Origin of the sequence: Saccharopolyspora sp. NPDC050389 (genome assembly GCF_040655595.1) — a bacterium.
Classification (GTDB): domain Bacteria; phylum Actinomycetota; class Actinomycetes; order Mycobacteriales; family Pseudonocardiaceae; genus Saccharopolyspora.
Genome location: NZ_JBFAKG010000014.1, coordinates 57,672 through 114,338, shown reverse-complemented (window position 1 = coordinate 114,338; position 56,667 = coordinate 57,672). Strand labels below are relative to the sequence as shown.

The following is a 56,667-nucleotide window of genomic DNA, read 5'->3' as shown; positions in this document are numbered from 1 at the left end:
AGCCTGCTGGTCCGGCTGGCGTGGGCAGAGAAGTGGCTGCCCGTCCTCGCGATGGTGCCTGCGGCTTTCGCCTTGGCGGCCGGGGCAGTGAACGTGTTCAACGAGTTGCAGCGGATCAACCCCGAGACGCGGTTGGTGAACTGGGCGGTCGAGCCGCTGTTCACGCTGCCGCTGGTGGTGATCCTGCTGGCGCAGATGCTCGGCGCGCTGCCCAAGCCGGACTTCTCCCGGGGCGTCGGCGCGGCGTTGCGCACCAACCGCTACGTGGGCATGGAAGTCGGCCTCACGGCAATGGCGATCGTGCTCAACGTGGTGCCGCACTGGCTGCCCAAGGATCACTGGACCGGCGACCTGGTGTGGCTCGTGGTTCCGGCCGGGCTGGGCTTCTCCGCCTACCTGGTTCCCCGCCTGGTGACCGACATCCGCCAGGCCCTCCGGGAGTGGTCCGCCGAGACTTCCCGCGCCGGCGAGAAGCGAGGGTTCTCCATCGTCTCTGACCTGCATGGGAAGAACCCGGAGACGCCGGGCGAGAACGTCGCCGAGAACCCGTCCGAGACCGCGTCTCGGCGCACCGTCCGAGAGCCAGAGAAGCGCACCAAGCAGGAAGCGCGAGAGACGTTCTTCGCGAAGGTCGAGCGCGGCGAGATCGACCCCGAGAACGACTCGGTGAACACGGTGGCGAAGAAGCTCGGCACCCGCTGGGGCAACGCCAACGACTTCCTCGCCGAATGGCGCGACGTGACCGCGTCGGCCGCCTAACCACCCCTGAAACGCACTTCGGCCCCGCCGCACACGAGCGATGGGGCGGGGCCGACCCATCCCTTTTTCCGCCTGGCGACACCGCCGAGAGGTGAGCGACATGATGCCCGAACACATGGGTGAGGTGATCCGATTCCCTCACCGCGACACCACCGACCAGACCGATGGCGAGGTCGTGCGCGCGGTCGCCGAACGCATCGACCCGGACGAGGTCTCCGAGCAGCCCAGCACGCCGTCGACCGGCCTGACCGAACGCCCCAAGGCGCCGCCGGCGCTGGCAGGGAAGCCCCGGAAGACCGCGCGAGGGGCGCTGCCGACCGGGACGCAGGCGGTGAAGTTCACCGGCCGCCACCTGTACTACCTCGGTGGCGGGGCGTGGGACACCTTCTCTGCCAGCTACAGCCGGTGGACCGGCCGGGATATCGATGCCCGGATCGACGCCGCCCGGGCCGCCGGGGAGCACGGGGTGGTCGCGCAGCTCTCGGCGCAGCGCAACGAGTCCCGCAAGCTGGTCATCGAGCGCATCAACGTCTTCGGGCACCTGCTGCTGCAGGCCCCGAAGTTCCTCGCCATGACACTGTCGGTGATCACCGCGATCACGCTGGTCGTGGCGATCATCGCCCAGATCCAGCCCGGCGGACTGGACTTCGCCACCGTATGGACCGGGCTGTTCGAGGCCCTGGCCACCGGGTTCGAGTGGGTAGCGTGGGCGGCGTCGTGGCTGCCGTGGGCCGGTGTCGCGCTGCTGCTGGGCGTGCTGGTCAAGGGCTACAACCGGCGGCGGCGTGACCAGGCGGTTCCCGCGGCGCTGGCGCCACCGGTGCCGCGTTCGGAGCTGGTCAACATCACCCCGCACGCGGTGGTCATGGCGCTGCGCAACCTCGGCATCGCGGAGCTGCGGAAATGGATCGACAACGCGGACGAGTCGCAGCGTGCGGCGATGCTGGGGCCGGTCACCCGCTACGGGCCTGGGGTGCAGGTGGAGGTCACGTTGCCGCACGGGGCGGTGACGTGGGCGGATGTCAATGACCGCCGCGACAAGCTCGCCGGGAACCTCGACCGTGGCCAGCACGAAGTCCACATCGAACGGGACGCCTCCAGCGAGCGGGAGTTCACGCTGTGGGTCGCGCATTCTGGTGCCCTGGACCAGCCGGTGCCGCCCTCGCCACTGCTGGACGAGGACTTCGGCCCGGTCGACATCTACCGCGACCTGATGCCCTGGGGTGTCTCGCTCAAGGGCGATGCGGTGCTGCTGAACCTGCTGCAGCAACACTTCCTGCTGGCGGGTCTGTCCAAACAGGGCAAGACCGCCGCCGCCCGTGCCCTGGCGTTGTGGGCGGCGCTGGACCCGTCGGTGCGGTTCCGCATCGCCGACCTCAAGGGCTTCGGCGACTGGTCGATGTTCGCCGACCTGGCCGAAGAACTCATCGAGGGCGCCGGCGCCGAGAACTTCATCGCCACCGGCGACATGCTCGAATGGGGCGTCGGGGAGATGGAACGCCGCTACGAGAAGTGGCGGGCGATGGGTCGCAAGGGCGACGTCGACCGTGAGTCCTCCCAGCCGGGCAGCGGCTTCGAGCCGCTGATTCTGATCGTGGACGAGATTCAGAAGCTGTTCACCTGCACCACCGTGCACCCCGACGGCGGCGATATCGGCGGCACCGGCAAGAAGTCCCGGGCCGTCCGCGCTGCTCAGGCCCTCCACGACCAGGCCCGCGCGGTCAACATCCACTTCTGGGAGTTCGCCCAGAACCCCACCAACGCCAACCTGCCGGTGGTGGTGCGAGAGGGCGCGATGATCCGCGCCAGCCTGCCGGTGGGCACCGAGTCCATCGCCAAGATGGCCCTGGGCGAAGCCCCGGTCGACACCGGTGCCGCCCCGCACGCCCTGCGTGTCGGCAAGGACCGGGGCGTGGTCGTGCTCGCCCCGGGCGAGTCGATGGACCTGCCCGGCGGCGCCACCCACACCACGGTGCGCACCCACTTCATCTCCACCGAGCAGGCCTACGACATCGCCGAACGTGCCAAGCAGTTCCGCACCGGCATCCAGCACCGCCAGAACACGCCCGAACAGCGGGACCTGCTCGACGACGCGGCCGCAGTGCTCGGTGACGACGACGACGTCCGCGACACCGACATGGTCGTCCGGCTCCGCGAACTGGCCGGAAACACCTACCGGCCCTACCAGAAGCTCACCGGCACCAAGCTCCGCGACCTCCTCGACGACGATTACGGAGTGGAGTCGAAACAGCGGCGGGGCTACTGGCGGATCCGCGCGAACGACGTCCACGCCGCCCGCGCCCAACGCGGGGTGGGTGGGGACGACGGCGGCACCGAAAACCCGCCCGCAGAGCCCTGATCACGACGTTTCCCGAGCGCATTCACCCATCCACCCACGACACATCACGACTGGTCAACAGTGGTGGATCCACCGGGTGGCCGCCGGGGTGGCGATCCACCCCGCATCCCTGAATCCACCACCCCACCCACCACGCGAAAACAGCCGCCGTGCCGCGCCTCAGGCCGCTCACGGCCCGACCCAACACACCCAACAACAGTCACAGACAGTCACGAAATGGAGATGGCATGACCACGCTGAAGAGTCTCCCCGAGATCACCGCCGTGCTGGCCAACTGGCTCTCGGCTCAACCGCTCGACGACCTGCCCGAAATCTCAGGGGTGTTCGTCTACGGCCCCGAGCGCTTCCTACTCCCGGCGGAGACGCAGATCAAGATCCAGCTCGGCAGCTCGAACGCCGCACTTGCTTCGCTGGCGGACTGGGCCGAACACCTGGACACCACCGTCACCGCGACCCGCGCCAGGTCGAGTTCCAACACGTTCGCCGCGATCAGCACCGCCACCGAGGACAACCACGGCATCACGCTGTGGAACCTCCTCGACACAGACGCGCAGATCGCACTCGCCACTCGCCGCATTCACGTCCTCCCAGACGAGCCGCTCGAGATCACCCTCGCGCAGCTGCGCGCCGCCAGCGGCCACGCGGCCTGACACCACCACGAAAGGAGAACCACGATGCACGCACCCACCGCCACACCCGTTCCCGAGCGGCCGCTGCCGACCCTGATCGAGTACGCCTTCGGCTCGCGCCGCGCACCGCGCTCGGTGCCCGGCATCGCCGAGTCCACCCCGGTCCCCGGGCTGGTCGTGGCCCCACACATCAAGTCCGACTTCCGCACCGGGCAGTGGCGCTTCACCGGTGAGTGGAGCGTCCGGCACGCCTACTCGGGTGTCCTGGTGCTCGGCTGCCCGGGCGCCGGCCTGGGCCACGCTCGTGAGGCCGCCGAGCTGCTGGCCCGCAGCTTTGTCAACTGGACCCGGCCCGCCGAGCTGCTGTGGGCCGATCCGTTCGGCCGCGAAGTGCAATGCGAGACCCGCCGCCAGGTGGAGGCCGCGATCAGCGAGGACCGTCCGGTGCTGCTGCACACGACGAGCTGGCGGCAGGTTCCGCCGCCGTGGCTGGTCGACATCACCGACACCGACGGCGAGTGGATCGAGAGCTACTACTGCCCTGGCTACGACTCGGCCGAACGCCTCGCGATCGAGCTCGGCCGCGAACTCGGCCTGCTCGCCGGAGTGCGCAAGGAAATCACGATCAGCCGCCTGACCGATCCGCTCTGGGAGCTGCACTGCGCCCGCCGCGGCTGCGACAGCGTCCTGCTCAACGACGAGTACGAGGTTCCAGAACAGACCTCCGTCCGTCACGACCTGGCCGCCGCCGCCGAAGACCAGCACTGGCGGCAGCTCGACGCCCGCCGATTGCTGTGCGCCACCTGCAACTTCTTGTTCCGGGCCACCGCGTCCGGCGTGCTCTGACCGAAACCCCACCCCTGTAAGGAAAGGACGTTCCGTTATGGCTGGACTGCCTGAGATCACCATCGCCGGGACCGTGGTCGCCGACCCGGAGATGCGGTTCACCACCTCCGGTGTCGGGGTCGTGAACTTCACCGTCGCCGCCAACGACCGCCGCTACGACCGCGAGAAGGGTGAGTGGGTCGACGCTGGGGCGACGTTCCTGCGGTGCTCGATCTGGCGCCAGGCCGCCGAAAACGTCGCCGAGTCCGTCACCAAGGGCACCCGCGTCGTGGTGACCGGTGTGCTGCGCCAGCGCAGCTACGAGAAGGACGGGCAGACCCGGTACGCGTTCGAAGTCGACGCCACCGAAGTTGCGGTGTCGCTGAAGTTCGCCACCGCCACGGTCAACAAGGCCACCCGCAGCAGCGGGGGCGCCCCCGCAGCGCCGGCGGGCTCGGCCGAGCCGTGGGGTTCCGCGCCGCCCGCGGGATCGGGTGGCGGGTTCTCCGACGAACCGCCGTTCTAGGCCCTTCGTGCCCTGGCCCGTTTTCGGGATGGCCCGCTCGGTGTTCTTCCGGGTTCGAGCGGGCCTCCCTCTTCCTTGGGAGGTGATCCTCATGTCCGCACGCGACCAGCTTCTCCAGTGGGCGCTGTGTCTGGCAGAGCTGGGCTGGAAGGTGTTCCCCCTGAACCCCGGCAGCAAGGTCCCGGCGCTACACGGGCACCGGAGCTGCCCTCGTACCGGCGTCTGCGAGAACGGGCACCGCAAGCCTGAACAGCGCGCGAGTGGTGACCCGGACCGGATCCGGCGCTGCTGGTCGACCCGCCCGTACAACATCGGGTTGGCGACCTGGCCGTCTGGCCTGGTCGTGGTCGATCTCGACCTGCCGAAGCTGGTCGGCGTTCAAGGCGGCCGGGGCATTGGTGGGGGGCAGTCGGGCGCGGAGGTGTTCGCCACGCGTGCTCGCCGGGAAGGCTCGGTGGTGCCGGCGACCTACACCGTGGCCACCCCTTCCGGTGGGACACACCTGTACTTCCGGGCACCCGCCGGCGTCGAGTTGCGGAGCACGCAGGGGGAACTGGGGCCGCTGATCGACACCCGCGCCCGTACCGGGTACGTCGTCGCACCGGGATCGATCACCCCGGAAGGCGCCTACGAGCTCTACGACGACACCGAACCCGCAGATCTCCCGGGCTGGTTGGTCCAGGCACTGGCTTCCAAGCCGTCAACGGCGATCTCAGCGCCACGAGAGATCGCCGCTGCGAAGCCCTCCGCCTACGTGTCGGCGGCACTGCGGGATGAGGCCGAGCGGGTCGCAACGGCTAAACCAGGGCGGCAGAACGACGCTCTCTACTGCGCCGCGCTGGCTCTTGGACGGCTCGTTGCCGGCGGGGCGGTCAGTGACGCGCAGGTTCGAGCTGTTCTGCACCAGGCCATGTCCCGGCTGTCTGATGTCCGCCCACACGATCCGTGGACCCCGGCCGCCATCGACGCCACGATCAGTTCCGGTTTCCGGGTCTCCGCCCATCGCCCCCGCTACCTCGGGACCCGAGCGGGGCGGGGTGTGGCGGTATGAGCGACTACCCCGAACCCCGGCGCGGCGACTGGGTGACCTTTCACCGAGACCCGCTCTACGGCCCCACATGCCACCGGGCCTGCCGCTCCTCCGGCGGACACAAGGGTTTCCCGTGGGCGGGACAGGTCGAGGGCCGCCACCACGAGCTCGTTCACGGCCGCCCGGCGTATCGGATCCGCTACTGGCACGACGCGAAAAACGGCCAGCGCGAAGCACTGACCACCGTCCTGCCCGCAGACCGGCTGATCGCCATCACCCAACCACCCCGCGGCATGCCCGTTCTCGTCCCCACCAGCCGAATCGTCCTGGAAGGTGCCGCATGAGCCGCCCCAGTCTGTTGGATTTGTTCTGCTGCGCCGGCGGCGCCGGGATGGGCTACCACCGCGCCGGATTCGAGGTCGTCGGCGTCGACATCAACCCCCAACCGAATTACCCGTTCGAGTTCCACCAGGCCGACGCCGTCGAGTTCCTCGCCGCCCACGGCCACGAATTCGACGCCATCCACGCTTCGCCGCCGTGCCAGGCCGGATGCACCCTGACCGCCGGCACCAACAAGGGCCGCATCTACCCGCAGCTGATTCCCGCGACCCGGGATGCACTCGTCCGCACCGGGCGGCCGTGGGTGATCGAGAACGTCGCGGGCGCCCCGATCCGCAAGGACTTGATGCTCTGCGGCGAGATGTTCGGCCTCGCCGTGCTCCGCCACCGGTTCTTCGAGCTCGGCGGCTGGACGATTCCGCAGCCCGCGCACCCCCAACACCGCGGCCGAGTCTCTGGCATGCGTCACGGGAAGTGGTTCGAGGGCCCGTACTTCGCCGTCTACGGCGAGGGCGGCGGCAAGGGCACGGTCGCCCAGTGGCAGCAGGCCATGGACATCACCTGGACCGCGGTGCGCAAGGAAATCGCCGAAGCGATCCCGCCCGCCTACACCGAACACATCGGCGCCGCACTGCTCGACGTCCTCGCGCCACCCGAGGGGGTCGCAGCATGACCGAAGCGCACAGCAGCACCACGCGCCCGTTGTGGCCGGTCGGCGCCGACGGTCGGCCGAAGGTGCGGGTTGGGACCAACCCGGACGCGATCCGCGTGCTGACCACGGCAGTGGGCAACCGGCTGTTGCCGGACACCTACGTCCAGGACGGCCTGCCGGTGGTCGTTGAAGCCGTCTCCGGAGCCGGGGATCCGACAGCGGGTGACGACGACGTGGCCCTGCCCCTGTCCGCGGCGGCGCTGCGGCCGCCGCTGCTGGCCAGCCTGCTGGCCGAGCACGCCCATGTCGTGCAGAACAAGATGGACCAGGAGGGCAACCCGACCGAGGTTGAGGTGTCCCCGTCGGGGTCGGTGCTGGGTGCGGTGCTCTCGCGGCGGTCCTGGCCTGAGCTGCCGGTGCTGCGGCGGATCATCTCCACACCCGTTCTGCGGCCGGACGGCACTCTGCTGCAGCAGCCCGGCTACGACGAGGCGACCGGATTCCTGCTCGCCGGCCGGGCTCACCTCGACCCGGTGCCGGAGCGTCCCACCGCGGCGCAGGTGGAGCAGGCGCGGGAGTTCCTGCTCGACCGGTTCCTGCACGACTTCCCATGGCGTACCCCCGCGGATCGAGCGAACTACCTCGGCCTGCTGGTGACGCCGATCATCCGGCCGTTCACCCGCGCGCTCAGCCCGTTCGGGGTGATCGACGCGACCATGCCCGGCAGCGGCAAAACGATCCTCTCCGGCTGCGTCGGACTGCTGGTCGGGCAGCGGGTGCTGACCTGGACCGATTCTGAGGAAGAGCTCCGCAAGTCCATCACCACTGTGCTGGCCGATCAGGTCGGCGTGATCGTGTTCGACAACCTCGAAGAAGGCGCCGTCGTCAACTCCGCCGTGCTCGCGCGGCTGGTGACCGAGCGGACCTGGACCGACCGCAAGCTCGGTTCCAACACCGCATCGACGTTCCCCAACGACCGGTTGTGGTTGGCCACCGGGAACAACCTTCGCGTTGGCGGGGACATGGCCAGCCGCACCGTGTGGGTCCGCCTCGACCCCGACTGTCCCCGGCCCGAAGCCCGCAGCGGGTTCACCATCCCCAACCTCGACAGCTGGATCCTTGACCCCGCCAACCAAGCCACCGTCCTCCGCCACGTCCTCACCCTGATCCTGGACTGGACCGCCGCCGGCGCGCCGACCTCCACCAGCGTTCCGCAGATGCGGCAGTTCACCCGCTGGGCGCAGCAGCTCGGTGGATTCCTCGAACACCACGGCATTCCCGGCTTCCTGTCCAACGCCGAAGAATCCCGCGAACTCGACGACGACGCCACCGAATGGCAGGCGTTCCTCCTCCGCTGGCACCTGCTCCACGGCACCAAACCCATGACCGCCAACGAACTCCGCGCCAGCGCCGAACCTGAATACGGAACCCCCGACCCCTGGGTTGGGAGCTTCCCCACCACCGCCACCGGCAAGCTGCTCAGTCCGAAGTCACTGGGACACCGCCTGACCGGGCAGATCGGCCGATGGCGCGGCGATGTCGTACTACGCAGCGTGAAGGACAAACACACCAAAGTGCACGCCTACTGGGTCGAACGTCAACCCGACAAACCCGCACCCCCCAAAAAAACCCCGCAAACCCCGCAAACCCCGCAAGATCAGCCATGACCAGCAAAAACACTCCCAGTGTTCGGACTTGTTCAAACTCCGCAAGGCCACCATCAAACCCCGCAAACCCCGCAATCTGGCGGTGTTTGCGGAGTTTGGAAACCGGAGCTCAAACCACAATCACCGCAATCAAAACCCCAGATCACACGTCATTTTGCGGGGTTTGCGGGTTTAAACCTCGACTCCCGAGCCTGACAACAAACTCCCGACCAACCAGCCCAACCCGACCACCACCCAGCACCGCCACGGCCGTCACCACGCGTAGCCGGTCCACAGCTCCCAACCCTCAGGGAACTCCGCCGCCCGCCCTGCGCCGCGATGGCCCCTGCCCACCACCAACACCAAGGGGGACCGCATGACCGCCGAGCACTTCACACCAGACGAGATCCCACGACGACTGCTCTACCCGATCAAGGAAGCGATGGTCCTGCTCTCGATAGGCCGCTCGACCATCTACGAACAGCTCCGTGCGGGCCGACTGCGTTCGGTCACCCAAGGCGCGTCCCGGCTCATCCCGGCAGCTGCGCTCGACGAGTACGTGGCACTTCTCGAAAAGGAAGCACAGGAGGTCCGCAGTGACGAAGCGGCGTAGTCGAGGGGAAGGCGGCCTGCACTGGAACGCACAACGACAGCGCTGGATCGCATGGGTAACTGTCGGCTTCGATGCGAAGGGCAAACGCAAGACGCGAAGCGCGAGCGCAGTCACCAAGACGGAGGCCAAGGAGAAGCTTCGGAAGCTGATCAGCGACCGCGACAGCGGACGCCCCGCTCCTGACGGTTACACCGTGGAGGACGCCACCGAAGGGTGGCTCACATTCGGATTGAGCGGCCGCTCGGCGAAGACCGTGCAGAACTACCGCCACAACGTGGCCAACCACGTCATTCCGTTCCTGGGTAGGAAAAAACTAGTCGACCTATCCGTCGAAGACGTCGAGAAGTGGCTCGCCGGCCGTGCAACTCAGCTCAGTACGCGGACGCTGCGACTGCTGCACTCGATCCTGAATCGGGTGGTGCGGTATGCGCAGGCGCGCGACAAGGTCATGCGAAACGTCGTGGAGCTTTGCGAGATCCCAGTTGGCCTTGAGGGACGGCCCTCGAAGTCGCTCACGATCGAGCAGGCCGAAGCGGTTCTGAAGGCGTCCGAAGGTTCGAACATGCACGCTTACATCGTGCTTTCGCTGCTGATCGGTGCACGTCAGGAAGAACTCCGCCCGTTGACCTGGGATCACGTGGATCTACATGGCGCCCCGAAGGCGAACCCGCCCGTCCCTCGCTCGATCGAGGTCTGGCATTCCGTTCGCGAGGGCGGTGACACGAAGACCAAGAAGTCGCGCCGCACCTTGGCGCTTCCGATGCGATGCGTGGTCGCTCTTCGCCTCCACCGACTGCGACAGCGACAGCTGTCGAAGCAGCAGGGGCGACAGTGGGACCCGCAGGGGCTGGTCTTCCCATCAGCGGTGTGGACCGAACTTGACTCGCACAACGTCCGACGCTCGTTCCGTAGGGTCGTCAAGGCGGCTGGCTTGACTCCAAAGGAGTGGACGCCCCGGGAGATGCGGCACAGCTTCGTCTCCGTGATGTCGGCATCCGGAGTCCCGGTGGAGGACATTGCCCGGCTCGTTGGCCACAGCGGTACGCGAGTGACCGAGCTGGTCTATCGAAAGCAGATCCGGCCCGTGATCGTGGAGGGGGCAACCGCCATGGACAGCATCTTCCAGAGCTTGAATCCGAAGCGTCAGACAGGCAGTTAGGCAGGCAATACGAAACCAGGGCCGATGCTCAACCGCATCGGCCCTGGTAAAAGGGGTGGAGCTGAGGGGATTCGAACCCCTGACCCCTTGACTGCCAGTCAAGTGCGCTACCAGCTGCGCCACAGCCCCTTGTTCTGTTTTCCCGAGGTATTCGGTTCGTTTCCGCCCCGCTCATCTCGTGTGCCATAACAGTACAACAGCCTTCGGAGGGGTTTTCAGGGGGGTCCCCCCTGTTGGATCTACCCACGGGCTCGGTCGAGCTGCTACACCGTGGGTCGTGGCGACAGCGCAACGCGTGCATCCTCCGCTGGTGGCTCCCGAGGCCGAGGGGGTCACCCCTGAGCAACGCCGTGAGCTGCAGGAACGTCGGTTGCGCCGGCTGGTCGACCGGCTGTTGGCCGCCGGCGGCCTGCAGGCCGGGCGGCTTCAGGACTGCGGCGTCTCGGCCGGCTCCGACGTGGGGCTCGACGACCTGCCCCGGTTGCCGTTCGTCTCGAAGCAGGACTTCTGGGATAACTACCCGTTCGGGCTTCGCGCGGCAGCCGAGGAGGACATCGTCTGCGTGCACGGCACGTCCGGCACGTTGGGACGGCCGACGCTGGTGCCCTACACCGCGCATGACGTCGACGTGTGGGCGCAGGTCATGGCTCGGGCACTGGGCGGCGCCGGCGTGACGCGGCGCAGCGTCGTGCACTGCGCCTACGGGTACGGCCTGTTCACCGGCGGGCTCGGCGTGCATCACGGGGCGACGCGGCTGGGCGCGACCGTGCTCCCGGTGTCCAGCGGCGCTACCGACCGGCAGCTGCGGTTGCTGCTCGATCTGCGTCCTGACGTGTTGTGCTGCACGCCGTCGTACGCGACCTACCTCGGCGAGGCGCTCGCTTCGACCGGGATCACCGCCGATCAGTTGTCGCTGCGGGTGGGGTTGTTCGGGGCCGAGCCCTGGACCGCGGAGATGCAGCAGGGCATCGAGGGGCTCCTGGGGTTGCGGGCGCTCAACATCTACGGGCTCGCCGAGGTGATCGGGCCGGGCGTCGCTTGCGAGTCGTTAGATTCCGGGGGCTTGCTGAACATCGCCGAGGACCACTTCTTCCCCGAGGTCGTCGGCCCGGACGACGAGCCGCTGCCCGACGGCGAGGTCGGCGAGCTGGTGTTCACGACGTTGACGAAGTCCGGCACTCCGCTGCTGCGCTACCGCACCGGCGATGTGGCGTCGCTGAGCGGGCCCGCTCCTGGTTCGCCGCGGACGTTGCGCCGGATGAGCCGGGTGTTGGGGCGCACCGATGACATGCTGGTCATTCGCGGCGTCAACGTGTTCCCGTCGGAGATCGAGGCCGTGCTGCTGGCCGATCGGCGGGTGGCGCCGCACTACCTGATCGTCGAGGACCGCCGGGACCGGTCGCGCCCGGAGCTTCGGATCGCCGTCGAGCCGCGGGAACCGAACGGCGACAGCGAGCTCCTGGCGCGCGAGCTGGCCGCCGCGCTGCACGCCCGGCTCGACATCTCGTGCATCGTCCGGGTGCTCGACCACATTCCGCGGGTCGCCACCGGCAAGGCTCAGCGGCTGGTGCGGTGGGAGCACGGCGTCGTCCCACTGCCCGGCCTCGAATGATCGCAGCGATCAGACGGCGTGGCCGTGGGGCTTGGGCAGGCCGCGGGTGTTGGCGGCCTTGACGAACTCGGCTCGGGGATCGTGCAGTTCGCCGAGCGCGACGACCTGGCGGCGGAACGGCAGTTCCAGCAGCCAGTCGCCGAGGATGCGCGCCTTGTGGGACGCGGTCGGCATCTTCGCGAGGTGGTAGGTGCGGTGCAGCAGCCACGCCGGAAGGCCCTTCAGCTTGACCCCGTGGACCTCGGCGGCGCCCTGGAACAGGCCGAGCCCGGCCACCGATCCCGCGTACTTGTGCTTGTAGTTGACGAGTTGTTCGCCGCGCAGCATCGCGAGGATGTTGTCCGCCAGCACCTTGGCCTGGCGGACCGCGTGTTGCGCCGACGGGCTGCACAGGGCGTCCGGGTCGCTGCTGGTCAGGTCCGGCACCGCCGCGCAGTCGCCGGCCGAGAACACGTTGTGGGTGCCGCGGACCTGGAGCTTCGCCGTGCATTCGAGGCGCCCCTTGGCGTCCCTCGGCAGGTCGCTGTCGTCGAGCATCGGGTGCGGCTTGACGCCTGCCGTCCACACCACGGTGTCGGCGTCGAACTCGTCGCTATCGGAGAGCACCACGTGTCCGTCCACGAAGGACTTCGCGGTGGTGTTCAGCTTCACCTCGATGCCGCGTTCCTCCAAACGCCGCTTGGTGTACTCGCTCATCGGCGGGCTGACCTCGGGCATGATCCGGCCCATCGCCTCCACCAGCACCCAGCGCATGTCGCCGGCCGAGACCTGCGGATAGCTGCGGATCGCGTAGCGGGCCATGCTCTCCAGCTCGGCCATCGCCTCGATGCCCGCGTAGCCGCCGCCGACGAACACGAACGTCAGCAGCCGCCGGCGGAGCCGCTCGTCGGTCGTGCTCGCCGCAATGTCCAATCTGGACAGAACGTGGTTGCGCAGGAAGATTGCCTCGCCGATCGTCTTGAACCCGACGCCCTGCTCGGCCAGGCCGGGAATGGGCAGCGCCCGCGAGATCGAACCGGGCACGACCACCAGCATGTCGTAGCCGAAGTGCTCCACCTTGCCGTCGCCGAGGGTCGCGGTCAGCTGCTGGGCGGCGTGGTCGATGGCGGAGACCTGCGCGGTCAGCACCTCGCACCTGCGCAGCGCCTCCCGCAGCGGCACCACGACGTGCCGTGGCTCGAGCGATCCGGCCGCGGCCTCGGGCAGGAACGGCTGGTAGGTCATGTGCGGCTGGGTGTCGATCACCGTGACCTTGGCCTCGCCGGGCTGCAACTTCCGCTGCAGGCGCAGCGCGAGGGTCAGGCCGACGTGTCCGCCGCCGATGATCACGACACGTGGTTCAGGCATTTTGCGGCTCTCCTCTCGCACCGGAGCGGGTGCGGCGGGGATCCACCTCGCGCTCCGGGTGCCGCCGCAGGTACTCCTGTTCGAGCTCGAAGGTGCGCGCCGTGTGTTCCCGCAGCGCGTCCGGCGAGCCGTGCAGGAAGGTGTCGTTGCGGGTCGCGTGCAGGTGGCGCAGCTCCTGCAGCAGCAGTTCCTCGGCCAGCTCGCAGCCGGGAATTCCGGTGGTCGTGCTCATGTCGTCCTCCCGCATCGGGCAGGCAGGCGAACGACGCCGCGGGATCGACGTCAGTGCCGGGATACCCAGCGCTCCGCGGCCGGACACCTGCCCCATCGTGCCCCCAGCCTGCGGCGCGGCGGGCGGTTCGGCGACTCGATCGAGATCAGGGCGCGGGCGAACCGGAGCGGGTCGAGGTGGCTCCTCGCCCTGGCGGCTACGCCGCGTCGGCGGCCGGTTCGGGGCGCGGCGGGGCGGACGGGCGGGTTTCCGGGGCGCCGATCCAGGCCGCCAGGCCGAGGACCGCGGTGAAGCCGGTTACGGCGAACGCCGCCTGGTAGGACACCGTGTCGGCGAGCACGCCGGCGATCAGCGGGCCGAGGATCGCGCCGAAGTCGGCGGACATCTGGAACGCGGCCAGCACCGGCCCGCCCTTGCCCTTCGCGCCGACGATGTCGGCGACCGCGGCGTTCTGGGCGGGGTTGAGGATTCCGGCGCCCATACCCGCGATCAGCGAGGCGGCGAGGAACCACGGGACGGAGTCGGTGAAGCCGAGCGAGGCGGTGGCGAGGCCGGAGACCAGGAGCCCGGCGAGCACCAGCGGCTTGCGACCGCGCTTGTCGGCCATCCGGCCCGACAGCAGCAGCACCGCGGCGTTTCCGACGGCGAACACGGAAAGCGCGACGCCGGCCATCGACTGGGTGGAGCGCAGCGCCTCGACCACGAACAGCGGCACCAGCGCGATCCGAACGCCGTAGACGGCCCAGCCGTTGCTGAAGTTCGACAGCATGGCCGCCCGGTAGGAGCGGTGGCTCAGCGCCTGCCGGACCGTCATCGACGGCGCTCCGGTGTCGGCCTGCCGCGCGGCGAGCGTCGACTTCCGCAGCAGCAGCCAGCCGATGAACGCCGCGACGAACAAGGCGATTCCGTAGGTGATGAACGGCAGGCGCAGCGAGTAGCCGACCATGACGCCGCCGATGATCGGCCCGGAGACGTTGCCCAGCAGGAAGCTCGTGGCCCACACGCCGGACGCGCGGCCGCGCATGTGCGGCGGGGCGAGGCGGACCAGCAGCGCCACGGCCGACACCGTGAACATCGTCGAGCCGGTGCCGCCGAGGGCGCGGAAGATCAGCAGCTGCCAGTAGGAACCCGCGAACGCGCAGGCGGCGGTGCTGACGCCGACGATGGTGATGCCCCACACGTAGATCGAGCGCTCGCCGAAGAACGACACCAGGCGGCCGCTGACCGGCGCGAAGGCCAGCCGCATCAGGGCGAACGCGCTGATCACGAAGGAGGCGGCGGCGACGCCGACGTCGAAGCTGGTGGCGAACGTCGGCAGCGCGGGCGCGACGATGCCCATGCCGACGGCGACGATGAAGCTGCCGACGACGAGGATCCAGATCTCGCGGGGCAGGGAGTTGGTGCCGGAGTCGCCGCTGTCGACGGGTTCGATGGTCTCGTCCGCCGTGACCGGGCTGCTCGACACCGTTCCTCCCAAGATGTTTAGGCAAACTAAGCGAAGCAGCCCACTGCGGCGCGGTCAATCGAGTTACCGCGCCGCAGCTACTGTTTCGTGAGTGTTAACGCCTGCCCCGCGCCGCTATTCCGGGCGAGCGGCGCACATCACAGGAGTTCGTCGATCCGGCGTGCGTAGGCGGTCACGCCGTAGACCACCTCGAATCCGCAGGCCTCCGCGAACCGCTCGGCCGTTCCGCCTTCTTCGGTGTGCGCCGCGACCAGCAGCGATCCCCGCTCGCGCAGCTCGTCGACGACGTCCGCGACCAGCTCCCGCCCGACGCCGCGGCGCCGGCGACCGGGTCGCACGATCACCTGCTCGACCAGGCCGATGCCGCGCTCGATGAAGCCCTGCGCGAAGCCCGCGATGCGGTCGGCGCCGGGGTCGTCGACGACGCGCAGCACGCAGCGCGGGTCGTCGATCCGGTGGCCGAGGTTGCGCAGCAGCCGGCGCTCGCCCGCCTCGGAGAGCTCGGCGTCGTCGGCGATCAGGTCCACGATCGCGGGCAGGTCGCGGTCTTCGGCGGGGCGCGCCGCTCCCCTGGCGTCCTGGCGAACCCGGTGCAGCAGCGCCACGAGTTCTTCCACCGCGCGCCATCCGGCGTCGTCGGCGATGCCCTCGATCTCCGCGACCGTGGTCGGCGAGGCGTAGACGACGGCCTCGTCGCGGCCCGCCTCGGCGAAGACCTGCTCCAGTTCCAGCAGGGTTCCGGCGACCTCGGCGAGCGTTCCCCACAGCGCGCACGCGTGGTTCGCGGCGGGCAGCGGGTTGTCCTGGTTGAGCACCACCGTCGCGGCGCCGACCCGGGTGCGCAGCCCGTAGCGCACGACGGCCGAGGCCAGCCTCGCGGTCTCGATCAGCCCGGCGAGGTCGCGGGCCTGGTGGGGGTTGAGGAGGGCTTCGTCGTCGGGATCGTGCAGCGGGTCCACGCGTTCATTGTCCCCGCCCCGACCGACGCAGCGCGTAGAAGAGTGTTTCAAATGCGATTTGCGTGGCGGTGCGGGTAGCGGAACCTCAGGAGCCGTCTCACTCCGGGATCCCCGATTCATGCATGACCATGGGGCTGTCCTCGGGAGACGCCTCCTGCGAACCCGCGGCGGTGCAAGCCGAGTCCCACACCGCAAGCGGCTACCGCGGCTTAAAAACAAACCCTGGCCGGAAGGTTGAGGCAGGATGGAGTGCTGTGAGCACGCCCTCAGAACTCGCCGATGAGCTGCTGGCCGTCCTGTTCGACGCGGACCCGGTCAGCGCGACCCTCTACGGAATCCGGGACCGCGACGACCGGCTGCCGAGCATCTCCGCGGACGCCGAGCGGGCGCTGCGGGCGCGCGCCGAGGACATCCGCGTCCGCGCGATGGCCGTGGACACCTCGCACGCCGATCTGGAGCAGCGGCTGACGATCGCGGTGGTCGTGCAGCAGGCGCAGGCGCTGGTCGACGAGTTCGACGCCCGCGCCGCCGAGTACACCGTGATCGGGAACCTGTTCGCGCCGGTCGCGGGCCTGCTGTTCCACCTGGGCCAGGTGCCGGTCGCCGACACCGAGCAGGCCGAGGACTTCCTGCGGCGGTTGCGGCGCATCCCGGAGTTCACCGCGTCCGCCGCGCAACGGCTTCGCGACGGAATCGCCGCCGGTCGTGTCCCGGTGCGGCCGCTCGTGGACAACGCGATCGAGCACCTCGACGGCTACGTCGCCGCGCCCGAAGCCGATCCGCTGCTGATCCCGAAACTGCCCGACCCGGCGCTGGAATCCGAGCGCGAACGCCTGCTCTCCGACGCGGTGCATCCGGCGCTGCGGGAATTCCGGAACGTGCTCGCCGAGGAGATCGCACCGCACGCCCGGCCCGCCGAGCAACCCGGGCTGTGCTGGATCAACGGCGGCCGCGAGACCTACCGGCGGCTGATGCACGCCCAGACCACCACCGATCGCACCCCACAGGAACTCCACGAGACGGGACGGACCCACCTCGCATCGCTGCGCGGCGAAGTCGGCGAGCTCGGCGCGAAGATCTGGGGCGAATCCGATCCCGAAGCGGTGCTGCGCCGCCTGCAGTCCGATCCGGCGCTCTACTGGCGCGACGGCGAGGAGCTGCTGGCCGCGGCGCGTGAGGCGATCAGCCGGGCCGAAGCCGTTGCGCCGCAGTGGTTCGGGCGGCTGCCGAGCCAACCGTGCGAGGTGCGGCCGGTGCCGGGCACCGCGTCGGACAGCACGCCGATCGGCTTCTACATCTCGCCCGCGCTGGACGGCTCGCGGCCGGGCGTGTACTTCGCGAACACCCAGCGGGCCGAGCAGCGGCCGCGCTTCGCCGCCGAGGTGATCGCCTTCCACGAGGTCGTGCCCGGCCACCACCTGCAGCTCGGCCTGGCCCAGGAGCGCACCGATCTCCCGCTGCTGCGCAGGCTGGTCAGCATCATCGCCTACAGCGAGGGCTGGGGCCTCTACACCGAGCGGCTGGCCGACGAGATGGGGCTGTACTCCGACGACCTGGCGCGGCTGGGCATGGTCGTGCAGGACCTGCTGCGGGCCGCCCGGCTGGTGGTCGACACCGGGCTGCACGAGTTCGGCTGGACCCGGCAGCAGGCGCTCGACTTCATGCTCTCCCACACCACGCTGTCCCATCTGGAAGCGGCGTCCGAGGTCGACCGCTACATCAGCATTCCCGGGCAGGCGCTGTCGTACCTGGTGGGGCGGTTGGAGATCGAGCGGATCCGGGCCGCGGCCCGCGACCGGCTCGGCGATGCCTTCGACATCCGCCGCTTCCACGACACGATCCTGCGGCACGGCGCTCTCCCATTGTCCACATTGGACGTCCTGGTCCGCGAGGAGCTCGTCTGACGGGTCCTGCGACATCCAGGTGATCCGGCCCGAGGACGCCCGAAAACGACACGCAACGCATTAATGTCAATACGGAGCGTGCTCTTACCGTGGTCGACCCTCGGCGGCTCCGGCCGTCGACCGGGGGCGGGTTTCCCATCGGATGCCGGAGGCGTCATGAGCGACGATCTCGATTTCCGCGCTCGTGCCGGCCGCCCGGCCGTGGGTGCCCCGCGAGATTTGGAGGCGCCGTGACCGGGACCTTCCACCACCGCCAGGAAAGACTGCGCCGCGAGGCCGAGGCGGAACTGCGCGACAGGCTGCTGCCGACCTGGCAGAACCGGGTGCTGCAGCGGTTCGCCGTGGAGCGCGACAGCGGCTGGTACCCGCTGCTCAACCAGTTCGCGCCGCACACCCCGGCCAATCGCCCCGATGCCGTGCTCGTCGGGCCGCCCGGAGTGCTGGTGATCCTGCTGCGCGACGCCGAACCCGGCTGGGAGGACTCGCGAGCGGCGTTCTTGTGGACCGCGGAACTGCTGGCCGGCGCGTCGATCGGGCCGGGCATGCTGACCGAATCCGCGGCCCGGACGGTGGTCGTGCATCCCGTCGACCACCAGGGCCGTCGCGGGCACACCGGCGAGCACCTCGCGATCACCGAGGGCGAACTGGACCGGATCCTGCGGCGCGGCGACGAGTTGCTGACGGCCGCGGATGCGCTGGCCATCGCGCGCCACCTGGACAGCCGCACCTTCGACCTCACGCCGATCATGTGGAACCCGAAGCGGATCCCGCAGCAACGCGGGCCGGGCCAGATCGGCACCGCGGGGCTGTTCGACGTGCAAGACCTGCGTCGCGAGCGCGTCGAGCACGCCCTGGACCGGCCGTTCCGGGACTGGCGGATCTTCCTGGACGACGCCCAGCTCGGCGCGGTGCGCAGGCACTACTCCGGTCCGGCCCGGATCACCGGCCCGGCCGGCACCGGCAAATCCGTGCTCGCCCTGCACCGGCTGGCCTACCTGGCGCGGCGGAGCACCGGGCCGCTGCTGTTCACCACGCACCTGAGCAACCTGCCGAAGATCGCCGAGGCGCAGTTCCGGTCGCTGGCGCCGCATCTCGCGTCGCGCATCGAGTTCACCCACCTGCACGCCTGGGCACGGGACTTCCTGGACAGTCGCGGACGGGCCGCCGACGTCGACGAATCGCAGGTCGAGCAGGCCTTGGACGCCGTGTGGCAGCGCGCCGAGCTGGCCGCACCGCTGCGGAACTTCCGGGCCGCGCGTGGCTACTGGAAGGACGAGATCGACCGGGTGATCAAGGGCCGCGGCATCCGGTCGCTGGAGGCTTACCGAGCGGTGCCGCGAAAGGGCCGCGGCGCGAACCTGCCGCCCGAATTCCGGGCCCACGTCTGGCAGTTCTACTGCGAGTACGAGCGCGCGCTGTCCGAGCGGGGCGTCTTCGACCACAACGACGTGCTGATGCGGGCGCTGGCGGAGCTCGAACGCAGCCCGCTGCCCCGGCAGTACACCTCGGTGGTGGTCGACGAGGTCCAGGACCTGACCCTGATCGGGCTGCGGCTGGTGCACGCGATCAGCGGCGACGGCCCGAACCAGTTGCTGCTCGTCGGCGACGGCCAGCAGCAGGTGTACGCCGGCGGCTGGCGGCTGTCCGAGGCCGGGATCTCGTTGCAGGGGCGCGGCGAGATCCTGCGGCGCAACTACCGGAACCGCACCGCGATCGTCGAGCAGGCCGGAGAGCTCGACGCGGTCAACCGGTTCGACGACCTCGACGGCGGCCCGACCGTGCCGCTGCGCTCGGCGCTGCCGGTGCTGCGCGGCGGGCGGGTCGTCGAGTGGCAGGGCGACGACCAGGACGAGGCGCTGGTGTCGGCGCTCCGGCGGCTCGACGACGACACCGCCGCGGCCGTGCTCACCCGCACCAACGGCGCCGCCGAGCACTGGGAGCGGATGCTGCGCGCGGCGGGTTTCGCGGTGCGGCCGCTGGACCGCTGGGACGGCCGGGAATCCGGGCCGATCCACATCGGCACCGTGCACCGCGCCAAGGGCACGGAGTTCCGCAGCGTGTTCCTGCCCGACGAGCCGTTGCTGTCCGGCGGCTACCGGGAAGAGCGCGAAGCGCTGCACCGGCAACGCCTGGTCGCGCTGACGCGAGCCCGCGACTTCCTGTGGATCGGCACCGTCGTCACCTCGTGAGCGCTGAGTCCGGTTCTTACCGGAACAACCACTCACGAGCCGCGCCGGCAGGTCGTGAGCGCTGAGTCCGGTTCTTACCGGACTCAGCACTCACGAGTGTCTTGCGCCAGGCGCGCGATCGCCGCCGCGTCCGCTTGCGGCAGGGCTCCCCAGCGTTCGGCGACCTGCGCGTTGAAGGCTTCGCGAAGCTCGCCGCCCAGGGCTTTGCCCTCGTCGGTCAGGCTCAGCCGGCTGATCCGGCGGTCGCTGCGATCCGGCACGCGCGTCAGCAGGCTGCGCCGCTCCAGCCGGTCGACCATGCCGGTGATGTTGGTCTTGTCGCAGCCGAGCAGGGCCGCGAGCTCGCCGAAGGACGGCGTTCGGTCCTTGAGCAGGCACAGCAGCTCCACCTGTTGCGCCGTCAGTCCGAAGCGGCGAGCGATGGCCGCGTAGAGCCCGCGCAGTTCGCGGTGCAGGGCCATCAGGGCGCGCGAAAAGTCCGGGTCCATCCGCGCAGGTTATCTCGACGGTTGACATGCTCGACAAATTTAGTTCATGATCTTGACTAATTAGATGCTCGACCAATGGAGGCGGATTTGAACAGGGTCGCCCTGGTGACCGGGAGCTCGCGCGGCATCGGCCGGGCCATCGCCGAACGGCTCGGCGCCGACGGCATGAGCGTGGTCGTCAACTACCGGTCCGACCGGGCCGCCGCCGACGAGGTCGTCGCCAAGATCGAAGCGGGCGGCGGACGGGCGACGGCGGTGCCGGCCGACGTCACCGACCCGGCCCAGCTGCGCGCGCTCTTCGACGCGGCGGAACAGCACTTCGGCGGCCTCGACGTCCTGGTGAACAACGTCGGCACCGCCCGCTTCTCGCCCATCGCCGAGGCCTCCGACGAAGACTTCGACGTGCTGTTCGGCACCAACGCCCGAGCCACCTTCGTGGCCCTACGAGAGGCGGCGAACCGACTGCGCGACGGCGGCCGGATCGTGGTGATCTCCAGCGGCGTCACCGCGGTCAACCGGCCCGGCACCGGTCTCTACGGCGCCGCCAAGGCCGCCGGCGACCAGCTGGTCCGGGTGCTGGCGAAGGAGCTGGGCCCACGCCAGATCACCGTGAACAGCGTGCGCCCCGGCGCGACCCGAACGGATGCGCTGGCCGCGATCCAGCCCGAGCCGGTCCTGGAGAAGATCGCGGCGGAAACGCCGCTGGGCCGCATCGCCGAGCCCGGCGACATCGCCGACATCGCAGCGTTCCTGGCCCCCGACGACAGCCGCTGGGTCACGGGCCAGGTGATCGACGCCGGCGGCGGCAACTTCTGAACTCCCAGCCCGCAGATCTCGTGAGTGACTGTCGACCACAGTCACTCACGACCAGAACGAAAGGCGTCAGCGCAGGTTGCCCGCGCCGATCGGGGCGAACTCGCGGAGCGCCCGGTCCACCCGGGCCAGGGTGTCGGTGTGCAGGCCGATCCGGGCCGCTTCGAGGTTCTCGGTGATGTGCGCGGGCGTCCGCGATCCGGGAATCGGCACCACGGCCGGATTCTGGTGCAGCAGCCAGGAGAGCGCGAGCTGACCGGGCACGATGCCCAGTTCCGCGGCCAGCGACCGGATCGGCGCGTAGCGGTCGTTGTTGGCGGCCAGGTGCGCCGCGTCGAAGCGCGGGATGTTGCGCCGGAAGTCGCCTTCGGAGACCTCCCGCACCGTGCCGGTGAGGAACCCGCCGCCCAGCGGACTCCACGCCACCACGCCCACCCCGAGTTCGAGCGCGGTGGCGAGCAGGTCCGCGTCGATCGGCTGCCACATCGACCACTGCGTCTGCACCGCGGCGACCGGGTGCACGGCGTGCGCCCGGCGCAGCTGATCCGCATCCACATTGGACAGTCCGAGGTGCCGGACCAGGCCGTCCTGGACCAGCTCGGCGACCGCGCCCGCGGTGTCTTCGATCGGCACCTCCGGGTCCGGGAAGTGCGGGTAGTAGAGGTCGATCCGGTCGGTCCCGAGGTTGGCCAGGCTCTGCTCGGCGTAGCCGCGGACGTGCTTCGGCTCGGCGTTCACCGCCAGCTCGCCGAAGGCGTAGTTCACCGGGAACTCGTGCGCCGACGCGCCTTCCGGAACCCGGAAGCCGAACTTCGTGGCGATCACGACGTCGTCCCGGCGGCCGCGCACGGCCTCGCCGATGATGCGCTCGTTGTGGCCGTCCGCGCCGTAGCCGTCGCTGGTGTCGATGAACGTCGTGCCCGCGTCGAGCGCGTGGCGCAGTGCCCGCACCGCCCGGTCGTCGTCGATCTCGCCGTACATGCCGGGAGACAGCACCATCGCGCCGAAGCCGATGGCCGAAACGTCGAGGCCGCCGAGGGACCGTGTGGGGAGTGCTCCAGTCATGCCTCCGATCTTCTGGCCGATCCCGCCCTATGTCGAAGATCCACTGCTATAACCGTTGGTTATGGACGTCCACCTGAGGCACCTGCGGTACTTCCTCGCGGTGGCCGAAGAGCGGCACTTCACCCGCGCCGCGCAACGGCTTTTCGTCTCGCAGCCCGCGCTGTCGAAGCAGATCCGGGTGCTCGAACGCGAGCTCGGCTTCGACCTCTTCGAGCGCCGATCCCGCGACGTGGCGCTCACCCCGCAAGGCGAAGCACTGCTGCCCGAAGCCACTGCGACGCTCGCCGCGTGGGAACGCGCGCAGCAAGCCGCACGCGAAGCGACGGAGCAGCGCGAACTGGTCGTCGGCATGCAGACCGCCGTCGGCCGCGGCCTGCAACGCCGGGCGATGCGCCGGTTCGGCGAGCAGCTGCCGAACTGGCGCGTGATGCTCCGGCTGGTGGACTGGACGGACCCGACCGCGGGGTTGGCCGACGGCAGCTCCGATGTCGCATTCGTCTGGCGGCCGGTACAGCCGCGCGACATCAGCACCCGGACGCTGCGCAGCGAGCGGCGCGTAGTCGCCCTGCCCGACGACCATCAGCTGGCCGGCAAGCCGGAAATCCCGTTCGCCGAACTGCTCGACGAGCCGTTCATCGCGCTGCCGCCGGAAGCCGCGGAGCTCCGCGACTACTGGCTGGCCACCGATGCCCGCCAGGGCCGTGCCCCGGTGATCGGCGCGGTAGCGGAGGCGGCGGACGAGGTGTTCGAGGCCGTCGCGGCGGGGCTGGGCGTGGTGCTCCTCGCGGAGGGCAACGCGGAGCTCTACGCCCGCCCCGGCATCACCACGCGTCCGGTCGCCGGGCTGTCCGCGGCGGAACTCGCCATCGCCTGGCGCACCGAAGACACCCGCCCGGCGGTCCGAGCCTTCCTCGCCGCCTTGGAAGAGGAGTGACCTCCGGAGCTCGGATTGTTCCCAATTACAGACAAAGTCGGGAACACCCATCCCGACCCGAGTCCCCGCGTATCTGTCCAATCCTGCCTAAAATCGGGCATTTTCCGCGCCCACGGCGACCACCACGTGGGATCTTCGGCGGCAGCGGGAATTGTTCGCCGCCGGGCGGCGTCTCCTAACTCGTTGATCCTTGCTTAGGAGAACTAGTGACGTCTGCCCCGCCGGCCCCGCAAGCCCAGGCGACCGACAGGCCCCAGCCCGGGCGCCTGTCACGCAACGCCGCGTTCTGGACCCTCGCCGCCACGCTGCTCGCCTTCATGTGCGCCGCCGCGGCCCCGTCCCCGCTCTACCCCGTCTACCAGGCCGAATGGCACTTCTCCGCGATCACCCTCACGGTGATCTTCGCCGTCTACGCGATCGCGCTCCTCGCTGCGCTCGTCACCGTCGGCGCCCTGTCCGACCACATCGGCCGCCGCCCGGCGCTGCTCGCCGCGCTCGCCACCCAGGCCGTCGCGATGCTCGCGTTCATCACCGCCGATGGCAGCGGCTGGCTGCTGGCGGCACGCATCCTGCAAGGCCTCGCAACGGGTTTGGCTACCGGCGCGACCAGCGCCTGCCTGGTCGACCTCCGCCCGAAGCTCGCTCCGCTGATCAACACCGCCACCCCGGGCATCGGCCTCGGCGCCGGCGCGATCGGATCGGGCCTGCTCGTCGAGTACGCGCCCGCCCCGACCACGCTGGTCTACGTGCTGCTCCTCGCGGCGTGCGCGGCGGCTGCCGTGGGCGTCGCGCTGATGCCCGAGACGTCGCCGCGGCGGCCCGGCGCGCTGGATTCGCTGCGCCCCAAGATCGGCGTGCCGGGCAACGCCCGCGGCAGGTTCCTCACCGTGGTGCCGATCCTGATCACCACCTGGTCGATGACCGGCTTCTACATGTCGCTTGGCCCGTCGCTGGCCATCGAACTGCTGGGCATCACCAACCACCTGGTGGGCGGGTTCGTGGTGTGCTGCCTGATGGGCACGAGCGCGATCGGATCGGTCGCGTTCCGCCGCGTCGGCCCGCGCGCCGCGATCATCGCCGGCGTGCCGACGCTGCTGGTGGGGCTGGTCGGCACCCTCGCCGCGCTGGCCACGACGTCGGCGCCGTTGTTCTTCGGCAGCACGGTGATCACCGGATTCGGCTTCGGCGCCGCGTTCCTCGGCGCGTTCGGCAGCGTGTCCCGGCTGGCCGAACCGAACAGCCGGGCGGCCCTGTTCGCGACGGTCTACACGGTCAACTACTCGGCCTTCAGCCTTCCTGCGGTGGCGGCTGGGATCGCGGTGACGCAGGTCGGCCTGGGCGTGACCGCCAGCGCCTACGCGATCGCCGTCGCGGTGGTGGCCACCATCGGCCTGCTCGCCGCGCTGCGGCTGCTCCCCAAGCACTGACGAGGCCACCGAGCAGCGAGCCTCAGGGGCCGGATCGGGGAGATTCCCGGGACGCCGCCTGATGTCCGCGGGTGAGGCGACCCGGAACCTGGTGGCGTGTCGAAGAGAACCTCGCAGCGTTGGCGGCAGGCCGTCGTTTGGCTGCACGTGCTCACCTCGGTCGGCTGGATGGCGCAGGCGCTGGTGCTTTTCACCCTGCTGGCAACGAGTTTCACCAGCGCCGACCCCGCGGTCCGGATCGGCGCGACGTCGATGGCGCACGTGGTGGACACGCAACTGCTCGCCCCGTTCGCCAACGCCGCGGCGTTCACCGGCTTCATGCTCGCGGCGTCCACGCCCTGGGGTTTCTTCCGGAACTGGTGGGTCCTGGCGAAGTTCGCGATCACCGTCGTCCAGCTCTACGCCGGGATCTTCATCCTCTCCGACGCGCTGGAAGGCTCGGCCGAAGCCGCCCGGGCAGGCCTGGCCCCGCCGCCGGCGCTGCTGGTCGGCACCGCGCTGATGGCCTCGGCGATCGCCTTCCAGGCGTGGCTGTCCATCGCCAAGCCCTGGCGCCGCACGAGCTGGGCGGCGAAGGAGAAGCTGCCAACCGCCTCGAACCGGATCTTCGCCGCGACGGTGGCCGCGCCGCTGATCGACATCGCGACCGGCCTGGCCCTAGGCTTCCCCTCCCCGCTCTGCCAGCTCATCGTCCTGACCGCCCGCCTGATCTCCCGACACCGACAGCTGCGGCCTCATCTCACCGGGAGCCGGTTGGCGTAGATCGCGACGCTGCCGACGAGCAGCAGGACGACCATCGAGAGCAGGCCCACCACCGTGCTCCCGGTGGCGTCCTTGACGAAGCCGATCAGCGTCGGGCTGATGAATCCGCCGAGCAGGCCGATGCTGTTGATCAGCGCGATCCCGCCGGCCGCGGCCGTGCCCTTCAGGTAGGTCGACGGCATCGCCCAGAACACCGTGTACGACGCCCACATGCACGCGGTGGCGACGATGATGGCGATCAGCGAAACCGCGAAGCTGCTGGCGGTGAAGGCCGCCACCGCGAGCGCGATGGCGCTGATCAGCGCGGTGATCGAGCTGTGCAGCCGACGCTCGCCGGTGCGATCCGAGCGCCGCCCGAGCACGACCATCAGCACGATCGCGAACGCGTACGGCAACGCCGAGTAGAGGCCGATCGTGACGGTGTCGGTCAGCCCGTTCTCCTTGAGGATCGTCGGCAGCCAGAAGCTCACCGCGTACAGCCCGCTGATCAGGCAGAAGTAGCCGATCGCCAGGGCGTAGACGCGCGGATCGCGCAGCACCGCCCGGAAGCTGTGCGTCCCCTTGTCCTGGTCCACCGCGAGGTCCTGGCGCAGCAGTTCCTTCTCCTCGGCGCTGAGCCACTTCGCCTGCTCCGGGGTGTCGGCGAGCGTCTTCCAGACGACGAACGCGAGCACCACGCACGGCAGGCCTTCCAGCAGGAACATCCACTGCCAGCCGTGCAACCCGGCGAGACCTTCGAAGTTGGTGATCAGCCACGAGGACACCGGGCCGCCGAGCATCGAGCCGATCGGGCCGGGCAGCATCAGCAGCCCCATCGCGGCCGCCATCCGCGCCGGCGGGTACCAGTAGGTGAGGTAGAAGATGATGCCGGGCGCGAAACCGGCTTCGAACACGCCGAGCAGGAAGCGCAGGACGTAGAACGTCGTCGCGTCGCTGACGAACATCATCGCCGCCGAGGTGAGTCCCCAGAGGACCATGATGCGGAAGATCGTCTTGCGGGTGCCGATCTTGGCCAGCAGCAGGTTGCTGGGCACCTCGAAGATCACGTAGCCGAGGAAGAAGATCCCGGCGGCCAGCCCGTAGGCCGACTCGCTGATCCCGACGTCTTCCTGCATGTGCAGCTTGGCGAACCCGATGTTGACGCGGTCCAGGTAGGCGAAGGTGTAGCAGAGGATGAGCAGCGGCAGGATCCGCCAGCCCACCCGCCGGTACAGGGCGTCCCGCGCCACGGCGGTGTTGGTCATGGTTGCTCCGTACGGTTGCGGTGGCGCCCGAAGATCGGTTCGCCGGGCAGGCAGTCGAGTTGGATCTGCTCGTCTAGGACCACGAAGGTGCCGCCCACGAGCACGTGGTCGATCCCGGTGGAGGGCCGCACCCGGGTTGCGGTGGCGCCGCTGGCGATCTCGCCGGGGTCGAACACCACGATGTCGGCATCGGCGCCGACCTGGATCCGGCCCTTGCGCTTCATCGCGGGCGCCGCGGCTTCCAGGATCTGCGCCGGCAGCAGGGTGCAGCGCCGGACAGCCTCGGCGAGCGACAGCACGCCGAGCTCGCGGACCAGCCAGCCGAACGTCCGCGCGTAGCAGCCGACGCTGCGCGGATGCGTCAAGACGTCGTCGGCGACCGGCCAGGTCTCGCCGGCCTGCCCCGCCAGCGGAACCGCGTCCGAGGCGATCGCGGTGTCGGCGAACAGCAACGAGCGCTGCAACGTCGTCAGGTCCGCAGGATCGGATTCGTCGAGCCAGTCGAAGAGGATCAGCGCGCCGGGATCCGCTTCCCGAAGCTCCGCCAGCCGTGCGGCGTCCGCGACGCGCTCTCCGGTGGCCAGGCAGAGGATGTTCTTCGGCACCATCCCGAGCCGGTGCAGCAGCTCGGGCGCCAGGAACGCCGCACCGATCACCGTCGACGCCGAGCCGTACGGATACGCCTCGGTGGTGACCTGCACGCCGTATCCCCTGGCGCGCTCCACCGCGCCCGCGATGTCGTCGATCATCCGGTTCGAGGTGCTGTTGATGTGGCACATGTGCATGTGCGCCCCGGTCCCGGCCGCCGCCGCGATCACCTCCAGCGCGCCCTCCAGCGAAGTCCCGGGTTCCTCGGTGGATATGAAGCGGGTGTGGGTGAACGTCGGCACGCCGAGCCGCGCGGCCAGCGAGGCCACCGCGAAGTACTCGTCGCGGCCGGAGTCGGGCGCGTAACCGACGAGCACTCCGATGCCGAGGGCGCCGTCGTGGATCTGCTCCTCCAGCAGGTCCAGCACCCGCGCCACGTCGCGGGCGCTGGCGGGCCGACGCCAGTTCGGCGCGCCCTGGTGCTTCGAGAACATGTCGAACGACGCGCCCAGCGCAGCGCCGTCGAGCAGCCGCATCCGGGCCAGCGCCCAGCCCGCGGAGTAGCCGAAGTTGATCGGCCGCCCTTCGGCGGTCGCCTCGGCGTAGGCGGTCCGGACCGGCAGCGCGCCGGCTTCCAGCTCCAGCGCAGTGGTGACGCCGTCGAGGGCCTGCAACCGCAGCCCGGTCACCGTCTGCGCGTGGCTGTGCAGGTCGATGAAGCCCGGCGCGAGCACGCGGTTCGAGACGTCGACGACCACGTCGCCGGTGAGCCGGGCCGCCGAGACGGCCGCGATCCGGCCGCCGCTGATGCCGACGTCGCGCACCGCGTCCAGGCCGGTTTCCGGGTCGATCACCCGCGCGCCCGCCAGGACCAGTTCGAATCGCTGCTCGCCGCTCACCATGCGATGCAGCGTGGAGAAACCTCGTCACGACAACCGCAGAACGATGGATATCTCTGCTCGTTGCGGTTTGAATGTCGGAAAACGACGCCGCCGTCATCCGGCCGTCACGCACGAGGAGGTCGCCCGGTGCTGGACGAAGTGGATCTCGCGCTGGTGGACGCCCTGCAGATCAACCCGCGAGCGAGCTGGACCGCGCTGGCTGAGGTGCTGGAGCTGGCGCCCATCACGCTGGCCCGCCGCTGGCAGCGGCTCACCGACGCCGGCGCGGCCTGGATCACCGTGGCGCTGGGCAACAGCTCGGCGAAGGGCGCGACCGTCGAGTTCGCCTGCGCACCGGGCACCGCGCTGCAGGTCGCCGAGCGGCTCGCCGAACTGCCGCACGTGATCACCGTCGGCGTGACCACCGGCGAATACCAGGTCTTCGCACTGGTCATGGCGCCGACGCTGGGCGCGATCTCCAACGTGCTGCTGCGGACCCTGCCGCTGCCGGAGCAGGTCACCAAGGTCCGCAGCCACGTCTTCGGCAGCACCTTCGGCGGCATCATCTGGCGGCTCGGCGTGATGAACCGCAGCCAGGCCGAGCAGGTCCGCGAAGCGGTCGGGCCGAGGCCGCGCGAGATCCGGCCGTTCGGCGCCGCCGACCGGGCCCTGTTCCTAGCGCTCGGCCACGACGGCAGGCGCAGCTACGCGAGCCTGGCGGTAGAGCTGAACACCTCGCCGCAGGCGGTGAAGCGCCGCCTCGACCGGCTCCGCCGCCACGGCGACATCGCGTTCCGCTGCGACGTGGCCCGGCCGCTGGCGGGCTGGCACGCGATGGCGCTGCTGTGGCTGACGGTTCCCGACACCGAGGTGCAGCGCATCGGCAAATCCCTCGGCGCCTGGCCGGAAACCCGGCACTGCGCGGCGGTGACGAGCCCGACGAACCTGGGCCTGATCGTGGGCCTGCGCTCGCTGAACCACCTGGACGACCTGCTGATCCGGATCGCCCACGAACATCCCGACGCCGAGGTGGTGGACCGGAAGCTGGTCCTGCGGACGACGAAGGTCCACGGCCGGATCCTCGACGACGAGGGCCGAAGCACCCGAGTCGTCCCGGTAGACCCCTGGGCCGCCCTCCCGGCCTGAGGGCTTTGAGCTGCTACGGCGGACTCACGGGTCCGACAGCGTCAACCCGTGCTCATGCGCGTAGATGACCGCGTGCACCCGGGTCCGCAGGCCGAGCTTGGCGAGGATTCGCGCGACGTGCGTTTTCACGGTGCCCTCCTCGATCCACAACGCGCGGGCGATCTCGCCATTGCTCAACCCGCGCGCCACCTGCAGCAGCACTTCGCGTTCCCGAGCGGTCAGCCGCTCGAGATCCGAACCGGCGGGCTGCGGTGAAAGCCGCGCGAAGCGACGCACCAGCCGCCCGGTGACCTGCGGATCGATCAGGCCCTGGCCGCGGTCGGCAGCGCGCACGGCGTCGACGAGGAGCTGCGGATTGTTGTCCTTGAGCAGGAATCCGATGGCGCCGACCCGCAGCGCCTCGAAGAGGTACTCGTCCAGGTCGAAGGTCGTCAGCGCGATGACCGCCGGAACGTGCGGGGAATCTGGCGCGGTGAGCGCCCGGATGACGGCGATCCCGTCCAGCCGGGGCATCCGGATGTCGATCACGGCGACGTCCGGTCGGCGGGACCGCGCCTGCCGGATCGCCTCGGCGCCGTCGGCGGCCTCGGCGACCACCCGCATGCCCGGCGTGGTGTCGAGGACGAGCCGCAGCGCGGACCGCACCGCCGCCTGGTCATCGGCGATCAGCACCCGAATCGTCACCGCGTCGCCCTCTCCGTCGGCAGGGTCGCCCGAACCAGCCAACCGTGCGGCCGCCGGAGCGTGATCAGCAGGCTGCCGCCGAGCAGGTGCGCGCGTTCCCGCATGCCGCGAATGCCGTGCCCCTCGGCGACGAGGTCACGCGACGGGCCATCGTCCTCGACCGCGATCGTGACCTCCTCGGACGCGTACCCGATCTCCACCCTGATCCCGTCGGCGCGGGCGTGCCGGACGGCGTTCGTCAGCGCTTCCTGGGCCAGCCGGTAGCCGCCGTGCTCGACCAACGGCGGCAGTGGCGTGACCTTGCCGTGCCGGACAACGGTGATCGTGCAGTCCGATGTGGACAACCGATCGGCCAATGCCTCGACGTCGGCCAGGGTGGAGCCGCTGGGGTGGTAGTCGTCGCGCAGCGTCTCCAGCAGCTCGCGAACCTCCACCAAAGCGGCTGTCGCGAGGTCGTCGACCGTGTCGAAAGCAGTGCCCGCAGCGGGCGGGAGGTCGCCCAGGGCGTAGGTCGCGGCACCGACCTGCATCCGGATGGCCGTCAGGTGGTGCCCCACCGCGTCGTGCACCTCGCGGGCGATCCGGCCACGTTCCTCGGCCACCGCCCGACTCGCTTCCGCCCGATGCAGCCGGGCCGCCTGCTCGGCACGATCCCGGTGCAACCGCATCGCGTAGCCAACCGCTACCGGAGCGATTCCGGTGATCACCGCCTCGCCGAACAGCTCGCCGCCGAATTGCCCGGCGGGCAGCACCAAGGCGTACATCAACAGCCAGCCCACAGACGCCGCGAACACCAGCGCAACGCGCTGCGGACGGTAGTAAGCGGCCGAGCAGAACGCGATCATCGCCACGAGCTTCCCGGACCAGCCCGGCAACGACGATCCGGCCAGCACGACGACGGCTGCGACGACAGCGACGGCCAGCGGCAGCCTGCGGCGCAACGCCAGCGGTGCCGCGACAGCGAGGCTGAAACCAGCAACCGCGAGCACCGGTGCCGCGCCCTGCGACATCGCCGCGGCGGCCACGACCACGGCAGCCATCCCGGCCAGCACGGCGTCTTGAGCGGTCGGGCCGAGGCGACGCCACAAGCGCCCAGGGGGCGAGGCCGACAGCCCCGCCCCCGACATGCGCACACTCATCAGATGTTTGTAGCCGATCAAGCGGCTGAGCAGTGCGCGTCTGGAGGCGGCAGCTCACCGGCGGTCAGGTAGCGGTGCACGTGGTCCCGAACGCACCGGTTCCCGCCCAGGTAGAGCGCGTGGTTCCCGTCTGCGGGGAGGTACCGGGCACCGGGCAGCTGCGCGGCCAGTAGCCGGCCGTGTTCCGGCGGCGCGCCACCATCGTTGCTGCCGTTGGCGATCAGGACCGGCGGCAAGCCCGGTGCCGGCCGGAGCGGATGCGGCGGGAAGAGCCCGGTTCGCGGCAGCCCGGCGCACCTGCCGACAGTGGTCCAGAGCATGCCCCAGCCCAGCCGCGGCGCCACCTCGGCGCGAAGCCTGGTCTCGATGCGCTTCATATCGTCGTGGCCGGTGCGGTAGGCGAGATCCGCGCACGTCGTGATCCCCATCAACGCCGCTCCGGGCACGTCCGGTTGCGGAGGCAGTGCCGATGGCGGAGCGAACGCGGTCGCATCGCCGGAGTCCGCAGCGGCCAGGGCGGTGGCCAACGCGGGCCAGTTGTCCTCCCGACGCACCTTCTCCCCGGTCGACGCGACGATCCGCTCGGCACCGACGACGACGTCCGGGCCAGCCCCGGGAGCGGGGATCGGTTCCCGCGCCGCCTCGGCGAGCAGGTTGTCCCATGTGGACAGAACATCCCGGCCCGCCAACGCGCAGCTGGATTCCGCCTGGCACCAGTCGGCGAACCGCTGCAGGTTGTTCTCGAGCGTCGCAGCCTTGGGCGCGACCCAGTCGTACAGCTCGCGGCTGATGTGCTCGCCCACGCTGTCCAGGTACATCCGCCCGACGTGCCCGCCGAACAGCTCCGCATAGGCCTGGCCGTACATGGTGCCGTAGGAGTTGCCGAAGTAGTTGAGTTTGGACTCGCCCAACGCCACGCGGATGGCATCCAGGTCGTGGGCCACCTCCCAGGAGTTGAGGTTGCCGCGCAGCGGGCCCAACGCGGGCGCGCAGGCCTCGGCGAAGCGGCGATTCGCCAGCGCGTACTCCCCGTACGCCTCGCGATCCGGGGGCGGCAACTCGGCCGCGAACGGCATCGGCTCCGGGCACGTCACGCCGCTGCTCTCTCCCATGCCCCGGGGATCGAAGAGCACCACGTCGAACCAGTTGGTCAACTCGTCGAACTGGCGTTGCACGGTAGGCAGGGCGAAGAGCACCGGATTCGGCCCACCGGGGTTGACCACCAGCGTGCCGAGCTTGGTCGCCTGATCACGGGCGGGCAGCTTCCCCAACCCGATCTCGATCTGCGCTCCCCCGGGCTGCGACCAATCCGCGGGAACGGCGATCTCGCCGCACTGCAGGCCGTCTAAGCAGTCCCGCCAGGCAACGGAATCCCCGGTCGCCGGTGGCGGCTGGGCCGATGCCGAACCCGCCACCACCCCGCCGAGCACGGCGACGGCACCGAGCAAACTCGCGATCTTCGTCTTCATGCCGCCAAGCCTGGCCGCCCGAACAGCAGCCGGTCGTCAGCCTTCCGGCAGATCTTTCCACCAAGCGGGGTCGCGAGTACTTTTCGACGCTATAGAGCCTGTTTTGGATGTGGTGACGTGCGGATGTGATAACGCGGGCGTTTTGTCTTTGAAGCGGCGCAGCCGCTTAGCCCACCTACGCGACCGGCACCGCCGCGGGTTCTCAGAGGCCTTCTCGCGAGGACAGCCCCGACGTGGTGAATTGGTCATTCATGATGTCGGGGATCCCACAGCGAGAAGGCGCCTGAGGTTCCGCCACCCGCACCGCCACGCAGATCGAGTTTGGAAACAGCCTCTATAGCAACAAAAAGCACTCACGAGCCCTGATGCGGAGGACGGCGCTCACGATTCGTCCGCGACGCCTAGTTCGTAGGCGTGCAGCGTGTCGATGAACATCCGCCGCTGCTCCGGCGTCAGCGGCGCGAGCGCGTTGCGCCATGCCGTGGCGCCGCGGGCCAGCCAGCCGTCGATCGCGGGCAGCATCTCGTCGGTGATGCTGACGATCCGGCGCCGCCGGTCCGCCTCGTCCTCCCGCCGCTCCACGACGTGTTTGCGGCTCAGCTCGCCGACCATCAGGCTCACCGTCGTCGGCGCCACCTCCAGCCTGGTGGCCAGCTCGTTCACCGTCATCGGCCCGTCGAAGAGCAGGTAGGACAGCAGCGAGAGGTGCCGCGGCGCCAGCGCGAGCGACTGGAGCTCGTCGGGGATCCGCAGCCGTTTGGCGCGTCCGACGAGCCTCGGCATGAGCAGCAGCAGCGCCCGGATCGCATCGTCGACGCCGGGATCGCGGTCTTTCGTTGACATCCACCACGTCCAACCAATAGCTTTGTTTACAAAGAGGTTTTGTTTTCAAAGCAAAACCGCTCCTCTATCGATGCTACGACGACCTAAGGGGCCGACGATGCCGCACTTCACCGTGAAACTGCACGAAGAGATGCTCGACGGGAACGCCGAGCGAAAGCTCATCCAAGCCCTGACCAACGCCGCGACCAAGACGTACGGGGAGGACTTCAGGCCGCTGGTGGCCGTGGAACTGTTCGGAATCCCCCGCCACCGCTGGGGTTCCGGCGGAGCGCCGGCGACGCGAGAAGCCGTGCAGGTCACCTTGAACATGCGCGAAGCAGGCCTGACCCGGCTCGACCCGGCGGTGCTGATCACGTCGATAACCGAAGCGGCAACAGAGGTCTTCGGCGACCAGATCCGGGAAGACGTGACCGTGCACCTGGTCGGAGTGCCGCCGGGGCGCTCGGGAGTCGGCGGCGAAGTCGCCTGACCTCCTACCGACCCGAAGTCCGGGCGACTTCGAGCCCGGCCAGCATGGCGTCGAGTGCGAAGTCGAAGCGAGAGTTCGAGCCCTGCCGCCGCTCAACACGAGCGGCGGCCTCGGCCAACAGCGGAAACTCCGCGGCGTCCACATCGGACAGATGCCGCACCTTTTCGGAAGCCTCCCGCCGACCGCCGGTCACAACGTGCCCGACGACGAAGCCGGTCAACGAGTGCAGCACGTCCAACCCGACATCCAACGGAAAACCCGTGGCACGCAACGCGCCGAGCGCATCCTCCATCATCCGCAGGTTCCGCGAGGTGACGGCGGGCCCGCTGGTCACGACCGGCATCAACGGCAATGTTCGCCCTAGGAGCCACGGCGGCCCTAATGAACTTAACCCTCACAGGAGGCGAGTACACAAAAGTAATCCCATCCCTCTACGTAACCCTAGGAACCCTCCCGGCAATAGCAGGCCTAGCAGCCATCACGGTCCTCTGGCGCCAAAAAAGCCCGCCCCCCCAGACCAACCCGGAGCAGCGGGACGATTGATGGCTCGGCCCCGAACCGGCGAGAGAGGAGACGGTCGCGCCGCCGAAAAACGGCGGGAGACGACCGCCTCCGCCCACTGGATCGACAACCGGGGGTCGCCGAACCCGTTCAGACCCCGGACAGTCCCAGCTCCTGCAACACCTGTCTGGCCGCGCTCGGGATGGGTTCCATGATCTCGCAGGTGCGGGAGTCGGCGATCCGGCGGGCCGTCTCGCTGAGCGGCCCACCGGCGATGATCACCGCGTCGGCGCCGTCCGCCGCCGTGCACTGGTCGACCGCCGCCGCCAGTTCGGTGAACTGCCGCTCGGGGTCGGCCGCCAGTACCAGCGGCTCCGACTCGGTCAACCGGACCCCGGTGAATCCCTCGGACATCCGGTGTTCGGCGACCTGAGCGGTGAGGGAGTCCAGCAACAGGGGTGTGCTGGTGGCCATGCCGAACCGGCGTCCCGCCTGGCCCGCGGCGCGGATGGCGGCCTGACCGATGCCGACGACCGGCAGGTCGAGCTCCTCGTCGAGCCGACGGCGGCCCGGGTCCCCGATCGCGGCGACGATCACGGCGAGATACCGGTGACCTCCCTCCTCGGCGGCATCCAGCGCCCGCAGCACGGCATCACGAACGTAGCTCTCGGACTCCTTCAGTGCCGCCGGGTCGACGATCATCGACGGGCCGGCGGCCGCCGTGATCCCGTCCACGTCAAGCCCGCTGCCGCGCAGCGATCTCGCGGCGAGCGCGCGCATCATCTCGGTGGTGGCCCGGTTGGTGTTCGGATTGACCAGGAGTGCCCGTCCGGTCTCAGGCGTGGACAATCTGCTCGTCCTCCTCCATCGGCTTGCCGAAGGTCTCCGGCGGGAACTGGACCGCGATGCCGAGAATCACGAACAGCGCGGCCAGCATCGCGAACATGCCGGTCAGGCCGCTGGCGTCGAAGACGAAGCCGGACACCAAGGGGAACAGGCCGCCGGACAGCGACCCCATCGCCAAGATGATCGAGGTTCCGATGCCCCGAACCCGGGTCGGGTAGAGCTCCGGGGCGAACAACCAGATCGTGGTGTTCAGGATGATCAACGCGAAGTTGAACAGGAAGCCGAAAACGAGCACCAGAACGATGTTGCTGGAGAACATGGCGATCGACAGACCGGCCAGGCAGCCGAGTACGGCACCGCCGGTGAGCATCTTCTTGCGGGGCAGCCGGCTGGCGGCGAATGCCGCGACGATCGCGCCGGCCAGCGAACCGGACTGCATCAGCAGAGTGAAGCCCAGGCTGGAGGTGAGGTTGTAGCCGGTGGCCACCAGGATCGTGGGCATCAGGGTCAACATCGAGATCTGTGCGGCGTAGGACATGCACACGGCCACGGTGAGCAGCAAGGTGCGGCGCAGCAGTCGGCCCCGCAGCACGGCGCGCCAGTCCGAGCGAGGCTGCCGCCCTGGCTCCTGCGCGCCGGTTTGGGTCAGAAACCGCTCCGGGTTCTCGATCGGTCCGCTCAGCTGGCCCCGGGCCAGCCGGTTGATCACGACGTTGGCTTCGTCGATCCGCCCGCTGGCGGCCAGGAACCGGGGAGTCTCCGGCACGTAGCGACGGAAGAACATGATCAGGATGGCCGGCAGGAACAGCAGACCGAAGATCCAACGCCACTTGTCCGGGCCATCGAAGATCGCGAACACTAGGATGCCGAAGAGCGGCGCCAGCATGTTCCCGAGACCGGCCGCGGTCACGTTGATCAGTCCGACCGCGGTGCCGCGGTGCCGGGCGGCGAAGAACTCCGCCATCATGATGACTGCCACCGAGATCTCACCGCCGAGCCCGAAACCGACGATGAAGCGGCCCGCCGCCAGCACCGCGTAGTTCGGTGCCAGGGCGCACAGCAACGAACCGCAGGCGAAGACGATCAGGTTGACCATCAGCATGGTGCGCCGGCCCAACCGGTCGATGATCACGCCCGTGACCAGCCGCCCCAGGGCGGTCGCGGTAAAGGTCATCGTGTTGAGGAAGCCGATCTCGGCCCCACCGAGCCCCCAGGACTCCTTCAACACGGGACCGGTGAGGCCGACCGCGTTCTGCTCCAGGGCGTCGAACCAGATGCCGAGGAGGACCATGAACAAGATCTGCTTGTGCGCACTGGTGACGCCGATTCGGTCGTAAGCGTTCTCGATCTGATCGGAGAACGTGACCTTGCCGTCGGGCGATCGTTGAGACCACCCGGATGCCCCGGATGCCGTTTCCACAGCGCTACCTCCGATGCGTCGTCGCATGATGAGGGCCGTCCGCAGACGGCCGGCGACAGAACTGAGCCCAAAGAATTCCGCAATACGGAATAATCATCTTGAATCGCGAAAGGGAGCTGAAGCGTAACCCAACAAGCGCTCGTTCACCAGTACGAGCACCGAGCGGAAAGAGCGCCCGGTACGCCGACCCCAGATCTCCGAAGTTCGGGCTCCGCACAGGCGCCGCACTGCCGCCTCAACACCGACGCCGTAGCGGCCGCCGTGCACGATGCCGTCGCCCGGTCCTACCGCGACCACCACGCACTCATCGCCGACGCGGTAGCCGAAGCCCAATGGCAAGACCACGCCGGACAGCACACCCAGCAAACCGAACTCGCCGGCGTCGAGGCCAAGATCGCCAAGACCAACGGCAAGATCGACCGCTACCTCACCGCGTTCGAAAACGGCACCCTCAATGACGAACTCGTCGGCCAGCGCCTCGCCGGCCTACGCGCCACCGGCAAGCAACTGGCCACCCGACGCGACGAACTGGCCGCTGCGCTCGACGCTCAACCCAAAACCGAAGACGAGCACCGGCGACACCGAAGGCCACCCACACCCGAAGGCCACGATCACAACGGAGAGCCGCAGGCGCGACCCCATTGAACAGCCAAGACAGGAACGCTGGTCAACGACCAGGCCGGGAACGCTCCTCGGGCAAGGAGCCGACGAAAGGCAACCCCCGCACCGTGGGGGGGGTTGGGGGGCTCGGCCCCCCAAAATGATCCGAGAACGAGAAAGGCGAGCGCCCTATGCGAGCACTCGCCTTCCACGAAGTGGAGGTGCCGGGAATCGAACCCGGGTCCTCCGTCGCCTCACCAAGACTTCTCCGTGCGCAGTCCGCTGTGTCTCTGCTCGGCTTCACCGGTCCCGCGAACTAGCCGGTGTGACAAGCCCAGTCGCTGTTCGATGTCCCACCAGGTCCCGCGACCGGACCTGGCGGTGAGAGCCTCCTAAATGATGCCGGATCCCGGGTCGGAGGCGATCCCGGTCCGACAGAGTCGCTCCTCGCTCAGGCGGCGAGGGCGAACTCGCGCTGACTCTTGTCGGCGCTTATTCAATTGCGGCGACTCTCACGGTGGTCTCCCGCCTGCACCGGCACGCTTCCCTTGGATCAACGTACGGAGTCGAAACCGTTCACCCCCTTGCTACCGGCTCGGCTTTCGAACCGGTGTACATCAGCATAACGCCTCGCCTCCCGGCGATCATTCCCATATCCCTTAAACGATCAAGTTCCGAGCCCGAGCAGCCGGGACGGCGTGTCGTGCAGCACGGCGCGCAGGAAGTCCGCGCCGAGGCGGTCCTCGGCTTCGGCCCAGCTCTCGATGGCCGCGAGCTGCTCGGCGTACGGGTACGGGATGTTCGGGAAGTCGGTGCCCAGCACGATCCGGTCGGGGTGCGCGGCCAGCCTGGCCGACCAGTCCGCGGGCAGCGGCGCGATCCGTTCGGTGAACGCGACTCCGACCATCGTGGTGTCGAGGTGCACGCCCGGATAGCGATCCACCAGATCCAGCGCCGCCTCGTAGTCGGGCATGCCCGCGTGCGCCAGCACCGCGACCAGCCGCGGGTGGCGCCGCAGCACGCCCTCGAACACGTCGAGCCCGGTGTGCTCGCCCTTCAGCGGACCGTCGCCGCAATGCACCACGGCAGGCACGCCTGCCTCCGCGAGCAGGCCCCACGCCGGATCGAGCAATTCGTCGCGCGGGTCGAAAGCGCCGACCTGGACGTGCACCTTCACGCACCGTGCGCCGGCGTCGAGCGCTTTGGCCAGGTATTCCGCGACCGTGGGTTCCGGGAAGATCGTCGCCGTCGGCACCGCGTCAGGCGTGCGCTCGGCGAAGTCGAGCACCCAGTCCGTCAGCCAGGCCGCCATGTCCGGCCGGTGCGCGTAGACCAGCGGCGCGAAGGTCGTCACCCCGAGATCGCGGAGCGCCTGGATCCTGATCTCCTCGGCGTGCCGGTAGTGGATCGGCCATTCGAAGCCGTAGTTCGTGTCCGCCTCGTCGAAGTAGGCCCAAACCTTGCGCAGGACCCGTTCCGGCAGGAAATGCGTGTGGATGTCGACCAGCCCGGGCAACCCGAGTTCGGCCGCCCAGGCCGGCACATCCGCGTCGCTGCGGGGCGGCACTACCGCATGCCCTTGCGTGCCCGGCCGATCGCCTTCTGCATCTCGCGGTCTGCGTCGCGCTTGGCCAGATCCTGCCGCTTGTCGTGCGCCTTCTTGCCTCGCGCGAGGGCGAGTTCGACCTTCGCCTTCCCGTCGCTGAAGTACAGCGTCATCGGGATCAGGCTCAGCCCGCTCTCCTTGATCTTGCCGATCAACCGGATGATCTCGTGCTTGTGCAGCAACAGCTTGCGGGAGCGGCGCGGCTCGTGGTTGGTCCACGTGCCCTCGGTGTACTCCGGGATGTGCACGTTGCGCAGCCAGACCTCGCCGTCGTCGACGGTGGCGAAGCCGTCGACCAGCTGTGCCTTGCCCTGCCGCAGGCTCTTGACCTCGGTACCGGTCAGCACGATGCCGGATTCGTAGGTGTCCAGCACCGCCCAGTCGTGCCGCGCCTTGCGGTTCTGCGCGATGACCTTGCGGCCGCGTTCCTTCACCATACGAACAACTCTAGCTTTCGTGTCACGTGACTTTCGGTGCCGCGGTTCGCGGGCGCGAACCGCGGCACTGCCATCCCGCTACAGCCGGACGTACAGGCGGAGCGTGACGTAACCGGTGACGGCCGAGACCGCCGCCGCGACGAGCAGCAGGATCGGCGAGATCAGCGCGATGTCGCCCCACTCGATGTTGGGGATGATGCCCGTGCCGAACACCGGCGACATGACCCGGTCGATGAAGGTGGCCTTGGAGATCAGCAGGCCGATGATCGCCAGGAACGCGCCGATGAGGCCGGAGACCACGGCCTCCAGGAGGAACGGCAGCTGCGTGTACCAGCGGGTGGCGCCGACGAGCCGCATGATGCCGGTCTCGGTGCGCCGGGTGAACGCCGACAGCTGGATGGTGTTGGAGATCAGCAGCAACGCCGCGAGCGCCTGCACCAGCGCGATCGAGAACGTCGCGTTGCGGATCCCGTTGAGCACGTCGAACAGCCGGTTCAGGTATTCGGCCTGGTCGACGACGCTGTCCACGCCGGGCCGCCCGCTGAACTGCTGCTGCAGCGCCGGGAAGCGCTCCTGGTCGGACAGCTTGACGCGCAGCGAGGCGGGCATCGCCTCGGCGCGGGCCACGTCGCGCAGTTCAGGCTGCGATTCGAAGACCTTGTTGAAGTTCTCGAACGCCTTCTGCCGGTCCTCGTAGTTCACCGACTCGACGCCGGGGACCTTCTTCAGGTCGGCCATGATGTTCGCGCACGGCTGCTGGGTGCAGTCCTTGTCGTTGGCGCTGACATCGTCGGTCATGAACACCACGACCTCGACGCGGTCCTGGTAGGTCTCCTGCATCTTGTCGATCATCCGGACCACGAGGAGACCGCCGCCGAGCAGGCCGACCGAGATGGCGGTCGTCAGGATCATCGCGATGGTCATCGTCACGTTGCGCCGAAGGCCGTTGACGACCTCGCTGAATACGAAGCTCGCGCGCATCTTGTGTCAGCTTTCCTGCCGGTCGGGGGTGTTGTCCTCAGGTGCGGGTCGGGCGCTCTCGGGGGGAGCTAGCGGCCGACGCCGTAGACGCCGCGGGCATCGTCGCGGATGACCCGGCCGAGGCTGAGCTCGACGACGCGGCGCCGCATCGAGTCGACGATGGAGTGGTCGTGGGTGGCCATGACAACCGTGGTGCCGGTGCGGTTGATCCGCTCCAGCAGCAGCATGATGTCCTGGCTGGTGTCGGGGTCGAGGTTCCCGGTGGGCTCGTCGCAGAGCAGCACCAGCGGCCGGTTGACGAACGCCCGCGCGATCGCCACGCGCTGCTGCTCACCACCGGAGAGCTCGTGGGGCATCCGGTCGGCCTTGCCCTCGAGTCCCACCAGCTGCAGCACCTGCGGCACCACGCGGCGGATGTCGTTGCGGGGCTTGCCGATCACTTCCAGTGCGAAGGCGACGTTCTCCGCGACGGTCTTGTTGTTCAGCAGCCGGAAGTCCTGGAACACGCAGCCGATGCGCTGGCGGAGCCGGGGGACGCGGCGCCGCGGCAGTTTGGCGACGTTCCAGTCGGCGACGAAGACCTGTCCGCGGGTCGGCACGTCCTCGCGCAGCAGCAGCCGCATGAACGTCGACTTACCGGACCCGGAGGGCCCGATGAGGAACACGAACTCGCCCTTTTCGATGCCCACCGAGACATCGTCGAGAGCGGGCCTGGTCGACGTCTTGTACGTCTTGGACACGTGCTCAAGGCGGATCACGGGGCGTGAGTTTACCTGCGACCGTTAGGGGGACATCACTCACCCGGACCGGCGGCGGAACCGTCGATCACCTGCGACTTCGTCGCCGGTCAGGGCCCTGGCTCGCGGTATTGGTCAGGCCACGCTGTGCTGCTGGCGACGCCAGCGGATGCCGGCCTCCAGGAACCCGTCGATGTCGCCGTCGAGCACCGCGTCGGGGTTGCCGACCTCGTGCTCGGTGCGCAGGTCCTTGACCATCTGGTAGGGGTGCAGCACGTAGGAGCGCATCTGGTTGCCCCAGCTCGACCCGCTGTCCTTGAGGGCGTCGAGCTCGGCGCGCTCCTCTTCCTTCTTGCGGGCCAGCAGCTTGGACTGGAGAACGCGCATCGCGGCGGCCTTGTTCTGCAGCTGCGACTTCTCGTTCTGGCAGGACACCACGATGCCGGTCGGGATGTGCGTGATCCGGACGGCGGAGTCGGTGGTGTTCACGCTCTGCCCGCCGGGGCCGGAGGAGCGGAAGACGTCGACCCGGATGTCCTTCTCCGGGATGTCGACGTGGTCGGTCTCCTCCACGACCGGCAGCACCTCGACGCCGGCGAAGGAGGTCTGCCGCCGCCCCTGGTTGTCGAACGGCGAGATGCGCACCAGCCGGTGCGTGCCCTGCTCGACGGAGAGCGTGCCGTAGGCGTAGGGGGCGTTGACCCGGAACGTCGCCGACTTCAGGCCGGCTTCTTCGGCGTAGGAGGTGTCGTAGACCTCCGCCGGGTAGGAGTGCCGCTCGGCCCAGCGCAGGTACATGCGCATCAGCATCTCGGCGAAGTCGGCCGCGTCGACGCCACCGGCCTCGGCGCGGATGGTCACCATCGCCTCGCGCTGGTCGTACTCGCCGGAGAGCAGGGTGCGCACCTCGAGTGCTTCGAGGTCCTTCCGGAGGCGGTCCCGCTCCTCGTCGGCCTCGGACAGCCCGGCCGTGTCGCCTTCGTCCTCGCTGAGCTCGTAGAGCACTTCGAGGTCTTCGACGCGCTGCCGCAGTTCGGTGATCTTGCGCAGTTCGGCCTGCCGGTGCACGAGCTGGCTGCTGACCCGCTGCGCGTGTTCGACGTCGTCCCACAGGTCCGGCTTGGCGGCCTCGGCCTCGAGCTCGCCGATATTGGCGCGCAGGGCATCCAGATCCATCACGCTCTCGATGCCTTCGAGGGTGTTGGAGAGTTCCTTGAGCGAGGCAGCGACGTCGGGATTCACAGTGCTCAGCGTACTTCACCGGGCACGGGCCGCCCACGAGGACGGCCCGTTTCCAGTCGGAGCGGTTTTGGCCGTTTCGTGACCGCCACCACTCATGACTGTTCGGCCCCGGGGTGGTTCAGTCCGGAATCGAGTCCAGCAGCTTGATGATCGCCCGGTTGTAGGAAACGGTGAAGTCCGCGGCGGCCTTCTCGTACGGATCGGTCGCGGCCTTGGCCGCGTTCTTCGCCTCGTCCATCTTCACCGCGTACTGGGTGCGGGCCGACTCGACCAGCCCGGAACGCTGCTTCGGCGTCAGGGAACCCGAGTAGACCAGGCGGAGGATCAGCGGGCTGCGGACGTTGTCCGGTCCCGGCTCGGTGTTCAGCCACGACTTGAAGGCGCGCTTGCCGGCGGCCGTGATCGCGTACTGCTGGCTGGAGCGCGGGCCCTGCTTGCCGAGGCGCAGCAGGCCGGCGTCGGTCAGCGCGGGCAGCTCGCGGTAAACCTGGCTGCGGGTCACGCTGAAGAACCCTCCGAAGCGCTCGGTGGCGGCCGCAACCAGCTGGCCACCGGTCTTCGGACCTTCGTGCAGTAGTCCCAACAGGGCAGCGGATGTCGCATTCAGCTCGGTCACATCTGCCACGGTGCCATGCCACCGCTTCGCTGTCCACAGTGGTCCCCAGTTCTGTCCACAGTGGTTGCAGTGGACTGGTCCAAGTGGACGAACGGTTGCGCCATTGGCGCGCGCTCCGGACGACTGGCGCGGTGGCGGCGGCGGACACGGGGCGCACACGCGGGCGGCCGGACGTCTGCACGTATTGCGACGAGCATTCCCGCGGTTCGCCTGGATGGGGGGTCTTCCTGGCGCAATGAGGTGCTATCACGTTCTGGAGCTGCCCAACTACGACAGGTGACACGCACCCTGCACTTGGCCGACCAGTCGGCGGCCGATGAGGGGCCGGTTCAGGAGGTGCGGAGCGTGCATCGCAGTTGGTTGCGTACCAAGGTCAACGAGAGCAAGACCAAGATGACCAACAAGGTCACCGAGCAAGCGAAGCGGGCCAAGGCACTGGTGCCCATGCAAAGAGAAGGCGACGCGGATGCCTGCATGGTGTGTGGCCGAGCGATGCGCCCGACGGGCGTGGTCCGTGGAGAGGGAAGGGTCTGCTCCCCGACGTGCGCCCGCCAATGGGCCAAAGGCCTCTCATAGAGAATGCCCTGAGCAAACGGAAAGCCCCCGACCGAAGTCGGGGGCTTTCCGTTTGAATAGTAGCGGGGACAGGATTCGAACCTGCGACCTCTGGGTTATGAGCCCAGCGAGCTACCGAGCTGCTCCACCCCGCGCCGTCTGCGTTTTTCTGTTGTACGGAGTACTTTACACACCCCCAAAACCCCCGGAACAAGGGGGGCCCCAAAACCCAAAACCCCCCACCCCACCAGCCAAAACCCGAAGAACCCCAGCAGAGGGACAGCGGAGAGCCAACAGAGGACCAACGACCACCGAACGCCCCCAAGCACCCAGCCCCGCCCAACGCAACGCAAGAGCCCATCGCAAGTCTCCGCATCCAGCCCCACGTCAGAACCAAAGGGCTGGTCCGGAATCCAGGCCGGGAACGCTCCCCAAGCAAGGAGCCGACGCGAAGCGACCACCGCACCGTGGGGGTCTACGGGGGCTCGGCCCCCGTATGGGAATTAGAACAACGGGAAAAAGCCCCCGACGTCAGTCGGGGGCTTTGACCATTCAAATGGTAGCGGGGACAGGATTCGAACCTGCGACCTCTGGGTTATGAGCCCAGCGAGCTACCGAGCTGCTCCACCCCGCGTCGTTGTGTCACCAACCTTACGGGTCGGTGAACCATAGTGCAAATCGCCTGACCCCAAAAGTGACGCACGTCATTTCCACTCGAGCGGACGCCGGAAAAAAAGACGGGGCGGGGACCGCCTGCGCGGTCCCCGCCCCGGTTGCCGATGCCGATCAGCCGCCGCTGCCCTGGGCCTGCTCGAAGCGCTTGATCGCGTCGTCGAGCTGCTGGTAGGCCGAGCCGAGGTCGGCGAAGTTGCCGGACTGCTGGGCCTTCCGGACGTGCTCCAGGGCCGCCCGGATGTCGGTGACCGCCTGGGACAGCTGGGGGCTGCCGGGGGTCTGCTGCGGGGGCTGCTGGCCCTGGGCCGGCGGCGGCTGCTGGCCGTTCTGGCCCGGGTTGGTGGCCTGTCCGGCGCCCGAGCCGAACACCTGCTCCAACGCTCCGGACAGAGTTTCGGAGAAGCCGACCTTGCCGCCGAAGGACACCAGCACTCGGGCCAGCTGCGGGTAGGAGTTCTGCTCGTTGCGCTGGATGTAGATGGGTTCGACGTACAGCAGGCCGCCGGCGACCGGCAGGGTCAGCAGGTTGCCGAAGATCGCGGTCACGTTCGGGTTGTTGAACAGCGTCCGGTTCTCGGTGACCGCCGGGGTCGACTCCATCTGGTTCTGGACCTGGTTCGGGCCCGGTGTCGAGTTGTTGGTCGGCAGCCGCAGCACCGTGAGCTTGCCGTAGTTGTCGGGCTCGGAGGACGCCGACACCCAGGCCGCCAGGTTCTCGCGGCGCAGTGCGGTGAGCGCGCTGGTCAGCTGGAACTGCGGCTGGCCCTGTTCTCCGACCTGGGCGAGCACGTAGTACGGGGGCTGCTGCCCTTCGGCGTTGGCGGCGCTGCCGCCGCGGCCGGTCGGGTCGGACGGCACTTGCCAGAAGGTCTGGTTCGAGAAGAAGTCGCCCGGGTTGTCGACGTGGTACTGGGTGAGCAGCGTGCGCTGCACCTTGAAGATGTCCTCCGGGTACCGGAAGTGGTCGCGCAGCTCCTGGCTGATCGCGCTCTCCGGCTTGACCACGCCGGGGAAGACGCCTTCCCAAGCCTTGAGCACCGGGTCCTTGTCGTCGACCGAGTAGAGGTCCACGCTGCCGTCGTAGGCGTCGACGGTCGCCTTCACCGAGTTGCGGATGTAGTTGATCTGCTGGTTGGGCTGCCGCTCGACGCCGGTGAGGGTGTCGTTGGTGGCCTCGCCGAGCTCGGTCAGCTCTGCGTACGGGTAGTTGTTCAGCGTGGTGTAGCCGTCGACGATCCACTTGATCTTGCCGCCGACCACGGCCGGGTACGGGTCGCCGTCGAGCTTGAGCCACGGCGCGACCTTCTGCACCCGCTCCCGCGGGTTCCGCTCGTAGATGATCTTCGAGTCGTCGCCGATCGCGCCGCTGAACAGGAAGTTCCGCTCGCCGTAGTAGGCGGCGAACACCGCGCGCTGGAACAGGCTGCCGACCGGGACACCGCCGGCGCCGGTGTAGGTGTACTGCTGCTGGTCGGTGTCGTACTCGCGGGGCGCCTCGCCCGGGTTGCCGCCGACGATCGCGTAGTCGTTGCGGCCCACCAGCTCGCCGTAGTACACCCGCGGCTGCTCGACCGGGATCGCGCCCTGGCCGTTGTTGGCCACGTCGCTGATCTGGAACACCGGGTAGCCGCCCTGGGTGGCGCCCTCCTTGAACGTGGAGTCGACCCGGTCGGCCGGCGCGGCGACGAAGCCGTTGCCGTGCGTGTAGACGGTGTGCCGGTTGATCCAGTTCTGCTGGTTGACGGCCAGGCCGTCGGTGTTGATCTCGCGCAGGGCGACCAGGTAGTCCCGCAGCTGGCCGTTGGCGTCCCGGTACCGGTCGACGTCCAGCTTGTCGGTGAACCCGTAGAAGTTGTACTGCTGGGTCAGCTGGGTGAACGTCGGGGCCAGCACGTTCGGGTCGAGCAACCGGATGTTCGGGATGGTGCCCTTGTCCGCGGCCACCTCGGCCGGCTGCAGCTGGGTGCGGCCCGGGTAGTCGACGAACTGGACGTTGGGCTCACCGATGTTGAAGGCCGACTTCGTCGCCTCCAGGTTGCGCTCGATCGACTGCGCCTCCCGCTCGTTCGCGTTGGGGCGCACCGAGAACTGCTCCATCAGCGCCGGCCACACCGCGCCGACCACCACGCTGGAAAGCACCAGCAGCACCGTGGCCAGGGCCGGGATCTGCAGGTTCTTCAGGAAGATCACCGCGAAGAACGCGATCGCGCAGAACACCGCGATGCACATCAGGATCAGCTTCGCCGGCATCACCGCGTTCAGGTCGGTGTAGCTGGCACCGGTGAACAGCGGGTTGCGCTGCGACAGCAGCAGGTCGTAGCGGTCCAGGAAGTAGTCGACCGCCTTGAGCAGCACGAACAGGCCCGCCAGCACGGCCAGCTGGACCCGCGCCGGCATGGACAGCTGGCCGGAGCGGCCGGCCAGCCGGATGCCGCCGAAGATGTAGTGCGTGATCAGCGCGCCGATGAAGGACACGGTTGTCGCGATGAACGCCCACGACAGCAAGAACCGCCAGAACGGCAGCTCGAAGGTGTAGAAGCTGATGTCGTGGCCGAACTCGGGATCGACCTGCCCGAACGGCACGCTGTTGAGGAACAGTTGGAGGGTCTGCCAGTCGGCCTGCGCGGCGAGGCCGCCGATCACGCCCACCACGATCGGCAGCCCGAGCCCGAAGAGCCGGGAGCGTTCGGTGGCCACCGTGCGGTACCGGGCCAGCGGGTCGTCCGGGCCGCTGACCGGCACGAACACCGGCCGGTTGCGGAAGGCCAGCCACAGGTTCAGGGCCAGCACGCCGCCGAGGAAGACCGCCGCGGCCACTCCCAGTCCGGCGCGGGACAGCAGTTGGGTGGTGAAGACCTGCCGATAGCCGACCTCACCGAACCACAGCCAGTCCACGTAGGTGCCCAGCATTCGCGATCCGGCGATCAGGGCGACCAGCACGATGCCGCCAAGGATCAGCAGGATCCGGCTTCGCCGGGACAGTTTCGGCATTCCTACCGGGGGCCGCATGGCCACAACGCACGCTCCTGGTGACGATCAGCAGGCCTGGGACGGTACCGGTGGCCGGCCGCCCTCGTGATGTTCAACTCTACGACCCCATCGGGAAGTTCCTGGAAGCGGCTTCGCGAACTGGATTAAGCGGACATCTTTCGCAGGTCATCGGATCGGCCGGCGGCGGCCGCCGGGCCCGGCGGTGCGACCATGACGACATGCCACCGGAGACCCCCGAGGACCTGACCGCGGCGCTGCCGTCGGCCGCCCGCGAGATCGAGGAGTTCGTCCACGCCGCGGGCTGGGACCAGCCCACCCAGGTGTTCGCCCTCGTGTCCACCAGCCAGCTGCTGGCCGCCGAACCCGGGCTGGCCGACCAGCTCGACCCGGCCTCGCCGCTGACCCCGATCGCGCAGGAAGCGCTGCCGGCCGAAGACCTCGCCGAGGCGTTGAGCGGCATCGTGTGGCCGGAGCAGGTGACCGGCTGCGCGGTGGTGCAGGAGATCGTGGTGCTGCCGCCGGAGGCGGAGGCAGAGCTGCCCGGCGACACCGAGCAGGACCGGCAGATCGCCGCCGAGCACCCGGACCGCCACGAGGCGCGGCTGGTCGCGGCGGTGCTGCGGGACGGCGGCGAGACGTGCGTGATGCGCCTGCGCGCGTCCGACGCGGAAACCGGTGGCGAGCTCATCCAGGACCCGTCGCTGGCCCCGAACCTGCTCACCGCGCTCCACGCCACCTTCGCGGACTGACCTGGTTCCGGTGGAGATCGGCGTGCTGATCTCCACCGGGAACGCCGTCGCTGATCAGCAGCTGGCGGGCACTTGGCCGCCGCGGAGGGCGTCGAGGGCCTTGGTCGCGTCGTCGAGGTTGGCGACCTTGGCCAGCTGCAGCCCGTCCGGCGCCTGGGTCTTGGCCTCGGCGCAGTTGCCCGCAGGCACCAGGAAGGTCGTCGCGCCCGCTTCGCGGGCCTTGACCATCTTGAACGGGATGCCGCCGATCGGGCCCACCTCGCCGGTCGGGCTGATCTCGCCGGTGCCCGCGATGAACTGACCGCCGTTGAGCTCGCCCGGCGTCAGCTTGTCGATGATCGCCAGGGTGAACATCAATCCCGCCGACGGGCCGCCCACGTCGGCCAGGCTGATCTTGATGTCGAAGTTGACGTCCGGCCGCTCGATCGCCGCCACGCCCAGGAAGCCCTGCGCGTCGGTGCCCGGGTTCGCGCCCAGCTGCACGCTCGCGACCTGCTCGGGCTGGTCGGCGTGCCGGAACCGGATCTCCACCCGGTCGCCGGGCTTGGTGCCGACGAGCGCCGCCCGCAGCGAGACCGGGTCGGTGACCGGCTTGCCGTTGGCCGCCAGCAGGTGATCGCCGGGCTCCAGGACGCCGTCCGCCGGGCTGCCCTTGACGATCTCGCCGACCAGCACCTTCATCGGGTAGCCGAGGTAGCGCAGGGCCGCGGTCTCGGCGGTGGTCTGCGAGTCGCTGAAGGCCTTGGTGTTCTCCTGCTCGATCTGCTGCTCGCTCTTGTCCGGAGGGAAGTACAGCTCGCGCGGCGCCAGCGCGTACCGGCCGCTCACCCACAGCCCTAACGCGCCGAGCAGGGACAGCTGATCGGTCACCGACACCGTCGTCATGTTCAGGTGGCCGCCGGTCGGGAAGGTCTGCTGCCCGTCGATGCTGATCACGGGGACGTTCCCGTCGATCCCGAGGGTGTCGTAGGTCGGCCCCGGGCCGAGCGCCACGTACGGCACCCGGACGAACGCGCCGAGCAGGCCGAAGGCGACTACCAGTACGACACTTGTCAGTAGCGTCCACGTACGGCGGTTCACGAGGTGACAGCGTACGTGTTCGCGTTCGCGGCTTGTGCGGACCTCACGGACCGCCGGACCCGGCCCACCGCACCTGCGGCGGAGTTCCGCCACCTGCAACGCCTTCCCGATGTTCGCGCCCAGCGAGCTCCGGACACCTTCTATGGGGTGGCGCAGGCCGCGTACCGTGGCACTATGACCAACTTGCCGTTCGGGTTCAGCTCGCAGGACCCCGACGATCCCGACAAGGGCGACTCGTCGCAAGGGCGCTCTGAGGGCGGCGCTGGAGGCTCCGGGGACATGCCCGGTTTCGGCTTCGGCGGCATGCCCGGACCGGGCGGCATGCCGAACTTCGACATCGGCCAGCTCGGCCAGATGTTGACCCAACTCGGCCAGGCGCTCAGCCACTCCGGCAGCGGCGGCGGTTCCGGCCCGGTGAACTACGAGCTCGCCAAGCAGCTCGCGGTGCAGCAGCTGCACAACAACAAGCGCACCGAGCGCCCGAGCCAGGACCAGGTCAAGGCGATCGAGGACGCGGTGCGGCTGGCCGAGCTGTGGCTGGACGCCACCACCTCACTGCCCGCCGGGGTCCGGTCGGTGCAGACCTGGTCGTCGGTGGACTGGGTGGAGAAGACCCTGCCCACCTGGCAGCGGTTGTGCGACCCGGTCGCGCAGCGGATGTCCAGCGCCTGGCTGGAAGCTCTGCCGGAGGAGGCGAAGCAGGCCGCGGGCCCGCTGCTGTCGATGCTCGGCCAGATGGGCGGGATGACCTTCGGGTCGCAGCTCGGCAACGGCTTGGCGCAGCTCGGCGGTGAGGTGCTGACGTCCACCGACGTCGGCCTGCCGCTGGCCCCGGCCGGTACCGCCGCGCTGCTGCCCGCGAACATCGAGCGCTTCATCGAGGGCCTGGACCGGCCCATCAGCGAGGCGACCGTGTTCCTCGCCGCCCGCGAGGCCGCGCACCACCGGCTGTTCAGCCACGTCCCGTGGCTCGGCCAGCGGCTGCTGGCGACCGTGGAGGAGTACGCCCGCGGCATCCACATCGACACCTCGGCGCTGGAGGATCTGGCCGGGAAGGTCGATCCGACCGACCCGAGCTCGATGCAGGAGCTGATGGGCTCCGGGATGCTCGAACCCAAGACGACCCCCGAGCAGCAGGCCGCGCTGAACCGGCTGGAGACGCTGCTCGCGCTGGTCGAGGGCTGGGTCGACGTGGTCGTTGCCGACGCCATCGGCGAGCGGCTGCCGGGTGCCGGCGCGCTGGGCGAAACCGTCCGGCGGCGGCGGGCGACCGGCGGGCCGGCGGAGCAGACCTTCGCCACGCTCATCGGCCTGGAGCTGCGGCCCCGCCGGATGCGGGACGCCGCGAACCTGTGGCGGCTGATGACCGAGCGGCACGGCATCGAGAGCCGGGACCAGGTCTGGGACCACCCCGACCTGCTGCCGGACAGCTCGGACCTGGACGAACCGCTGGACTTCGCCGATCGCTGGGGCTCGGGCTCCGCGGACCTGGACGACCCGATCGCCGCGATCCGCCGCGCCGAGGCCGACGAGGCGGCGAAGTCCGACGACGAGGGCGACGACTCGCCGAAGCGCGACGAGAACTGACCGAGCGCGGACGGGGCACTTCCGGAATCCCGGAGGTGCCCCTCGTCATGTGCGCGCTTCGACTTCTTCCGCGTCGTCGTCCAGCCCGATGCCGAGCTGGGCCGCCGCGGATACCCCCTCCAGGTAGCCGATGGCCCGCTCGGTCTTCGGGTAGCGGCGCACCCACTTCCAGAAGTCGGCCCCGTGGCCGGGCACCAGCAGGTGCGCAAGCTCGTGCATGAGCACGTAATCGAGCACCCATCCGGGTACATCTCGGAGGCGCTGACTCACCCGAATGGTGGCATCACTGGGCGTGCAGGAAGCCCACCTCGTGCGCATCGGTGGCACCCACCGGACGCCCTGCGGTTGCGCCCGGCCGTCGAGGTACTTCGCGGACAGTTCGCGGCACCGCTCGATCAGTGCTTCGTCGGACTCCCGCGCGGGCGAACGCCGGCGTGTCTCACTGCGTTGCAGGCGGCTGAGCATGTCCGCCACCCAGCGCTTTTCCTCCGCGCGGCTCATCCGCGCCGGAAGCAGCACCACGATCTTGTCACCGTCGCGATAGGCGCTCACCGTCTGTCGGCGGCGCTTGCTGCGGCGCACCTCGACCTGGGTTTCAGCCACGGGAGTGGACCTTAGCGAGTGGCCCCGACAAACGGCCCTCGCTGTGAGCCGAGCCTCAACGCCTACGCATCGTGATCCCCCGAGGGATTACTCCGTTAAGTCGAACATGCGATGCTCGTAATGCATGCATGTCGAATGGCCCACATGTACCGTTCCCCCAGCCGCCCGGAGGTGGGCCGCAGACGAGCCAGCAACGACGCTGGATCACGACATGAAGGAGGGGAGCCGTGGCCGAGACGTACAACGGCTACTGCGTGAAGTGCCGGGAGAAGCGCGACTTTTCCGGTGAGGTCTCGGAGACCAACGGTCGCCGGATGGCCAAGGGCACCTGCCCGGTCTGCGGCACCAAGATGACCCGCATCCTCGGTAAGGCGTGACCTGGCACGGGTGGGCCGCCGCAGGGCCGCCCACCCGTCCGCAACGCCGACGCACTTCGCTCCAGCGTTCGACATCGCACCGGCCACGCGCCGGGGCGCCAGGGGGACACGCGTGCTCAACTCGGCCCGGAGGGGCTGAACGGCTCGTTCGCCCCTTGCCCGCCGGAACCGCGAATGCGACCGGTGGCGCAAACCTGACGGCCAACACGTCGATCACGCCCCAAGGTGTCGCAGGGAACCTCTAGCATGTGAGTGGGTTTCTCGATTTCGAATAAGCCTTCGAACGTCGAGAGGGTTTTCCTGCGCGCACCAAGGAGAATTCGTGGCCGACATTCCCCGCCGGGCGGCACACCGCACCGCGAAGCTCGCCAGCCTGCCGCTCGGTGTCGCCGGCCGCCTGGCCGCCGGGTGGGGGAAGCGGCTCACCGGGCAGAACCCGGCAGAGATCAGCGCCGAGGTGTCGGCCAAGACCGCGGAGCAGGTGTTCGCGGTCCTCGGCCAGCTCAAGGGCGGCGCGATGAAGTTCGGCCAGGCGCTGAGCGTGTTCGAGGCCGCCGTGCCGGACGAGATGGCCGGCCCGTACCGCGAGGCGCTGACCAAGCTGCAATCCGCGGCACCGCCGATGCCCGCGAGCAGCGTGCACCGGGTGCTCACCGAACAGCTGGGCGCCGCCTGGCGGCAGCGGTTCGCCGAGTTCGACGACACTCCCGCCGCGGCGGCGAGCATCGGGCAGGTGCACCGAGCAACCTGGCACGACGGGCGCGAGGTCGCGGTCAAGGTCCAGTACCCGGGCGCGGACGAGGCGCTGCGCTCCGACCTGCGCCAGCTGATGCGCTTCTCCCGGCTCTTCCAATCGCTGGCCCCTGGCGCCGAGATCAAACCGCTGCTCGCGGAACTGCAGGACCGGATGGTCGAAGAGCTCGACTACCGCACGGAGGCCGACAACCAGCGGGCATTCGCCAAGGTGTTCCGGGGCGACGATTCCGTCCGGGTGCCGGCCGTGATCGCCAGCTCCCCGAAGGTGGTCGTCACGGAGTGGGTGACGGGCAAGCCGTACGCCCAGATCATCGCCGACGGAGACCAGGAGGAGCGCGATGCGGCGGGGCGGCTGCTCGCCGAGTTCCACTACTCCGCGCCCTCCCGGGTGGGTCTGCTGCACGCGGACCCGCATCCCGGCAACTTCATGCTGATGCCGGACGGAAAGCTCTGCGTGATCGACTTCGGCGCAGTCTCCCGGCTGCCCGACGGCGTGCCCGCGACGTTCGGCCGCATGGTCCGGCTCGCCCTGGACGACAAGTCCGCGGAGCTGCTGGAGTTGCTGCGCGCGGAGCGGTTCGTGCAGGCCGACCGGGAGATCCAGGCCGATGACGTGCTGGCCTACCTGGCGCCGTTCGTGGACCCGATCCGCACGCCGACGTTCCACTTCACCCGGCGCTGGTTGCAGCGCCAGGCCGAGCGGGTCGGCGACCTCCGCAGCCCGGACTTCCGGACGGGGCGGTCGCTGAACCTCCCGCCGGACTACCTGCTGATCCACCGGGTCACGCTGGGCGCCACCGGGATCCTCTGCCAGCTCGACGCCGAGGTCGGCGCCCGCGACATCATCGCCCGGTGGCAGCCCGGCTTCTCCGACTGATCACCAACCGGCGAACGGCGGCCCGGGCGGGCCTCAGATCGCCGGCCGGGTGCCGAGGTGGACCGTGTTGGCCGTCAGGTAGTACACGTCGTCGCGGTTTCCGGCGTAGTGCTCGCCGGATTCGTCGAGCAGCTCGTCCAGCGCCTTCAGATCCGCCGGCCCGACGCGGTTCTCGGCGTCCCTGCGGAGGAACTGCAACCGGCGCAGCACCGCCTGCCGGGCGACTCCGAAGACCGGAGCCGGGCGGTCCACGAGGTAGCTCCACGACCGCACGTCGGCCAGGCCCGCCTCGGACAACGCCTTGCCCCACCCCACCGGCATCCGGACCGTGCCGGTCATCTCCGCCCGCATCTGCCGGAACCAGTCCTGGCGGGCGGCGATCAACCGGGCTTCCAGCCCAGGCTCGGCGAGGCCGACGTCGGGCGGCAGCACCTTCGTTTCCAGCCCGAACTCGACGATCGCCAGCCGACCGCCCGGACGCACCAGGTTCGCAAGTCGGCGCACGCCGGCCAGCTGGTCGGGCAGGTGGTGCACCACGAACGCCGCGAAAACCACGTCGGCCTGCGCGGGAGCCCCGGCCCGCTCGATGACCTCTGCGAGCGAGTCGGCGGCGGCGTCCGCCTGAACTGCATGGACCTCGACCCGGTCGGAAACCTGCTTGACGCGGGCATCCGCCGCCGCGAGCAGTTCCGGCGCCGCGTCCACGATGGTCAGCACACCACCGGAATCCGCCAGCTCCGCCGCGAACGCCGCCGCCGTTCCGCCCGCACCGGTGCCGATCTCGATCACGGTGCGATCGGTCGGGCGCAGCAGCTCGGTGACGAGTTCGGCGATCTCCGGCGCGTTCAGCTCATCGCCGTCCCGGAGCCGCTGCAGGTGCTCGTCCCAGTCGATGTTGTCGTGCGAGTGTCCGGTCACGGGGCATCACGATACGGGCAATGCCCCGGCTGGTGCTCGATGTTGTCAAGGTGCGCGAGCGCTCGAGCGCGTCGAGTCTCGTTCTGCGGAGGGGATTCCCGGCCGCCGTGACCGCGTACTTCCCGACCGGTGGGCACGGTCGGGAAGTACGCATGGGACGACGGCTGGGAATCCGTTGCGGTGCAAGGCGATTCAGCACCGCGCGACTACCGACTCCTGCCGAGCCGATCCCGATCTCGGACGGCTCATGGACATCTGGCTGCCCGTTGCGCGCGCTGATCGGCGTAGTCGGCGAGCCAACGCCACCAACGGCCGGCCGAGATCTCCCGGGCTAACCGATGTCGGTGCGCTTCGTCGAGCAGCTCGTTACTTCGTATCCGGGACAGGTCCTCGGGCATCAACATTCGTACCTCGCTCTTGATCCGGGTTTCGGTGATGGGTTCGATGATTCGGTGGTAGGTCATGCCGCTCGCTCCTGACCTCGCCGCGCGGGCGTGCCTGCGACCGGCGTTTCGGCGGGCAGCGGGTGCTTGCGCGGACGGCCGCGCGGACGCTTGCGGGCGACCACCGCGCCACGCTCGAAGATCTCGCCTCCCCAGACTCCCCACGGCTCGCCGCGGGACAGCGCACCGGCCAGGCACTCGGCCTTGATCGGACAGTCGGCGCACAGCGACTTGGCCTGGTCCAGTTCCCGCGGGGTCTCGGCGAACCACAGGTCGGGGTCCTGGCGGCAGGGCAGTTGGCTGTCCAAGGTCGCGGAACTGCCGAACAGGCCGGCCACGGTGTCCTCGTCTGCCAGCAAGCCCTCGCTCGAGCTGGATATCGGCACACTCGCGGTCAACATGAAACTTCCTCCTGTAGTCGATCGGCGGCAGGTTGTGGTTGTGGATGAAGGAAAACCAGGAACAACAAGAAGGCCGCGGACCCGTTGTGGGTCCGCGGCCTTCGAGAAGCCTGGGGCGTTCCTAGATCAATGGATCGAGGAATCGCCTACTAACGGACCGGCATGGGTCGACAACGGTCTGCGGGACCGCGCGGAACCAACGCGGCTTGAACTCTCGGCCATAGCCGGCTTCGTGCTCGGCAACAGCTGGGAATGGCGCGAAAGTGACGCGGGCAGGCGCGATGGCCCCGGCCATGAGGTGGCTCGGGGTGCTCGACATCAGAATCGTGGACACCAAGGCCACCTCCCTTCGGGGTTCAGGGCCGCGGTTTCTACCAACCACGGCTCGCGCTCTTGCAGGTTATTGGCACCACCGTGCCGGTCGCAACGTATTTTTCGAAGAATCCGCTCGATCGCCTGAAAAACCTGCGCGACCAGGCGTTTCAGTGCGTGTCGCGGCGGTCACCCTGGATCAGCGCGAGCACATCGGAGCCGAACTTCTGCAGCTTCGACGCCCCGATCCCGGAGATGCCCACCAGCGCGGTCTCGTCCAGCGGCCGCTGCTCGGCGATCGCGGTCAGCGTCGCGTCGGTGAACACCACGTAGGCGGGCACCTTCAGCTGCCGGGCCCGATCGCTGCGCCACGCCTTCAGCTGCGACAGCAGATCTTCATCCACATCGGACGGACAGTCCGCGCAGCGGCCGAGCTTGATGTCCATCGTGCCCGTCAGGGCGGCGTTGCAGATGCGGCAATGCGGCTTCACGGCCTTCGCCGGCCGCGACAGCAGCTCGCGCTGCTTGACCTTGTTGGGCAGCGCCGCCGGATGTTCGTCGGGCACCAGGCTGTACAGGAAGCGGCTGCGCCGGCGGTAGCGGCGGCCACCGGCGCGCGCCAGCGCCCACGACAGGTAGAGGTGCTCGCGGGCGCGGGTGACCCCGACGTAGAGCAGGCGGCGTTCTTCCTCGACGGCCGCGTCGGTGTCGGCGTGCAGGATCGGCAGGGTTCCCTCGACCAGACCCACCAGGAACACCGCGTCCCATTCGAGGCCCTTGGCCGCGTGCAGCGAGGCGAGGGTGACGCCCTCTACGGTCGGCGGATGCTGGGACTCGGCACGCGCGTCGAGTTCCGCGACGTAGCGAGGCAGCCCCGCGTCGGGCTCCGCGGCGGCCAGCTCCTCCGCGAGCTCCACCAGTGCGATCAGCGACTCCCACCGCTCGCGCGCGGCACCACCGGCAGGCGGCTCGTCGGTCAGGCCGACCTCGCGGAGCACGGAACGGACCGTCGCGGGCAGATCCTCCTCGTCGGCGCCGTGCGCGACTGCGGTGCGCAGCGTGACCATCGCCTGTCGCACTTCCGCCCGCGCGAAGAACCGTTCGCCACCGCGCACCTGGTAGGGGATTTCGGCGTCGGACAGCGCCTTCTCGTAGGCCTC

The 56,667-nt window shown here is 69.2% G+C and carries 54 protein-coding genes, 3 tRNA genes and 1 other RNA gene (2 of these 58 running past the window's edge); 26 read left to right on the top strand and 32 right to left on the bottom strand.

The genetic code is table 11. The features are described 5' to 3' along the window. The 11 genes from AB0I53_RS11940 to AB0I53_RS11890 all read left to right on the top strand — a co-directional run. Nucleotides 1-759 carry the 3' portion of a hypothetical protein gene (locus AB0I53_RS11940; RefSeq protein WP_358600395.1) on the top strand. Its footprint begins 504 nt before the window's first position, so only the last 759 of its 1,263 coding nucleotides appear in the window; its start codon lies beyond the left edge, outside the window; the stop codon is at nucleotides 757-759. 100 nt (nucleotides 760-859) lie between these two features. Continuing rightward, nucleotides 860-3,118, top strand: coding sequence for an FtsK/SpoIIIE domain-containing protein (locus AB0I53_RS11935; RefSeq protein WP_358600392.1), 2,259 nt, complete (start codon nucleotides 860-862; stop codon nucleotides 3,116-3,118). A gap of 227 nt (nucleotides 3,119-3,345) precedes the next feature. Beyond that, nucleotides 3,346-3,768, top strand: a complete 423-nt coding sequence (locus tag AB0I53_RS11930; RefSeq protein ID WP_358600389.1) for a hypothetical protein — start codon at nucleotides 3,346-3,348, stop codon at nucleotides 3,766-3,768. 24 nt (nucleotides 3,769-3,792) lie between these two features. Continuing rightward, the gene (locus tag AB0I53_RS11925; protein ID WP_358600386.1) at nucleotides 3,793-4,593 is read left to right on the top strand and encodes a hypothetical protein; all 801 of its coding nucleotides are present in this window, start codon (nucleotides 3,793-3,795) and stop codon (nucleotides 4,591-4,593) included. A gap of 37 nt (nucleotides 4,594-4,630) precedes the next feature. Next, the gene (gene ssb, locus AB0I53_RS11920; protein ID WP_358600383.1) at nucleotides 4,631-5,098 is read left to right on the top strand and encodes a single-stranded DNA-binding protein; all 468 of its coding nucleotides are present in this window, start codon (nucleotides 4,631-4,633) and stop codon (nucleotides 5,096-5,098) included. A 91-nt stretch (nucleotides 5,099-5,189) separates the two neighbouring features. Further along, nucleotides 5,190-6,149, top strand: coding sequence for a bifunctional DNA primase/polymerase (locus tag AB0I53_RS11915; protein ID WP_358600380.1), 960 nt, complete (start codon nucleotides 5,190-5,192; stop codon nucleotides 6,147-6,149). Next, a complete protein-coding gene (locus AB0I53_RS11910; protein ID WP_358600377.1) occupies nucleotides 6,146-6,472 on the top strand; it encodes a hypothetical protein in 327 nt (108 codons plus the stop codon). Before AB0I53_RS11915 ends, AB0I53_RS11910 begins: the two co-directional genes overlap by 4 nt. Then, complete coding sequence (locus AB0I53_RS11905; RefSeq protein ID WP_358600374.1) at nucleotides 6,469-7,140, top strand: DNA methylase; 672 nt, start codon at nucleotides 6,469-6,471, stop codon at nucleotides 7,138-7,140. Before AB0I53_RS11910 ends, AB0I53_RS11905 begins: the two co-directional genes overlap by 4 nt. Beyond that, complete coding sequence (locus AB0I53_RS11900; protein WP_358600371.1) at nucleotides 7,137-8,786, top strand: hypothetical protein; 1,650 nt, start codon at nucleotides 7,137-7,139, stop codon at nucleotides 8,784-8,786. The genes AB0I53_RS11905 and AB0I53_RS11900 overlap by 4 nt, the downstream gene beginning before the upstream one ends. Nucleotides 8,787-9,141: 355 nt before the next feature. Beyond that, nucleotides 9,142-9,378 (top strand): helix-turn-helix domain-containing protein, encoded by a 237-nt coding sequence (locus AB0I53_RS11895; RefSeq protein WP_358600368.1) that lies wholly within the window; start codon nucleotides 9,142-9,144, stop codon nucleotides 9,376-9,378. Next, nucleotides 9,362-10,537 carry a site-specific integrase gene (locus tag AB0I53_RS11890; protein ID WP_358600365.1) on the top strand — a complete coding sequence of 392 codons (1,176 nt, stop codon included), beginning with the start codon at nucleotides 9,362-9,364 and terminating at the stop codon, nucleotides 10,535-10,537. The genes AB0I53_RS11895 and AB0I53_RS11890 overlap by 17 nt, the downstream gene beginning before the upstream one ends. 56 nt (nucleotides 10,538-10,593) lie before the next feature. Here AB0I53_RS11890 and AB0I53_RS11885 read toward each other — a convergent pair. Further along, a tRNA-Ala gene (locus tag AB0I53_RS11885) sits at nucleotides 10,594-10,666 on the bottom strand. A 148-nt stretch (nucleotides 10,667-10,814) separates the two neighbouring features. Here AB0I53_RS11885 and AB0I53_RS11880 point away from each other — a divergent pair. Further along, a complete protein-coding gene (locus AB0I53_RS11880; RefSeq protein ID WP_358600362.1) occupies nucleotides 10,815-12,149 on the top strand; it encodes an AMP-binding protein in 1,335 nt (444 codons plus the stop codon). Between the two features lie 9 nt (nucleotides 12,150-12,158). Here the strand turns inward: AB0I53_RS11880 and AB0I53_RS11875 are convergent, their stop codons facing one another. From AB0I53_RS11875 to AB0I53_RS11860, 4 genes are all read right to left on the bottom strand, one after another. Next, a complete protein-coding gene (locus tag AB0I53_RS11875) occupies nucleotides 12,159-13,496 on the bottom strand; it encodes an NAD(P)/FAD-dependent oxidoreductase (RefSeq protein ID WP_358600359.1) in 1,338 nt (445 codons plus the stop codon). Next, nucleotides 13,489-13,815, bottom strand: a complete 327-nt coding sequence (locus tag AB0I53_RS11870; protein ID WP_358600356.1) for a DUF6158 family protein — start codon at nucleotides 13,813-13,815, stop codon at nucleotides 13,489-13,491. The genes AB0I53_RS11875 and AB0I53_RS11870 overlap by 8 nt, the downstream gene beginning before the upstream one ends. A 109-nt stretch (nucleotides 13,816-13,924) precedes the next feature. After that, complete coding sequence (locus AB0I53_RS11865; protein WP_358600353.1) at nucleotides 13,925-15,193, bottom strand: MFS transporter; 1,269 nt, start codon at nucleotides 15,191-15,193, stop codon at nucleotides 13,925-13,927. Nucleotides 15,194-15,330: 137 nt separating this feature from the next. Next, nucleotides 15,331-16,152, bottom strand: a complete 822-nt coding sequence (locus AB0I53_RS11860; protein WP_358600350.1) for a GNAT family N-acetyltransferase — start codon at nucleotides 16,150-16,152, stop codon at nucleotides 15,331-15,333. Nucleotides 16,153-16,406: 254 nt separating this feature from the next. On the opposite strand from AB0I53_RS11860, the gene AB0I53_RS11855 reads away from it, so the two are divergent. Next, nucleotides 16,407-18,056 (top strand): DUF885 domain-containing protein, encoded by a 1,650-nt coding sequence (locus AB0I53_RS11855; protein ID WP_358600347.1) that lies wholly within the window; start codon nucleotides 16,407-16,409, stop codon nucleotides 18,054-18,056. Between the two features lie 230 nt (nucleotides 18,057-18,286). Then, the gene (locus tag AB0I53_RS11850; RefSeq protein WP_358600344.1) at nucleotides 18,287-20,245 is read left to right on the top strand and encodes a UvrD-helicase domain-containing protein; all 1,959 of its coding nucleotides are present in this window, start codon (nucleotides 18,287-18,289) and stop codon (nucleotides 20,243-20,245) included. Nucleotides 20,246-20,328: 83 nt separating this feature from the next. Here AB0I53_RS11850 and AB0I53_RS11845 read toward each other — a convergent pair whose 3' ends face one another. Further along, nucleotides 20,329-20,733, bottom strand: coding sequence for a MarR family transcriptional regulator (locus AB0I53_RS11845; RefSeq protein ID WP_358600341.1), 405 nt, complete (start codon nucleotides 20,731-20,733; stop codon nucleotides 20,329-20,331). 87 nt (nucleotides 20,734-20,820) lie between these two features. Here AB0I53_RS11845 and AB0I53_RS11840 point away from each other — a divergent pair, with 87 nt between their 5' ends. Further along, entirely contained in the window at nucleotides 20,821-21,549 is a 729-nt protein-coding gene (locus AB0I53_RS11840) for an SDR family oxidoreductase (RefSeq protein ID WP_358600338.1), read from the top strand. 66 nt (nucleotides 21,550-21,615) lie between these two features. Here the strand turns inward: AB0I53_RS11840 and AB0I53_RS11835 are convergent, their stop codons facing one another. Beyond that, entirely contained in the window at nucleotides 21,616-22,611 is a 996-nt protein-coding gene (locus AB0I53_RS11835) for an aldo/keto reductase (RefSeq protein WP_358600335.1), read from the bottom strand. Nucleotides 22,612-22,672: 61 nt separating this feature from the next. Here AB0I53_RS11835 and AB0I53_RS11830 point away from each other — a divergent pair, with 61 nt between their 5' ends. From AB0I53_RS11830 to AB0I53_RS11820, 3 genes are all read left to right on the top strand, one after another. Beyond that, on the top strand, nucleotides 22,673-23,545 hold the full coding sequence (locus tag AB0I53_RS11830; RefSeq protein ID WP_358600333.1) for a LysR substrate-binding domain-containing protein: 873 nt from the start codon (nucleotides 22,673-22,675) through the stop codon (nucleotides 23,543-23,545). Between the two features lie 206 nt (nucleotides 23,546-23,751). Then, nucleotides 23,752-24,972, top strand: a complete 1,221-nt coding sequence (locus AB0I53_RS11825; RefSeq protein ID WP_358600330.1) for an MFS transporter — start codon at nucleotides 23,752-23,754, stop codon at nucleotides 24,970-24,972. 96 nt (nucleotides 24,973-25,068) lie between these two features. Further along, nucleotides 25,069-25,734, top strand: coding sequence for a hypothetical protein (locus AB0I53_RS11820; RefSeq protein ID WP_358600327.1), 666 nt, complete (start codon nucleotides 25,069-25,071; stop codon nucleotides 25,732-25,734). Here the strand turns inward: AB0I53_RS11820 and AB0I53_RS11815 are convergent. After that, complete coding sequence (locus AB0I53_RS11815; RefSeq protein WP_358600324.1) at nucleotides 25,707-26,978, bottom strand: MFS transporter; 1,272 nt, start codon at nucleotides 26,976-26,978, stop codon at nucleotides 25,707-25,709. The two genes, AB0I53_RS11820 and AB0I53_RS11815, sit on opposite strands and share 28 nt — an antisense overlap. Then, nucleotides 26,975-28,468, bottom strand: coding sequence for an amidohydrolase family protein (locus AB0I53_RS11810; protein WP_358600321.1), 1,494 nt, complete (start codon nucleotides 28,466-28,468; stop codon nucleotides 26,975-26,977). Before AB0I53_RS11810 ends, AB0I53_RS11815 begins: the two co-directional genes overlap by 4 nt. A gap of 126 nt (nucleotides 28,469-28,594) precedes the next feature. Here AB0I53_RS11810 and AB0I53_RS11805 point away from each other — a divergent pair, with 126 nt between their 5' ends. Then, a complete protein-coding gene (locus AB0I53_RS11805) occupies nucleotides 28,595-29,593 on the top strand; it encodes an Lrp/AsnC family transcriptional regulator (RefSeq protein ID WP_358600318.1) in 999 nt (332 codons plus the stop codon). A 24-nt stretch (nucleotides 29,594-29,617) separates the two neighbouring features. On the opposite strand, the gene AB0I53_RS11800 is transcribed toward AB0I53_RS11805, so the two are convergent. From AB0I53_RS11800 to AB0I53_RS11785, 4 genes are all read right to left on the bottom strand, one after another. Next, entirely contained in the window at nucleotides 29,618-30,277 is a 660-nt protein-coding gene (locus AB0I53_RS11800) for a response regulator transcription factor (RefSeq protein WP_358600315.1), read from the bottom strand. Further along, nucleotides 30,274-31,416, bottom strand: coding sequence for a sensor histidine kinase (locus AB0I53_RS11795; RefSeq protein WP_358600312.1), 1,143 nt, complete (start codon nucleotides 31,414-31,416; stop codon nucleotides 30,274-30,276). Before AB0I53_RS11795 ends, AB0I53_RS11800 begins: the two co-directional genes overlap by 4 nt. 17 nt (nucleotides 31,417-31,433) lie before the next feature. Then, entirely contained in the window at nucleotides 31,434-32,885 is a 1,452-nt protein-coding gene (locus tag AB0I53_RS11790) for an alpha/beta fold hydrolase (protein ID WP_358600309.1), read from the bottom strand. 381 nt (nucleotides 32,886-33,266) lie between these two features. Continuing rightward, nucleotides 33,267-33,728: a MarR family winged helix-turn-helix transcriptional regulator gene (locus AB0I53_RS11785; RefSeq protein ID WP_358600306.1), complete on the bottom strand. Its 462-nt coding sequence runs from the start codon at nucleotides 33,726-33,728 to the stop codon at nucleotides 33,267-33,269. A gap of 97 nt (nucleotides 33,729-33,825) precedes the next feature. On the opposite strand from AB0I53_RS11785, the gene AB0I53_RS11780 reads away from it, so the two are divergent. Beyond that, a complete protein-coding gene (locus AB0I53_RS11780; protein ID WP_358600304.1) occupies nucleotides 33,826-34,197 on the top strand; it encodes a hypothetical protein in 372 nt (123 codons plus the stop codon). Between the two features lie 4 nt (nucleotides 34,198-34,201). On the opposite strand, the gene AB0I53_RS11775 is transcribed toward AB0I53_RS11780, so the two are convergent. From AB0I53_RS11775 to AB0I53_RS11765, 3 genes are all read right to left on the bottom strand, one after another. After that, a complete protein-coding gene (locus AB0I53_RS11775) occupies nucleotides 34,202-34,540 on the bottom strand; it encodes a TetR/AcrR family transcriptional regulator C-terminal domain-containing protein (protein WP_358600302.1) in 339 nt (112 codons plus the stop codon). Nucleotides 34,541-34,848: 308 nt separating this feature from the next. Further along, entirely contained in the window at nucleotides 34,849-35,547 is a 699-nt protein-coding gene (locus tag AB0I53_RS11770) for an aspartate/glutamate racemase family protein (RefSeq protein ID WP_358600299.1), read from the bottom strand. Continuing rightward, nucleotides 35,534-36,964, bottom strand: coding sequence for an MFS transporter (locus tag AB0I53_RS11765; protein WP_358600296.1), 1,431 nt, complete (start codon nucleotides 36,962-36,964; stop codon nucleotides 35,534-35,536). Before AB0I53_RS11765 ends, AB0I53_RS11770 begins: the two co-directional genes overlap by 14 nt. Nucleotides 36,965-37,225: 261 nt before the next feature. Here AB0I53_RS11765 and AB0I53_RS11760 point away from each other — a divergent pair, with 261 nt between their 5' ends. Beyond that, complete coding sequence (locus tag AB0I53_RS11760) at nucleotides 37,226-37,609, top strand: hypothetical protein (RefSeq protein ID WP_358600293.1); 384 nt, start codon at nucleotides 37,226-37,228, stop codon at nucleotides 37,607-37,609. A 168-nt stretch (nucleotides 37,610-37,777) separates the two neighbouring features. Here AB0I53_RS11760 and ssrA read toward each other — a convergent pair. From ssrA to AB0I53_RS11725, 7 genes are all read right to left on the bottom strand, one after another. After that, nucleotides 37,778-38,148: a transfer-messenger RNA gene (ssrA, locus tag AB0I53_RS11755) on the bottom strand. 83 nt (nucleotides 38,149-38,231) lie between these two features. Continuing rightward, complete coding sequence (locus AB0I53_RS11750; RefSeq protein WP_358600290.1) at nucleotides 38,232-39,131, bottom strand: amidohydrolase family protein; 900 nt, start codon at nucleotides 39,129-39,131, stop codon at nucleotides 38,232-38,234. Continuing rightward, entirely contained in the window at nucleotides 39,131-39,607 is a 477-nt protein-coding gene (smpB, locus tag AB0I53_RS11745; protein ID WP_358600287.1) for an SsrA-binding protein SmpB, read from the bottom strand. Before smpB ends, AB0I53_RS11750 begins: the two co-directional genes overlap by 1 nt. 78 nt (nucleotides 39,608-39,685) lie before the next feature. Continuing rightward, a complete protein-coding gene (gene ftsX, locus AB0I53_RS11740; protein ID WP_358600284.1) occupies nucleotides 39,686-40,588 on the bottom strand; it encodes a permease-like cell division protein FtsX in 903 nt (300 codons plus the stop codon). Nucleotides 40,589-40,656: 68 nt separating this feature from the next. Further along, nucleotides 40,657-41,346: a cell division ATP-binding protein FtsE gene (gene ftsE, locus AB0I53_RS11735; protein ID WP_093262250.1), complete on the bottom strand. Its 690-nt coding sequence runs from the start codon at nucleotides 41,344-41,346 to the stop codon at nucleotides 40,657-40,659. Nucleotides 41,347-41,460: 114 nt separating this feature from the next. After that, entirely contained in the window at nucleotides 41,461-42,567 is a 1,107-nt protein-coding gene (gene prfB / locus AB0I53_RS11730) for a peptide chain release factor 2 (RefSeq protein WP_358600281.1), read from the bottom strand. 118 nt (nucleotides 42,568-42,685) lie between these two features. Further along, entirely contained in the window at nucleotides 42,686-43,183 is a 498-nt protein-coding gene (locus AB0I53_RS11725) for a PadR family transcriptional regulator (protein ID WP_358600278.1), read from the bottom strand. Between the two features lie 276 nt (nucleotides 43,184-43,459). Between AB0I53_RS11725 and AB0I53_RS11720 the strand changes: the two genes are divergently transcribed. Further along, a complete protein-coding gene (locus AB0I53_RS11720) occupies nucleotides 43,460-43,759 on the top strand; it encodes a hypothetical protein (protein ID WP_358600275.1) in 300 nt (99 codons plus the stop codon). 60 nt (nucleotides 43,760-43,819) lie between these two features. Here AB0I53_RS11720 and AB0I53_RS11715 read toward each other — a convergent pair. The 3 genes from AB0I53_RS11715 to AB0I53_RS11705 all read right to left on the bottom strand — a co-directional run bounded on the left by AB0I53_RS11715 (nucleotide 43,820) and on the right by AB0I53_RS11705 (nucleotide 47,422). After that, nucleotides 43,820-43,893 (bottom strand) — tRNA-Met (locus AB0I53_RS11715). A gap of 402 nt (nucleotides 43,894-44,295) precedes the next feature. Next, a tRNA-Met gene (locus AB0I53_RS11710) sits at nucleotides 44,296-44,372 on the bottom strand. Between the two features lie 152 nt (nucleotides 44,373-44,524). Next, complete coding sequence (locus tag AB0I53_RS11705) at nucleotides 44,525-47,422, bottom strand: UPF0182 family protein (protein WP_358600507.1); 2,898 nt, start codon at nucleotides 47,420-47,422, stop codon at nucleotides 44,525-44,527. 200 nt (nucleotides 47,423-47,622) lie between these two features. Between AB0I53_RS11705 and AB0I53_RS11700 the strand changes: the two genes are divergently transcribed. After that, nucleotides 47,623-48,153, top strand: coding sequence for a PPA1309 family protein (locus tag AB0I53_RS11700; protein WP_358600272.1), 531 nt, complete (start codon nucleotides 47,623-47,625; stop codon nucleotides 48,151-48,153). Nucleotides 48,154-48,207: 54 nt separating this feature from the next. Here the strand turns inward: AB0I53_RS11700 and AB0I53_RS11695 are convergent, their stop codons facing one another. Then, complete coding sequence (locus tag AB0I53_RS11695; protein ID WP_358600269.1) at nucleotides 48,208-49,233, bottom strand: PDZ domain-containing protein; 1,026 nt, start codon at nucleotides 49,231-49,233, stop codon at nucleotides 48,208-48,210. Nucleotides 49,234-49,407: 174 nt separating this feature from the next. Between AB0I53_RS11695 and AB0I53_RS11690 the strand changes: the two genes are divergently transcribed. Continuing rightward, nucleotides 49,408-50,820, top strand: coding sequence for a zinc-dependent metalloprotease (locus AB0I53_RS11690; RefSeq protein WP_358600266.1), 1,413 nt, complete (start codon nucleotides 49,408-49,410; stop codon nucleotides 50,818-50,820). Between the two features lie 45 nt (nucleotides 50,821-50,865). On the opposite strand, the gene AB0I53_RS11685 is transcribed toward AB0I53_RS11690, so the two are convergent. Then, on the bottom strand, nucleotides 50,866-51,423 hold the full coding sequence (locus AB0I53_RS11685) for a M48 family metallopeptidase (RefSeq protein ID WP_358600263.1): 558 nt from the start codon (nucleotides 51,421-51,423) through the stop codon (nucleotides 50,866-50,868). 227 nt (nucleotides 51,424-51,650) lie between these two features. Between AB0I53_RS11685 and AB0I53_RS11680 the strand changes: the two genes are divergently transcribed. Continuing rightward, the gene (locus AB0I53_RS11680; protein ID WP_010693945.1) at nucleotides 51,651-51,800 is read left to right on the top strand and encodes a DUF5679 domain-containing protein; all 150 of its coding nucleotides are present in this window, start codon (nucleotides 51,651-51,653) and stop codon (nucleotides 51,798-51,800) included. A 322-nt stretch (nucleotides 51,801-52,122) separates the two neighbouring features. Further along, entirely contained in the window at nucleotides 52,123-53,433 is a 1,311-nt protein-coding gene (locus AB0I53_RS11675) for an AarF/ABC1/UbiB kinase family protein (protein WP_358600260.1), read from the top strand. 33 nt (nucleotides 53,434-53,466) lie between these two features. Here the strand turns inward: AB0I53_RS11675 and AB0I53_RS11670 are convergent, their stop codons facing one another. The 4 genes from AB0I53_RS11670 to AB0I53_RS11655 form a co-directional block, all read right to left on the bottom strand. After that, complete coding sequence (locus AB0I53_RS11670; RefSeq protein ID WP_358600257.1) at nucleotides 53,467-54,351, bottom strand: methyltransferase; 885 nt, start codon at nucleotides 54,349-54,351, stop codon at nucleotides 53,467-53,469. Nucleotides 54,352-54,596: 245 nt separating this feature from the next. Beyond that, entirely contained in the window at nucleotides 54,597-54,815 is a 219-nt protein-coding gene (locus tag AB0I53_RS11665) for a hypothetical protein (RefSeq protein ID WP_358600254.1), read from the bottom strand. Then, entirely contained in the window at nucleotides 54,812-55,195 is a 384-nt protein-coding gene (locus AB0I53_RS11660) for a WhiB family transcriptional regulator (RefSeq protein WP_358600252.1), read from the bottom strand. The genes AB0I53_RS11665 and AB0I53_RS11660 overlap by 4 nt, the downstream gene beginning before the upstream one ends. 482 nt (nucleotides 55,196-55,677) lie before the next feature. Then, nucleotides 55,678-56,667, bottom strand: partial view of an ATP-dependent DNA helicase UvrD2 gene (locus tag AB0I53_RS11655; protein WP_358600250.1) — the end only. It continues 1,098 nt past the right edge of the window; the window shows 990 of its 2,088 coding nt (coding positions 1,099-2,088); its start codon lies off the right edge, out of view — the gene reads right to left on this strand; its stop codon occupies nucleotides 55,678-55,680.

What these genes read in the sequence shown, in the direction of transcription:
- AB0I53_RS11935 (WP_358600392.1), top strand. Translation starts at nt 860, where the DNA reads ATGATGCCCGAACACATGGGTGAGGTGATCCGATTCCCTCACCGCGAC.
- AB0I53_RS11930 (WP_358600389.1), top strand. Translation starts at nt 3,346, where the DNA reads ATGACCACGCTGAAGAGTCTCCCCGAGATCACCGCCGTGCTGGCCAAC.
- AB0I53_RS11925 (WP_358600386.1), top strand. Translation starts at nt 3,793, where the DNA reads ATGCACGCACCCACCGCCACACCCGTTCCCGAGCGGCCGCTGCCGACC.
- ssb (WP_358600383.1), top strand. Translation starts at nt 4,631, where the DNA reads ATGGCTGGACTGCCTGAGATCACCATCGCCGGGACCGTGGTCGCCGAC.
- AB0I53_RS11915 (WP_358600380.1), top strand. Translation starts at nt 5,190, where the DNA reads ATGTCCGCACGCGACCAGCTTCTCCAGTGGGCGCTGTGTCTGGCAGAG.
- AB0I53_RS11910 (WP_358600377.1), top strand. Translation starts at nt 6,146, where the DNA reads ATGAGCGACTACCCCGAACCCCGGCGCGGCGACTGGGTGACCTTTCAC.
- AB0I53_RS11905 (WP_358600374.1), top strand. Translation starts at nt 6,469, where the DNA reads ATGAGCCGCCCCAGTCTGTTGGATTTGTTCTGCTGCGCCGGCGGCGCC.
- AB0I53_RS11900 (WP_358600371.1), top strand. Translation starts at nt 7,137, where the DNA reads ATGACCGAAGCGCACAGCAGCACCACGCGCCCGTTGTGGCCGGTCGGC.
- AB0I53_RS11895 (WP_358600368.1), top strand. Translation starts at nt 9,142, where the DNA reads ATGACCGCCGAGCACTTCACACCAGACGAGATCCCACGACGACTGCTC.
- AB0I53_RS11875 (WP_358600359.1), bottom strand. Translation starts at nt 13,496, where the DNA reads ATGCCTGAACCACGTGTCGTGATCATCGGCGGCGGACACGTCGGCCTG.
- AB0I53_RS11845 (WP_358600341.1), bottom strand. Translation starts at nt 20,733, where the DNA reads ATGGACCCGGACTTTTCGCGCGCCCTGATGGCCCTGCACCGCGAACTG.
- AB0I53_RS11835 (WP_358600335.1), bottom strand. Translation starts at nt 22,611, where the DNA reads ATGACTGGAGCACTCCCCACACGGTCCCTCGGCGGCCTCGACGTTTCG.
- AB0I53_RS11830 (WP_358600333.1), top strand. Translation starts at nt 22,673, where the DNA reads ATGGACGTCCACCTGAGGCACCTGCGGTACTTCCTCGCGGTGGCCGAA.
- AB0I53_RS11815 (WP_358600324.1), bottom strand. Translation starts at nt 26,978, where the DNA reads ATGACCAACACCGCCGTGGCGCGGGACGCCCTGTACCGGCGGGTGGGC.
- AB0I53_RS11810 (WP_358600321.1), bottom strand. Translation starts at nt 28,468, where the DNA reads ATGGTGAGCGGCGAGCAGCGATTCGAACTGGTCCTGGCGGGCGCGCGG.
- AB0I53_RS11795 (WP_358600312.1), bottom strand. Translation starts at nt 31,416, where the DNA reads ATGAGTGTGCGCATGTCGGGGGCGGGGCTGTCGGCCTCGCCCCCTGGG.
- AB0I53_RS11790 (WP_358600309.1), bottom strand. Translation starts at nt 32,885, where the DNA reads ATGAAGACGAAGATCGCGAGTTTGCTCGGTGCCGTCGCCGTGCTCGGC.
- AB0I53_RS11785 (WP_358600306.1), bottom strand. Translation starts at nt 33,728, where the DNA reads ATGTCAACGAAAGACCGCGATCCCGGCGTCGACGATGCGATCCGGGCG.
- AB0I53_RS11780 (WP_358600304.1), top strand. Translation starts at nt 33,826, where the DNA reads ATGCCGCACTTCACCGTGAAACTGCACGAAGAGATGCTCGACGGGAAC.
- AB0I53_RS11775 (WP_358600302.1), bottom strand. Translation starts at nt 34,540, where the DNA reads ATGCCGGTCGTGACCAGCGGGCCCGCCGTCACCTCGCGGAACCTGCGG.
- smpB (WP_358600287.1), bottom strand. Translation starts at nt 39,607, where the DNA reads ATGGTGAAGGAACGCGGCCGCAAGGTCATCGCGCAGAACCGCAAGGCG.
- ftsX (WP_358600284.1), bottom strand. Translation starts at nt 40,588, where the DNA reads ATGCGCGCGAGCTTCGTATTCAGCGAGGTCGTCAACGGCCTTCGGCGC.
- AB0I53_RS11705 (WP_358600507.1), bottom strand. Translation starts at nt 47,422, where the DNA reads ATGCGGCCCCCGGTAGGAATGCCGAAACTGTCCCGGCGAAGCCGGATC.
- AB0I53_RS11700 (WP_358600272.1), top strand. Translation starts at nt 47,623, where the DNA reads ATGCCACCGGAGACCCCCGAGGACCTGACCGCGGCGCTGCCGTCGGCC.
- AB0I53_RS11690 (WP_358600266.1), top strand. Translation starts at nt 49,408, where the DNA reads ATGACCAACTTGCCGTTCGGGTTCAGCTCGCAGGACCCCGACGATCCC.
- AB0I53_RS11665 (WP_358600254.1), bottom strand. Translation starts at nt 54,815, where the DNA reads ATGACCTACCACCGAATCATCGAACCCATCACCGAAACCCGGATCAAG.
- AB0I53_RS11660 (WP_358600252.1), bottom strand. Translation starts at nt 55,195, where the DNA reads ATGTTGACCGCGAGTGTGCCGATATCCAGCTCGAGCGAGGGCTTGCTG.